Source organism: uncultured Sphingomonas sp. (genome assembly GCF_934560975.1).
Taxonomy (GTDB): Bacteria; Pseudomonadota; Alphaproteobacteria; order Sphingomonadales; family Sphingomonadaceae; genus Sphingomonas_I.
Map to the genome: position 1 here is coordinate 1 of NZ_CAKTFO010000013.1, position 57671 is coordinate 57671.

Genomic DNA, 57671 nt, shown 5'->3' on the forward strand with positions numbered 1-57671 from the left:
GATCGGGCGACTGTCGGCGGTGGACCTGGTCAAGCAGGCCGTTGCGGCGCTGGGCGGGCAGGGCGGCGGCGGCCGGCCCGACATGGCGCAGGGCGGCGGACCCGAAGCGGACAAGGCCGACGGGGCGGTGGCGGCGGTGCGCGACGCGCTTTCGTCCAGTGTGGCGGCGGCATGATCCGTCGGACGAGGGGAACAAATATGCGAACCGGATTGCTGCTGTGGGGCGCTGCCGTGGTCGCGGCTGCCGCACCGGCAGGCGTGCAGGCAAAGGGCTGGGTGCGGACGTGGCAGGCGGTGCCGGCGGAGACGGTGAGCGCGACCAGTGACGGGGTTGCCAGCCGCCTGTCCAACGTCACAATCCGAATGCCGGTGCGGGTCAGCGCCGGCGGGACCGCCATCCGACTGCGTTTGTCCAACGAACTGAGCGACACGCCGCTGCCGCTGGGACCGGTGCATGTCGCGTTTGCGGCCGAAGACGGATCGGTCCTGCCCGGCAGCGACCGGGTGGTGACCTTTGCCGGCCAGCAATCGCCCACGATCGCGCCGTTCGCCCCGCTGGTGAGCGACGCCGTGGCGTTGCAGGTGCCGGCGCGGACCCGGTTGCTGGTGAGCATCCATGTGCCGGGCGGCCTGTCTGGGGTCAGCGACCATCCACTGGGCGTTGCCACCACCCGCTTCGGATCCGGCGATCAGACCGGGGCGACGATCATCAGCGGATCGGCCAGCACCACCAAAAGGTACGTCTTGAGCGGGGTCGACGTCACCGGTGGATCGGCGGTGGGGACCATTGCCGCATTCGGGGATTCGATCACGGACGGGTTCAACGCCACGATCGACGCCGATCGGCGCTGGCCGGATGTGCTGGCGGCGCGGCTGGATCGCGGCGGCAAGCTGCGTTTCGGCGTGATCAACGCCGCCATTTCGGGCAACCGCCTGCTGCTGACCGGGGCGGGACCGGCGGCGTTGGCGCGGTTTGACCGCGACGTGCTGTCGGTGCCGGGCGTCAAATATGTGGTGATTCTGGAAGGGGTGAACGACATCGGATCGGCCACGCGCGACGGGCGGCCGCTGCCGACGCCGGACACGGTGATCGGCGCCTATCGCCAGATGATCGAGCGGGCGCATGACAAGGGCGTCAAGGTGATCGGGGCGACCATCCTGCCCTACAAGGGCGCGGGCTATTACGGCACGCAGGGCGAGGTCGTGCGGCAGGCGGTGAATGCCTGGATCCGCACGCCCGGCCATTTCGACGGCGTGGCCGATTTCGACCGCGTCACCGCCGACCGCACTGATCCCCAGACCATCGCCGCCCCCTATGACAGCGGCGATCACCTCCATCCGGGGGATGCGGGCTATCAGGCGATGGGGCAGTCCATCGACCTGGGGCTGTTCCGCTAGGTGGCGGAGCGGGCTGGCAATATGATGCCGGACTTCCCACGTGGGTCGCTTCAGGGAGTGAAACCGACATGAAGCGTGAGCTTCTGGCCTATCTCGATTCGATCAAGGCGCGCGATCCTGCGCCACGTTCGCGCTGGGAAATCCTGCTCTATCCCGGCGTGTGGGCGCTGGGCTTCCACCGCGCGGCGCACTGGCTGTTCAATGGCGAATTGTTCTTCCTTGCGCGACTGGTGAACCACCTGGCCCGGCTGCTGACCGCGATCGACATCCATCCGGGGGCCAGGATCGGCGCGAACTTCTTCATCGATCATGGCTTCGTGGTGATCGGCGAGACGGCGGATATCGGCGACAACGTCACCATCTACCAGAATGTGACGCTGGGCGGGACCAATCCGGCCGACGGCATGCCCGGCAAGCGCCATCCGACGATCGAGGATGGCGTCATCATCGGGTCGGGCGCGCAGGTGCTGGGGCCGATCACGGTGGGGCAGGGCGCGCGGATCGGGGCGAATGCCGTGGTAACGCGCGAAGTGCCGGCGGGCGCGACGATGATCGGCATCCCGGCGCGGCCCACGCTGACCGATGCGCAGAGCTACCACGCCTTCATTCCCTATGGCACGCCGTGCAGCGAGCGGTATGATCCGGCGACGCAGCAGCTGGAACTGCTGAAGTGCGAAGTGGAGACGCTGCGCATCAAGCTGGCGCGGCTGATCGACGAGCGCGACCCGCGGCCGGGCGGCGACGCGGATCGCCAGTCCGCCTGATGGGTGTCGTCACGCCCTTTCCCGCACCCGCGGGCCCGCGCCAGGTGGCGTTCGATCGGATGGAGCTGCTGCGCATCCTAGACCTGTATGGGCGGATGGTCGCGGCAGGGCATTGGCGGGATTATGCCATCCACTTCGGCAAGGACGTGGCAAGCTTCGCCTGTTTTCGCCGTGCCGCCGAGCGCCCGGAATATCGGATCGAGAAGCGCCCGGCGCTGCGCCATCGTCAGGGCGAATGGGCCCTGATCGGGGAGGGCGGCGCCATCCTGAAGCGCGGGCACGAACTGGGCCCGGTGCTGGCGCCGGTGGAACGCAAGCTCCTCAAGCTGGTCGAGGAGTGACCAGCAGCGGCCGGTCGAGCACGGGCAGCCTGTCGCGCAGGGCCGGCGACAAACGCGTGACCACCAGCCGGCGCGCGCCATGCCAGAAGGCCGAGAGCAGCAGCAACGCCGAGCCGATCACCAAGGCGGTGAGGGCGATGTTGAGGCTGACCGCGCCGACCGATTCGAACAGGCTGGCGAGCGCGAACAGGACGTAGAAGAGCGACGACACCAGCAAGGCGCGACGGTCCACCGCCAGAGCGACGATCCCGAACAGGATGTAGAGCAGGATCACGGCCAGCCCGGTGACGATGCCGACCCGGTCGGCGGTGACGCCAAGCAGGTTGAAGACCGGGTGCGCGATCATCGGCGCCGCGACCAGGTGCAGCCAGAAGGCCACATCCGAGCGGCGGGTCTGGCGCTGGCGGTCGGACACATCCCACCACATGGCGAAGGAGAAGATGGCGAGACCCGCCAGCATCAGCACGAACAGCCATGCCTCCCGCGTGGCCGGGATCGCCGCCATCACCAGGCTGACCAGGGTCGCGGCAAGCGCACAGGTGAGCGCCGCAATGGTGATCGGCACGTGAAAGCGGCGCCAGTGGGCATAGGTGGCACCTGCCGTGACCAAGGCCGCCATCGCGCTGACCAGCGCCTGATGGCGGGCGTCCAAAGTCGACGATGCCGCGCCCAGCAGGCCGGCAATCGCGCCGCCCACGCCGAGCGCAAAGGTGAGCAACAGGAAGATGCTGGGCAGTGCCATGCGCCGCTTGCGGGTGAAATACTCCGCCAGCAGCCAACTGACCGCCGCGACGGCAAGGCCGGCCACCGTCGCCCCGGCCGCGATGTGGCGCTGCATCTGCGCGACTTCGACCGGGTCGGTATAGTCCAGCATGAAGGGTGCGGCGACGATGGCGCCGCCCAGCGCGGAGCCGATCCAGCCGACCGCCACCAGCAGCAGCATGGCGGCAATGGTGACGAAGATGTCGTTGAAGCCGGTGATCAGCCGGAAGCTTTCCTCATCCACCGCCGGCGCGGCGCGGCTGCTGGCGACGCTGTTTCGCAACGCCGCCGCGGCCTGGGGCGTGATCGCGCCGGAAGCCACCGCCGCCTCGATATCGGATTCGCTATACATGCCGGCCGTCTCCTCGAACCGGCGTGGTAGCATGGCTGTGTTGCGTCAGCAAAACACCCGTGGGCTCAGGCCGTGCCTTCGGAGTCCAGGGCGTAGCCGGCCGAGCGGACGGTGCGGATCAGATCGGGCTGATCGTTGAGGTTGATCGCCTTGCGCAGCCGCCGGATGTGGACGTCCACCGTGCGCGGCTCGATGTCGCTGTCGCGGCCCCAGACCGAGTCCAGCAACCGCTCACGCGAGAAGACACGGCCGGGATGCTCCATGAAGTGGCGCAGCAGCCGGAATTCGGTCGGCCCCAATGCGAGCGAGATGCCGTCGCGACGAACCTTGTGGTCGCCCAGGTCCATGTCGATCCCGCCATAGGACAGGCGCTCGCCCGCCAGCGCCGGACGGACCCGGCGCAGCACGGCGTTGACCCGCGCCACCAGCTCGCGCGGGGAGAAGGGCTTGGTGACATAGTCGTCAGCGCCGGTTTCCAGGCCGCGGATGCGATCCTCTTCCTCGCCGCGCGCGGTCAGCATGATGATCGGCACGTTGGCGGTGTCGGGAATGCGCCGCAGCCGGCGGCACACCTCGATCCCTGACAAACCTTCGATCATCCAGTCGAGCAGGACGATGTCCGGCGCTTCTTCGGCCGCCAGCAGCAGCGCGTCTTCGCCATCGGCGGTCTGCTGCACCGCATGCCCTTCGCGGGTGAGGTGCCATTCGAGCAATTCGGCCAAGGCGGCATCGTCCTCGACCAACAGGATGCGGGCGCCCGCCATCGTCAACCTTCCCCTACAGCAAACGGATCGGTGCCGCGCGGCCGTTCGGTGATCTGCTCACCGGTGGCGGCGAAATAGATCATCTCCGCCGCGTTGGTGGCGTGGTCGCCCATCCGCTCCAGATTCTTGGCGACAAACAACAGGTGCGTCGAAGCTCCGATGTTGGACGGATTTTCCATCATGTAGGTGAGCAGCGCGCGAAACAGGCTGTTGTAGAGATCGTCCACGCGACGGTCGCGCCGGCACACTTCGATCGCGGCATGGGCGTCGCGCGCGGCATAGGCGTCGAGCACGTCATGGACCATTTCCGAAACCGCGTCCGCCATGGCCGGCAGGATCGCCATGGGATCGATGTCGCGCACTTCCTGCAACAGCGGCACGCGCTTGGCGATATTCTTGGCATAGTCGCCGATCCGCTCGATCACGCCGGCGATCTTCAGCGCGGCGAGCACCTCGCGCAGATCATCCGCCAGCGGCGCGCGTAGCGCGATCAGACGGACGGCGCGGCGTTCCAGGTCGGCCTCCATCGCGTCGATCCGGCGATCTTCCTCCACCAGCCGCGCGGCGGATTCCAGGTCGCGTCGGAGCAGCGCCTTCACCGCCTCGTCAATCGCGGCCTCGGCGAGCCCTCCCATCTCCGCCACCAGGGCGCGCAGTTCGGCGAGATCCTCGTCGAACGCCTTGATCGTGTGTCCGCTCGTCGCCATGCAGAAGCTCCCGGGCGCCGCCATGATGGGCCAGCGCGACTCTTTTATGACATTTACCGGTCTTTGAGCGGCAGCGTCACCAAAACCGTGGTGCCGGTGCCGACCACGCTGGCAATGTCCAGCGTGCCGCGATGCCGTTCCACAATGTGCTTGACGATGGCGAGGCCGAGGCCGGTACCGCCGATCGCCCGGCTGCGGCCCGGATCGACGCGGTAGAAACGCTCGGTAAGGCGGGGCAGATGCTCCACGGCGATCCCGTCCCCTTCGTCGGCCACGGTCAGCCGCGCCTTGCCGTCGGCGATGCGAAGGCTGGGGCGGATCGGCGTTCCCTCGCGCCCGTATTTGAAGGCGTTGCTGATGATGTTGTGGATCAGCTGATGCAATTGCGGGCGATCGCCCACCACCAGCGCCTTTTCCATGCCGCCCGGCTGGAGGCGTTCGCCATCGCGGCGGATGAGGCGCAGTTCGTCCACCACCTCGCCCAGCACGGCCGACAGGTCGATCGTCTCGCGCGGGGCGGAGTAACGGTCCGCCTCGATCCGGGAGAGCGACATGAGGTCGTCGATCAGGCGCTGCATCCGGCGCGCTTCGTTGCCCATGATCTTCAGAAAGCGCAGGCGGGTGTCGGCATCCTCCGGACCGTTGGCGTCCTCCAGCGTTTCGGTGAAGCCGATCAGCGAGGCCAGCGGGGTGCGAAGTTCGTGGCTGGCATTGGCGACGAAATCGACCCGCATCCGCTCGGCCGCGCGCTGGGCGCTGCGGTCGGTCAGGCGGAGGAGGCGCACGCCGGGGCGGACGGTGCCGGCGGACAGCTCCCACAACCGATCGTGGCCGCCAAGGCCGGTGAGCGCGAGCGGGCCGTCCTCATCCCCGCTTAGGATCGGGGCGGCGGCGGGATGGCGGATGGCGAGGCGGACATAGTCGCCTACGATATGGTCGCCCAGCAGGGCGCGGGCCGAGGCGTTGGCGTGGCGGATATGGTAGCCGTCCAGCACCAGCACCGGCTCGTGCAGCGCCTCGATCAGTGCGGGCGTGGGGTCGGCCGCGCCGGCTTTCCCGGTAGGAATGGGCCCCGCGCCGAGCCGCCCCAGCCGCCCGAACGCCATCAGCCGCCCAACCGTTCGAGCGTGGGGACCAGCGCGTCGAAATGGTCGATCAGCGCCGTCGCGCCGAGCTGTTCCGGCGGGCGATCGGAAAAGCCGAAGGTCAGGGCGACGCAGGGGATGCCGGCGGCGCGGGCGGCGTCGGTGTCGCTGATCGAATCGCCCACGAACGCGGCGCGCCCGCCGCCGGCCCGTTCGATCGCGGCGTGAACCGGCGCGGGGTCGGGCTTGCGCTGCGGCAGGGTGTCGCCGCCGACGATGACGTCGAACCGGCCGGTCCAGCCGAGCGCGTCCACCAACTGGCCGGCAAGCCCTCCCAATTTGTTGGTGCAGATCGCCAGCCGCACGCCGCGCTGTTCCAGCGCCGCCAGCGCCTGCTCCACGCCATCGAACGGGCGGGTGCCGTCGGCAATGTGGGCCTGGTAATAGTCCAGGAAAACCGGGAAGCCTTGCTCCACCAGAGCGTCGTCCACGGTGCCGGTTTCCGCCAGCCCCTTGCGCAGCAGGGCGCGGGCGCCGTGCCCCACCATGTGGCGAACCTCCGCCGCCGGAATGGGGCGCCGGCCGAGCACGCCCAAGGCGTGGTTGAGCGCGGCGGTCAGGTCCGGCGCGGTGTCGGCCAGGGTGCCGTCCAGGTCGAAGACCACGATATCGAAGGGAAATTGAGTCATAGTGTCCCGTGTAGCTTGTGACGATCGAACATGGCAAAGCCATGACATGACCGACGCGCCGATTGCCGCCATCATCCTTGCCGCGGGCAAGGGCACAAGGATGAAATCCGCCCTGCACAAGGTGCTGCATCCCGTGGCGGGACGGCCGATGCTTGGCCACCTGCTGGATGCGGTGAACGGCCTGGGCGTACGCGACACGGTGGTGGTCACGGGCGCGGAGCGGGCGCAGGTGGAGGAATTCGTCGCCCCGCTGGGCGTGAAACTGGCGGTGCAGGATCCACAGCTTGGCACTGCCCATGCCGTGCTCCAGGCGCGCGGGGCCTTGTCGGGCTTCGATGGCGATGTGCTGATCCTGTATGGCGACGTGCCGCTGGTGTCCGGCGCGACGATGGGGCGGATGATCGCGCGGCTGCACGAGCCCGACGCGCCGGCGGTAGTGGTGCTAGGCTTCCGACCGGAGGCGATGCTGAGCTATGGCCGGATCGTCGCGGAGCACGGACGCATCGCCAAGATGGTCGAGCACAAGGATGCGAGCGAGGCCGAACGGGCGGTGACGCTGTGCAATTCCGGCCTGATGGCGGTGCGCGCGGCGGACCTGTGGCCGCTGCTCGACCGGGTCGGCAACGACAATGCGGCAGGGGAACATTACCTGCCCGATATCGTCATGCTGGCGCTGGCGGACGACCGTCATGCGGCGGTGATCGAGACCGACCCGGCGGAAGTGGCGGGCGTGAACAGCCGCGCCGAACTGGCGGCGGTGGAGGCGCAGTGGCAGGCCGAAAGGCGCAGGCGGGCGATGGCCGATGGCGCTACCCTGACTGCGCCGGAAACCGTCTGGTTTGCGTGGGACACGGAAATCGGGCGTGACGTGACGATCGGCGCCAATGTCGTGTTCGGGCCGGGTGTCAGCATCGCGGAGGACGTGACCATCCACGCGTTCAGCCATGTGGAGGGCGCGCGGGTGGAGCGTGGTGCCGTTGTCGGCCCGTTCACGCGCCTGCGCCCCGGAGCCGAGGTGGGCGAGGGCGCGCATGTCGGCAATTTCGTGGAGCTGAAGAAAACGCGCCTGGGCGCAGGCGCGAAGGCCAACCACCTGACCTATCTGGGCGATGCCGAGGTGGGCGCAGGCAGCAATATCGGCGCGGGCACCATCACCTGCAATTATGATGGATATGGCAAACATCCGACCCGAATCGGTGAAGGCGCGTTTATCGGGTCCAACAGCGCGCTGGTGGCGCCGGTGACGATCGGTGATGGCGCGATGATCGCGGCCGGATCGGTGGTCACGCGCGACGTCGCAGCGGATGCGCTGGGCATTGCGCGTGCGGCGCAGCAGGAAAAGCCGGGTTGGGCGGCACGCTTCCGCGCCCGGTTCAAGCGCGACTGACCTCAGCGGTTGATCACCGCCTCCGCCTCCCGCGCGAGCAGGGACAGTTCAAACAGGTCGACATCCTCGTCACGCGGCTCCGCATCGATGATGCACAGGGCGCCCAGGGCGTAGCCGGTCCGGTCCACCAGGGGGACGCCGGCATAGAAGCGGATGTGCGGGGAGGAGGTGACCAGCGGATTACCCTGGAAACGCCAGTCCGCTGTCGCATCCGGCACCACCAACGGCTCACCCGGCCGGTGGACGGCGTGGGCGCAGAACGACATTGCGCGCGGCGTTTCCTCAACCAGGAGGCCGGTACGCGCCACGAACCATTGGCGATCGCGATCGATCACCGAGATCGCGGCAATGGGCGTGTGGAAGCGCGCGGATGCATTCTGCACGATCCGCTGGAGATCCGCGTCGCCGCCGCGTTGCAATAAACCCGATCGCACGACCGCGTCCTGGCGGAGGCTTTCCTGCACTGGTCGGGGCGCGGGAGAGAAGAAGTCGATTCGCATATCACTCACACCGAATTGGGTAATGCGGCAGACGAGCCGTGGGCAAACCCTGTCTTGGCCGATTTGACTGCGAATTGAAGGGGATCAACGTCCTTACCTGCATTTTCATCATGTATGATGTGGCCGATCCGCATCGCATTCTTGCCGGACCGCTTGACCTCATACATCAGTGCGTCTGCGATCTTGAGGGCGGGATCGAGCGAGCCGGACGCGGGCGCCTCGAACACCAGCGCGCCGGTGCTGCAGCCGACGCCCAAGTCCATGTCGCGCAGAATGCGGCTGAGGCGGGTGTGGACCATCTCCGCCAGCGTGTCCGCTTCGTCGCGAGTGCGGACCGCCATCAGGCCGACGAACTCGTCTCCGCCGATGCGCGCAAACAGGTCGCCCGCGCGGATCGCGTCGGAGGCAGCCTCCGCAAAGCTGGCCAGCACCTGGTCGCCGGCCGAATGGCCGTGGCGGTCGTTGACCTGCTTGAACCCGTCCAGGTCGATGTAGAACAGCAGCAGCACGCGCCGGCCGGCGGCGGCCATAGCCACGAACCGCGGCACCTGCCCGCTGAACGCCGCCTTGTTCAGCACGCCGGTCAGGCTGTCCACCGACCCGCGCCAGCGTTCCAGCGACAAGGCGGTACGAAAGCCGCTGACCATGGTCACGATCAGGAATGCGGATAGGGTGCGGATGACGAGGTTCCAGATCTCGGACGCCAGCGTCACCTGTTGCACATCCGCCGGCAATCGCAGGTAGTTGATCAGCGAGGAGCCGATCATCGCCGTCGCCGCCGTCCACAATCCGGCCTTCTCGCCCAGCGTCCAGGCGGAAAAGGCGCAGGTCATGATGTAGAACAGCGCGAGGCTGACATGCCGGTCGAGCAAGGCGTTGGCGAGCAACGATGCGCCCAGCGTCATGGCCGTGATCATCACGGAGCGCATGTTGCCCCAGCCGGCGGCTGCATCCAGCGCGCGCGCGACAAGGCGGGAAGCCGGGCTGAACTGAGGCTGCGTATAAGACAAGACGATGATCCTTCCCCTTCGTTCTAGGGCTGCATGGTTAACGTTGTATGTTCGCCGTTCGTGCCCTTCCGGCGGACGCAGGCTGCTAGGCGTCGGGCCCACGACGCCATATGTGCGCCCCATGTGTGGCATTATCGGAATTGCGGGGCGCTCGCCCGTACCTGACAGGTTGCTCGCCGGACTGCGGCGGCTGGAATATCGCGGGTATGATTCGGCGGGCATGGCGACGGTGGATGGCGGTGCGATCCACCGTCGCCGCGCGGCTGGCAAGCTGGACAATCTGGCAGCCGTTCTGGCGGAGCGTCCGCTGGCGGGGGCAACCGGCATAGCCCATACGCGCTGGGCGACGCACGGCGCACCGACCGAGGATAATGCGCATCCCCACGCGACCGAGCATGTGGCGATCGTGCACAACGGCATCATCGAGAATTTCCGGCCGCTCCGCGATGAACTGCTCGCCCGCGGCCGGATGCTGACGTCGCAGACCGATACGGAGGTGGTCGCGCACCTGATCTCCGAACAGGTGGAGGCGGGCGTGGATCCGGTGCAGGCGGTGCGCGATACGCTGAAGCGGCTGCATGGCGCGTTCGGTCTCGCCATCCTGTTTCGCGATCGACCGGACATGCTGATCGGCGGGCGGCTCGGTTCGCCCCTGGTGATCGGCTATGGCGACGGTGAATTCTATCTCGGCTCGGACGCGCACGCGCTAGCAGCCTTGACCCAGCGCATTGCCTATCTGGAGGAGGGCGACTGGGTGGTGCTGACCCGTGACGGCGCCAGGATCTTCGATCGGGAGGACCGGCCCGTCGAACGGCCGATCGTCCGGTCGGGCGTGACCGAGGAGGCGGTGAGCAAGGGCAATCACCCGCACTTTATGCTGAAGGAGATATACGAGCAGCCGATCGTGGTCGCGCAGACCTTGCGATCGTATCTCCGCCGGCTGGACGGGGAACTGGCGCTGCCGACCGAGGGCTTCGACCTGGGTGCGATCCGCCGCGTCACGGTCGTGGCGTGCGGGACCAGTTTCTATGCGGGCCTGGTCGCGAAATATTGGTTCGAGCAATTTGCCCGCGTGCCGGTGGACATCGATGTGGCGAGCGAATTCCGCTATCGCCAGCCGGTGCTGGAGCCGGGCGGACTGGCGCTGTTCATCAGCCAGTCGGGCGAGACGGCGGACACGCTGGCGGCGCTGCGCCATGCCCGCAGCAAAGGGCAGACGGTGGTGGCGGTGGTCAACGTGCCGACCAGCACCATGGCGCGCGAGGCGGACCTGGTGCTGCCGACCCATGCGGGGCCGGAGATCGGCGTCGCGTCGACCAAGGCGTTCACTTGCCAACTCGCCGTGCTGGCGGCGCTGGCGGCGAACCTGGCGCGGGCGCGTGGCCTGCTGGATCGCGCGCAGGAGCGCGAGATCGTCCAGCATCTGGGCGAGGCGCCCGCCGCCCTCAACGAAGCCCTGGCGCATGATCCGGCGATCCGGGCGATGGCCGCCGGCATCGCCGACGCGCGCGACGTCCTCTACCTCGGCCGGGGACAGGATTTTCCGCTGGCGCTGGAGGGCGCGCTGAAGCTGAAAGAAATCAGCTACATCCACGCGGAAGGCTATGCGGCGGGCGAGATGAAGCACGGACCGATCGCGCTGATCGACGACCTCGTCCCCGTGATCGTGATCGCCCCGTCCGGCCCCCTGTTCGACAAGACGGTCAGCAACATGCAGGAGGTGCGCGCCCGTGGTGGTCGCGTGCTGCTGATCTCCGACGCGGAGGGCGTCGCGGCGGGAGGAGAGGGGTGCGCCGCCACGCTTGCCCTGCCGCGCGTCCACCCGCTGATCGCGCCGATCGTTTATGCCATACCGGTGCAGCTGCTGGCCTATCATGTGGCCGTGCTGAAGGGCACGGACGTGGACCAGCCGCGCAACCTGGCCAAGAGCGTGACGGTGGAATGATCCGGACCGCGACAGCCTGCGTCGCTGTCGTTTTCTGCGCCTTCGTTGCGCCTGCGCAGACGCCGGTGCCGACCGAGCCGGTGGGCACGCAACAGGGCTTTATCCGCCGCGCCACGATCGACGACACGCTGGAGGTGACGGGGGAGCCGGTCGCCGCCAAGCAGGTGGAGACCCGTATGACGGTGGACGTGGCGGTGAACGGGCAGGGACCGTTCCGCTTCGTGGTGGATAGCGGGGCCGACCGCACGGTGATCGGCATGGGGTTGGCGCAGCGGCTCGGCCTGCCGGCGGGGGAGGCGGTGCTGGTCCACAGCATGGGCGCGTCCCGCACGGTGCCAACGGTCAGGATCGATCGCCTCCGCATCGGCGCGAACAGCATGACCGGCATCGTCGCGCCTGTCTTGGCGGAGGAGAATATCGGTGCCCAGGGCCTGATCGGCATCGATGCGCTGTCCGGCCAGCGGCTGACGCTGGATTTCGAGCACAAGACCATTACGGTTCAGGATACGCGCGTAGCGGAAAGGGTGTCGCGCGGCGACGACGAGATCGTGGTCACCGCCCGTCGCCGCAAAGGGCAGCTGATCCTGACCCAGGCCAAGGCGGGCAAGGTCGACCTTGCCGCCGTGATCGATTCCGGTGCGGAGATCACGATCGGCAATGCCGCGCTCCGCAGGCAGGTGGTGCGCGCGCGCGCTGCGGTCAGCACCATCAAGCTGGTGAGTGTCACCGGCGAGGACGTCGTCGCCGACCTGGTGATCCTGCCGGAGGTGCGGATCGGCGGGATCGTGATGCGCAACCTGCCGGTCGCCTTTGCCGATGTGCCGCCGTTCAGGCTGTTCGGCCTGGTTTCCCAACCGGCGGTGCTGCTGGGGACCGACGTGATGCAGGGGTTTCGGCGCGTCAGCCTCGATTTCCGCAACCGCCGCGTCCGCTTCGTGCTCCATCGCCAGCCGTGACCGCGACGCACCACATGGCGCGTTGATCGCGCGCGCGGCATCCCCATATTGTTGAGGAAGCCGCATATATGCGGCACGGAGTTTCCATGACCGAAACCTTGCCCGTCCTTCCCCTGCGCGACATCGTGGTGTTCCCGCAGATGATCGTCCCGCTGTTTGTCGGGCGCGACAAGTCGGTAGCCGCCTTGGAAGCTGCAATGGCGGCCGACAAGACGATCTTTCTCGTGTCGCAGATCGATCCTGCCGAGGACGATCCCGACGCCGCCGCGCTGTACGACATCGGCGTGACTGCCAGCGTGCTGCAATTGCTGAAGCTGCCCGACGGCACGGTTCGCGTGCTGGTGGAAGGGCGTCAGCGCGCCCGGTTGGGCGGCCTGGAGAACAAGGGCACCTACCTGTCGGCGTCCGTGGACCTGATCGGTGACGAGACGGCCGATCCGGAGAGCGGCGAGATCAAGGCGCTGATGCGATCGGTGGTTGAGCAGTTCGAGCGTTATGCCGCGCTCAACAAGAAGCTGCCCGACGACCTGCCGGGCCAGCTCGCCAACATCGAGGAACCGGCGCGGCTGGCCGATGCGGTCGCCGGCAATGTCGCGGTCAAGGTCGCCGACAAGCAGGCTATGCTGGTGGAAGCAAGCCCGCTCAAGCGGCTGGAGATGGCGTTCGCCTTCATGGAAGGCGAGCTGGGCGTGCTGCAGGTGGAGAAGAAGATCCGCAGCCGTGTGAAGCGCCAGATGGAGAAGACCCAGCGCGAATATTACCTCAACGAACAGTTGAAGGCGATCCAGCGCGAACTCGGCACCTCCGATTCGGAGGAGGGCGGCGACGAGATTGCGGAGTTGACGCAGAAGATCGCCGAAAGCAAGCTGAGCAAGGAAGCGCGCACCAAGGCTACGGCCGAGGTGAAGAAGCTGCGCGGCATGGCGCCGATGAGCGCCGAGGCAACGGTGGTGCGCAACTATCTGGACGTGCTGCTCGGCCTGCCATGGGGCAAGAAGTCCAAGGTCAAGCGCGACATTCCGGCTGCCGAGGCGATCCTGAACGCCGACCATCATGGCCTGGAGAAGGTCAAGGATCGGATCGTCGAGTATCTGGCAGTGCAGGCGCGTACCAACAAGCTGAAAGGGCCGATCCTGTGCCTGGTCGGGCCACCCGGCGTGGGCAAGACCAGCCTGGGCAAGTCGATCGCCAGGGCAACGGGGCGCGAGTTCGTGCGCCAGTCGCTGGGCGGGGTGCGCGACGAGGCCGAGATTCGTGGCCATCGCCGCACCTATATCGGCTCGTTGCCCGGCAAGATCGCCACCAACCTGAAGAAGGCGGGCACGTCCAACCCGCTGTTCCTGCTGGATGAGATCGACAAATTGGGTCAGGATTTCCGCGGCGACCCTGCCTCCGCCTTGCTGGAGGTGCTGGATCCGGAACAGAATGCCAAGTTCCAGGACCATTATCTGGAGGTCGATTACGACCTGTCGGACGTGATGTTCGTCTGCACGGCGAACAGCCTGAACCTGCCGCAGCCGTTGCTCGACCGGATGGAGATCATCCGGCTGGAGGGGTATACTGAGGACGAGAAGGTCGAGATCGCGACCAGGCACCTGCTGCCGAAGGTGGTGGCGGAGCATGGCCTGAAGGATGGCGAATTCGCCCTGACCGAAGCCGGCCTGCGCGACCTGGTGCGTTATTATACCCGCGAGGCAGGCGTGCGTACGCTGGAGCGGGAGATCGCCAAGCTCGCCCGCAAGGCGCTGCGCCGCATCCTGGAGGGCAAGGCCGAGCAGGTCGAGGTCACGCCCGAGAATCTTGATGAATTCGCCGGCGTGCGGAAGCATCGCTTCGGCGTGAGCGAGGAAGAGGACCAGATCGGCGCGGTGACCGGCCTGGCCTGGACCGAAGTCGGCGGCGAATTGCTGACGATCGAGGCGGTCAGCATTCCCGGCAAGGGGCAGGCCAAGACCACCGGCAAGCTGGGCGAGGTGATGCAGGAAAGCGTCCAGGCCGCTTGGTCGTTCGTCCGTGCGCGTGCACCGATCTATGGCGTGAAGCCGAGCCTGTTCGGCCGTCGCGACCTGCACATCCACCTGCCCGAGGGCGCGGTGCCGAAGGATGGCCCGTCCGCTGGCATCGGCATGGTCACGGCCATGATCTCCACGCTGACGGGCATTCCGGTGCGTCGCGACGTGGCGATGACGGGCGAGGTGACATTGCGCGGCCGCGTGCTCGCCATCGGCGGCCTCAAGGAAAAGCTGTTGGCGGCGCTGCGCGGCGGCATCGTCACCGTGCTAATCCCGAAGGAGAATGAAAAGGATCTGGCGGACATTCCCGCCAACATCCGCGAAGGCCTTGAGATCGTGCCGGTCTCGCATGTCGACGAGGTGCTGGCGCGGGCGTTGACCCAGCCGGTGGCGTCGATCGAATGGACCGAAGCGGACGAACTCGCGACCGAGCCGCCGCTCGCATCGCACGGTTCGGAAGCCGGCCACAGCGTGGCACGCCACTGATCCCGATCAGTTTTCTTTGACTCCCCCGGCAGGCTGGGCATTAGGTGGTCGCTCGCGCAATCATCAAATACCCGCCAGCCGGGAAGGGAGTGTCATGAACAAGCAGGAGCTGATCGCCGCCGTTTCAGAGCGGACCGGTCTCGCTCGAAACGACACCGCACGGGTCGTCGAGACGATGCTCCAGATCGTTACCGAGCAGTTGCAGAACGGCTCCGAGGTTCGTCTGGTCGGCTTCGGCAACTTCGCGGTCAGCCGCCGCAAGGCGTCTACCGGGCGCAATCCGCGCACCGGCGAGCCGCTCAACATCAAGGCGACCAGCCAGCCCAAGTTCCGGCCGGGCAAGGTCCTGAAGGACGCGGTCAACTAACCGCGCCGTCTCCGGCCGCCCGAAGGCCGCTTGTCGCCGATTTTTCGACACCTCTGGACGCATTCTCGCAGCGCCGTCATGTTGCCCCTCAAAGAGGGAGGATGGACATGAACGGCTCTGGACCGGGTGCGAAGCCACGGCTCGTGGCGCTCGACCTGCTGCGTGGCGCGGCGGTGATGGGCATGATCCTGGCTAACGGTCCGGGATCATGGTCCCATGCCTACCGTCCGCTGGAACATGCGGAATGGAATGGCTGGACCCTGACCGACATGGTCTTTCCGACCTTTCTGTTCAGCGTCGGCGTGGCAATCGGCCTGTCCTTTCCCCGGCCGCTGTCCACCGGCGAGGAAAGGCGCGTCTTCTGGGCGCGGGTGTTGCGCCGGATGGCGGCGCTGATCGGGCTGGGCCTGCTGCTGAACGCCCTGCCGTTCTTCGACCTGGCACATCTCCGGCTGCCGGGCGTGCTCCAGCGGATCGCATTATGTTATGGACTGGCGCTGCTGGTGCTGGTCGGAACCGCGCGGCGCGATGCGGAGGGCCGCCAAGCCGCCAACGTTCCGGCAATCGGCGCGGCGATCGCCGCCATCCTGCTGGCATATTGGGCCCTGATGGTTCTGGTGCCGGTGCCGGGCTTCGGGGCAGGGCGGCTGGACCCCGCCGGTAATCTGGCGGCATGGCTCGACCGAACCATCCTCACCGTTCCGCACCTCTGGTCGCAGGGCTTGGATGAGGCGGGTCGGAGCGTGTACGATCCCGAGGGCCTGCTCGGAACCGTGCCGGCGCTCGCCAACGTGCTGTTCGGGGTGCTGGCGACGCTGGCGTGGCGCCGGGGCACGACGCCGCCGCGCCTGGCGGTCGGCGGGGCGCTGCTGCTGCTGATCGGAACCTGGCTCGACCCCGTATTTCCGATCAACAAGCGCATCTGGACCAGCAGTTTCGCCCTGGTCAGCAGCGGCTTTTCCATCGTGCTGCTTGCCTCGTTGTTGTCGCTGGTGCGCAGCGAGGCAGCGACGCGGCTGTTGAGCCCGCTTAAGGTGTTCGGCGGGAACGCCATCCTGGCCTATGTGATCTCGCAATTGCTTGGCGTGGTCGGTGGGCTGCCGATCCTGCCCGGCGGGGCAACGCCGCAACAATGGGGGTTCGGCGTGGCGCGGCAGGTTGCGGCCGATCCACGGCTCGCCTCGCTGCTGTGCGCGCTGGCCATTACCGGTCTGGTGTTCGCGATCCTGCTGCCGCTGCACCGCCGGATGATCCATTTCCGCCTTTGACGACGCGGAGGCACTAGACAGGGCGCGCCAGTTCCCCTAACCGCCCTTCCACCGGGCGCATAGCTCAGTGGTAGAGCACTGTGTTCACACCGCAGGGGTCGCAGGTTCAAACCCTGCTGCGCCCACCAGATCAAGCCTCGGGAAGCGTCCTGCTTCCCGGGGCTTTTTCATTGGCGCCGTTCAGGCAAGCGCCGCCGACGCGTGGGTGCGGTGATTCGGCGCGCTCCCGGCCTCACAGCCCAAACTTCCGATTCCCGGCGCAAGCTTTCGCCCATCTTGCGCCAACCATCCCCCTCGATCCGTCGAGAATATCGCCCAGTTTACGGCGAAGCGACGCAGGGCGTCGATGGTAAGTTGATGATTACCGCAAGTGCATAAAAACATATGGTTTATATTAACCTTAGTTGGTTAACAGGATCCCACTAACACAGCGCGGGTGGGACTTCAGGTGACTTCAATTGGCATGAACTTGGCGCCGCCGACCTATTGGTCGACCGGCGAACCCTTTATCGACCGGGTGAAGACGGGTGGCGAGTGGCGGCCCGGCAGCGGTCAGTCGACGGTGACGACGGACAAGAATGGCGATCCGCTGGGCATCCCATCGGGAACGCAGTCCATCTACAAGATGGTAGCGATCGATCCGGCGGGAGAGGCGCCGATCGATACCTATGTGGTGACATGGCAGGGCAAAGGCACGTTTTCGTTGCCCGGCACCAAGATCCTGAGCCAGGATGACAACCGGCTGACCTTCCAGGTCACCGATCCGGACGCGGTCAGCGTGCAGCTGAAGTTAACCGGCCTGAACAAGAGCGATCCGGTACACGACGTGCATCTGGTGCGCACGGACCAGGTCGACCTGTTCAACGCAGGCGAGATCTTCAACCCCGCCTTTGTGGAAAAGGCGAGCGGGTGGGATGTGCTGCGGTTCAAGGACTGGGCCAACATTGATGGGAATCCCAGCGTCAGCTGGGCCGACCGCGCGCAACTGACGGACTCGTCCTGGTCCACGATCGTGAACAAGGATGGCGTGCCGTTGGAAGCGATGGTGCAGTTGTCCAACGAGAGCGGCGCCGACATGTGGTGGAACGTCGCCGCCAAGGCGGACGACACCTATGTGAAGAACGCGCTGACCTATATTCGCGACCATCTCGATCCTGGCATTACGCTGCACGTCGAGTATGGCAACGAGGTCTGGAACGGCGATTACGGCGGCACGGCTTATGCCAATGACAGGGCCAAGGCGCTGTGGGGCAAGGATGCGGACGGCGACGGCAAGACCGACGGCATCCATGCCGGCAACCTGATCTTCAACGGCTATCGTTCGGCGCAGGTCGCCAAGATCGTCGATCAGGTGTTCGGTTCATCCAGCGAAACACGGGTCGACATGGTGCTGGGCGGCCAGCTCGGCAATGACGGCGTGCTGAACGTCGAGCAGCAGGGCGTGCAAAAGGCCGGCGGCACCGTGGCAGGGCTGTTCGACAGCTATGCCGTGACCACCTATTTCGGAGGTGAGTTGTCGGTTTCCGGCCGTGATGCGAGCGACCAGGCCAAGGTTCTGCAATGGGCCCGTGGCGGCAAGGCCGGCATGGATGCCGCGTTCAAGGAACTGCAATATGGCGGATCGCTGGACAGCGATTCCAGCCTGACCAAGCAATTGGCCAAGTTCAAGAGCGCGGAGGCTATCGCCGAAAAGGCGGGCGTCCACCTCGTCGCCTATGAAGGCGGCGCGCACCTGACCGCCGCTGCCTTTCCGTCCAGCGTGCGGGGCGAGGTCGTCGACTTCTTCGCGCGGTTGATGAACGATCCGCGCATGGAGCAGCTCTATGCCAAGATGGCGGACGGCTTCGCGGCGGCCGGCGGAACCAGCCTGGTGAACTATAACGACATAGGGCAGGCGGCCACCTACGGTTATTGGGGTGTGCTCGACAATGTCTACGACACCAGCAGTCCGCGCTACGATGCCTTGCGGGATTCACTGGATGCTTCGCACAAGGTGATCAACGGTACGTCCGGCAATAACGTGCTGACCGCCACCAGGGCCAGCGACACGATCCAGGGCGGCGCCGGCAACGACGATATCACGGGGTCGTCGGGATCGAGGGACAGCCACGGCAATCTCGTCGAGCAGGATTATTACTATGGCGGCACGGGATCGGACACGATCAAGGGTGGGTCGGGCGACGACCACATCTTCGGCAACAGCGTGACATCAGCCACAGGTGCTGCGGACGGCAACGACCGGCTGAACGGCAATGGCGGCGACGATTACATCCAGGGCAATGCCGGCAGCGACACGATCCAGGGCGGCGCCGGCAATGATCGCCTGTTCGGCGGAATGGACAGCGACAGCGTCATGGGCGGCACGGGTCGGGACACGATCGTGGGTGGCCAAGGCCGCGATCTGCTGACCGGCAATTCGGAGGCCGACCTGTTCGTTTTTTCGGACGACAGTTCGGTTTATACCAGGAGTGGCAGCGGCGCCTACCTGGGCGATGTGGTCGCGGATTTCGCCAACGGCGTGGACCATGTCGCGCTCGGCTTCGACGTCAGCAAGGTGCTGCACGGCACCGCTTCGTCCGCCGCCGATGCCGCTGCCACGGCGACGCATCTGCTGACGGAAGGGGGAACCGGCGTTGCGGCGATCTCGGTCGGCAGCGATACCTACCTCTTCTACGATGGCGCGGGCGCGGGCGCGGCCGACTCCAGCATTGCGTTCCGCAACGTGAATACGAACGCGTTCGACACGAGCGACTTCGTGTAAGGCCCGAGACGAGCACGTCGCACCTCGCTTTATCGGGGGCGTTTGCCTTATGCGGGTCTGGATTACGGATGTGCAGCGAGGCAGGCGCCCCTTTGGAGACAGTGACGGTCGAGCGGAGCGCCAGGCGAAGGGCGATGCGGGTGATGGGCGGCGTGGCGGCCCTGATCCTGATTGGCCTGTTTGCCGGCTGGATCGAGCGGCGGCGGCTGGCGACCGGCCTTGTCGATCGCTACCTTGCCCAAGCGGGTGTGTCGGCCCGCTATCGCATCACCGGGCTGGGTCCGTGGACGCAGCGGATCGAGGGCGTTCGCCTGGGCGATTCCCGTCGGCCTGACCTGGTCGCCAGGGTGGTGGAGCTGCGCTGGTCCTATGGCTGGCGCAGGCCGAAACTGGCTGCCATTGCGGTGGATGGCGTCCGCATGTCGGCAACATGGAGGGACGGACGGCTGTCGCTCGGCGCGGTCGACCGGCTGCTGCCGCGATCTTCCACCCGCGGGCCGGTCATGCCTGACTTCGACCTGGCGGCGCGCGACGCGTCCATGACCATCGACACGCCTTATGGCAGGATCATCGCCGCGCTGGCGGGGTCGGGCAACCTTGCTCGTAGCTTTCGCGGGCGGGTGTCGGTGGAGGGGCATAAGCTGGAAGCGGCGGGGTGCGGCGTTCCGCATCTGGCCGCGCGATGGGCGGTGCGGACGGCGGCCGGCGCGCCGACCTTGCACGGGCCGATTGCGGTGGCCGGCCTGTCCTGTCCCGCGCGCGACCTGCGGATCGGGCTGGCGCAGCTTCGGGCGGAGGTGACGCTGTCGCCGACCCTTGATGAAGGACAGGGGCGTCTGACTGTGGCGAGCGTATCGGGCGGAACCGGGCGCGTCCATGTGCAGGAACTAGGGGGCGATCTGTCCGTCCAGGGCACGGCGCGCGACCTGCGCGGCGCGGCCATGCTGACGGCGGCGGGAATTGCGACACCGGTGGCCCGCACAGCGAATGCGCGGCTGAACGCCTCCTTCCGCCTGCGCGACGGTGCCCAGGCGCTTGCCGGCGATCTCCGGCTGCGTGCCCTTGCCTTTCGCCACGATGTGGTGGCGGCTGTTGCGGATGCGGGGCAGGGCACCGCGGGCACGCCGCTGGAGCCGATCGCCGCGCGGGTCGGCGGGGGCCTGTCGTCCATCCTGGCGTCGTCCGATGCGGCGGCGCGGTTCAGCCTCAGCAACGACGGCGATACGCAGCGCCTCCATCTCGATCACGCACGGATGCGATCGCGGCGCGGCGACATGGTCGACGTGGACGGGCAAGCGTCGATGCTGTCCGACCGGGGCTGGCGGATCGAGGGCTCCGTGGGCGGTGGGACCGTGCCCGCCATCCGGCTTGTGGCTACCCAGGCTGCGGATCGCGCGCCGATCACCGCGACGATCGGCATGAGCCCTTATGCCGCCGGTGGCGCGCGTCTGGCGCTTGAGCCGGTGCGGGTCGTAGCGCAGGGGGCGGCAATCCGGTTTGCGACCGCTGCCACGATCGACGGACCGCTCGCCTCCGGGCGGATCGAGGGATTGACGTTGCCGATCGTGGGCGCGCTCGACCGATCCGGCGGCTTCCATGTGGGGCAGGGATGCAGTCGCATTGCCTTCCGCCGCGTCGCCTTGTCCGGGGTGGAACTCGATCCCGCGCGATTGTCGCTGTGCGGCGCGCCTTTGGTAACACGGGGCAGGGATGGCACGATCCGTGTCGCCGCCGCGATCGACGGGCTTGCCCTGCATGGGCGGACCGGCACCACGCCGCTGACCGTGCAGGCCGCAAAGTTCCGGCTGACCGGCACGAAGCGGCTGGCGGGCGAGGGGCTGGCGGTGCGGCTGGGCGAGGATGCGGACCCAACCCGGCTGACGATCGGACGGCTCGCCGGCCGCTTCGACGCGGGCGGGATCGGCGGGAACTTTGTGGACTTGGCGGGATCAATCCGCAACGTGCCGCTGCTGCTGTCCGGCGCGAAAGGAACGTGGCAGGTGGCCGACGGTGCGTTGCGGCTAGACGGCCAGGTCGGCCTCTCCGATCGGGCCACCGCACCCCGCTTCCGTCCGCTCACCTCCGGCAATGTCGCGCTCACGCTGCGGAACGGGCGCATTCACGGGACGGCGCGCCTGGACGAGCCGCGCAGCGCGCAGGCGGTCGCCACCGTCACGCTGACCCACGATCTCACGAACGGCACCGGCGGGGCGCGGATCGACGTGCCCGGCATCACCTTCGTGCGCGGCGGGCTCCAGCCGGAGATGCTGACGCCGTTGACCTTGGGCGTCGTGGCGAACGTCAGCGGCACGGTGACGGGACAGGGCAGGATCGACTGGTCGCCGGCCGGCGTGACCAGCAGCGGGGAGTTCGGGACGGAGCGCATCGACCTGGCGGCGGCGTTCGGGCCGGTTACGGGGCTTTCCACCCGCATCCGCTTCACCGACCTGCTCGGCCTTGCCTCCGCCCCGCACCAGGAAGCCCGCATCGCCGAGATCAATCCCGGCGTGCCCGTCACCAACGGCGTCGCGCATTACCAGCTGCTCGGCAACGCCAAGGTCGGGGTGGAGGATGCCGCATGGCCGTTCGCGGCCGGCACCCTGTCGCTGGACCCGACCCGGCTGGAATTCGGACAGGAGGCGGAGCGGCGGCTGACATTCCGGATCGACCAGCTGGATGCCGCCGCCTTCGTCCAGCAGCTGGATTTCCCAAATATCGCCGCCACCGGTACGTTCGGCGGCGTCCTGCCGATGATCTTCGATGCGCAGGGCGGGCGGATCGAGCAGGGCTGGCTGCGGTCGCGCGGCGGCGGCACGCTGGCCTATGTGGGCGAGTTGTCGAACGCCGACATCGGCATGACCGGCAAGCTCGCCTTCGATGCGCTGAAGGCGATCCGTTACTCCACGCTGGATATCGCGCTGGACGGGCGGCTGGACGGCGAGATCGTCAGCCGGGTGCGGTTCGAAGGCGTACGCGAGCCCACCGGCGACCAGTCGCTGATGGCACGCCTGATCCGCAACCTGCCGTTCCGCTTCAACATCCAGGTGCGCGCGCCGTTTCGCGGGCTGATCGGGTCGGCGCGCAGCTACATCAACCCGGCGCTGCTGCTGCAATCCGGGCAACCGCCGGCGGTTCAGGCTGACGACAGCCGGCCAGTGCGATAAGGAGACATTGGTTGACGATGACCCGTTGGGATGCGAGCCGATGGACCATGATCCGACTGACGCTTTCGCCGATGCTGCTACCTTTGTGCCTGGGCGCGTGCGTGACCGTGCGGGCGCCGGACAAGCCGATCGAGATCAACCTCAACATCAACGTCAAGCAGGAGGTCGTCGTCAGCCTGAAGAAGGATGCCGAGGACTTCATCACCAACAATCCGGATCTGTTTCCCAAATGAGCAACCTCCTCCGCATCTTCCTGTCCGCCGCCGCCGGTCTGGCGCTGCTGGCGTCCGCCCCCGCTTATGCGCAGATGGATGGCGAGGTGGAGGGGGCGATGACCGCCGGCGCCGTGGGCGAGCAGGCCGACGGCTATCTCGGCTTCGTCCGCGCGCCATCGTCCACGCTGAAGGCGAAGGTCGACGCGATCAACATCAAGCGGCGCGAAGGCTATACCCGCATCGCCCAGTCCAAGAACGTACCGATCGAGGCGTTCGCCGCGTCCATCGGCTGCAAGACGCTGGGATCGTTGCAATCGGGTCGCGCCTATAGCGTGGCGCGCGGGGCGTGGGCGGTGAAGTCCGGCGCGCCGATCGCCTTGCCCGACCAGTGCGGCTGACGCACTGACCCGCCCGCACCTCTGACCGCCCGATCGACATGGATCATCCCGGAAGCGGTTGACCGGAAGCGCGCGGGCGGGAAGATGGGCCAGTGACTGACAGCTGGCAATTCTGGATCGATCGGGGTGGAACCTTCACGGACGTGGTGGCGCGCCGCCCCGACGGGGCCATCGAAACCGCGAAGTTCCTTTCCGAAAACCCCGAGCAATATGAGGATGCGGCGATTGCCGCCGTTCGCGCGCTGACCGGCTGTCCGGAAGGCGCCTTGCCCCCGGCCGAGTTGCGGATCGGCACGACCATCGCGACCAATGCGCTGCTGGAACGCAAGGGCGAGCCGGTGCTGCTCGCCATCACGCGCGGCTTTGCCGATGCGCTGGTCATCGGCACGCAGGATCGGCCCGACATCTTCGCCCGCCGGATCGAGCGGGCGCCACCGCTCCACTCCGACGTGGTCGAGATCGACGAACGGGTGACGCATGAGGGCGAGGTGCTGTGCCCCCTGGATGAAGCGGCGGCCCGCGACGCGCTGACGGCGGCATATCAACGCGGGCTGCGCGCGATCGCCATCGTCCTGATGCACGGCTATCGCCACCCGGCGCATGAGCGGCAACTCGCGGAAATAGCGGCTGAGGTGGGCTTTGCCCAGATTTCGGTCAGCCATCAGGTGAATGGCCTGATCAAGCTGATCGGTCGCGGCGATACCAGCGTGGTGGACGCCTATCTCTCGCCGGTGCTGCGCGCTTATGTGGATCGGCTGGAGGCGGCGCTGGGCGGGTGCGATGCCCTGTTCATGCAGTCCAACGGCGGATTGACGCTGGGGCGGGCATTCCGGGGCAAGGACGCGATCCTGTCCGGCCCCGCCGGCGGCATCGTCGGCATGGCGGAGACGGCCGCGCAGGCCGGCTTCGATCATGTGATCGGGTTCGACATGGGCGGCACCTCCACCGACGTGTCGCTGTTCGCCGGCCGGTATGAGCGGGACAATGAGGCGGTCGTGGCGGGCGTCCGCATTCGCGCGCCGATGCTGCGCATCCACACGGTCGCGGCCGGCGGGGGATCGATCTGCGGCTTCGACGGCGGGCGGCTGACGGTCGGCCCGGCATCGGCCGGCGCGGTGCCGGGACCGGCCTGCTACCGGCGCGGCGGGCCGCTGACGGTGACCGATTGCAACCTGGTGCTCGGTAAGCTCCAGCCCGAATATTTCCCCGCTTTGTTCGGACCGGATGGCGACGCGCCGCCCGACCGGGACGCGGCGTTCGCGCGGCTGGAGGCGGTGCGGGCGGAGGTTGTGGCGGCCACCGGGCGGCAGGTCACGGCCCAGCAGCTGGCGGAGGGCTTCGTCGCGATTGCCGTCGCCAGCATGGCCAATGCGATCAAGGCGATTTCGGTCGCGCGCGGGCATGACGCAACCCGCTTCACATTGGCCTGCTTCGGTGGTGCGGGCGGGCAACATGCCTGCCTGGTGGCGGATGCGCTGGGGATCGAGCGGGTGATGATCCATCCGCTCGCGGGTGTGCTGTCGGCCTATGGCATGGGCCTCGCCAACCGCAGCGAGGTGCGCGAGCGTACGCTGGCCCTTCCGCTGGATGGTGCCGCCATGGCGGAGGTGGAGGCCGCTGCCGACCGGCTGGATGCTGAGGCCGCCTCGGCGCTGGCGGAGCAAAGCGTGGCGCGAGACACGATCCAGACGCGCGTCCATGTCCACATCCGGCCGCATGGTTCCGAAGGCAGCTTCGAAGTCCCGCTCGGCCCGATCGAGGCGATGCGTACGGCATTCGCGGCCGCGTTCCGCCAGCGGTTCGGCTATGCGGAGGCCGGGCCGCTGGTGCTGGACATGCTGCGCGCCGAAGCGATCGTGCGGACGGAGCCGGCGGTGACGGCGTTTTCCGCCACCATGGAGCAGCCCGGCACGCTGGGATGCAAGCCGATCTATCTGGCCGGCGCGCGGCATGACGTGCCGGTCCATGCGCGAACTGCGCTCGCGCCGGGAACGGTGCTGAACGGGCCGGTCCTGATCACCGATCCCGTGTCGACCATCATCGTGGAGCCGGACTGGTCGGCCGAGATATATCCGGATGGCAGCATCATCCTGTCGCGCAGCGCCGCGCGGGCGGGCGCGTCGATCGGGACGGATTATGATCCCGTCCGGCTGGAGATATTCGCCGGGCTGTTCATGGCGGTTGCGGAGGAGATGGGGGCGGCGTTGCGGCACAGCGCATCGTCGATCAACATCCGCGAGCGGCTGGATTTCTCCTGCGCCTTGTTCGACCGCTCCGGCAACCTGATCGCCAATGCGCCGCACATCCCCGTCCACCTGGGATCGATGGGGGAGAGCATCCGCACCATCCTGGATCGGCGGACGGAGGACGGGCGCGGGATCAGGCGGGGTGACGTCTATGCGTTGAATGCGCCTTACAACGGCGGCACGCATCTGCCTGATATCACGGTGATTCAGCCGGTCTTTGCTTCGCCGGCAAGCGCGGCGGCGGACTTCTTCGTCGCGGCGCGCGGCCACCATGCCGATATCGGCGGGATCAGCCCCGGCTCCATGCCGCCGGGCAGCCGCAGCATCGACGAGGAAGGCATCGTCCTCGACAATATCCTGCTGGTCGAGGACGGTCGCCTGCGCGAGGCGGAGTTGCGCGCGCTGCTGGCAGCGGGCTCTTACCCCGCCCGCAACATCGACCAGAATGTCGCCGACCTGACCGCGCAGATCGCCGCCTGCGCGCGCGGCGCGGACGGGCTGATCGCCGCCGCCGGCGAATATGGGCTGGACGTGGTGGCGGCCTACATGGCGCATGTGCAGGATTATGCCGCCGGCGCGGTGGCGCGCCTGCTGCCCCGTCTGTCGAGCGGCCGATACACGGTGGAGATGGACAGCGGCGCGGTGATCCAGGTAGCGGTGACGGTACATGGCGACGCCGGATCGATCGACTTCGACTTTACGGGCACCAGCGAGCAGCGGGCCGACAATTTCAACGCACCCTTGTCCATCGTGCGCGCGGCCATCCTCTATGTGATGCGCATCCTGGTGGACGAGCCGGTGCCGCTGAACGAGGGCTTCCTCCGCGCGGCGCGGATCACGGTGCCGCTGGGCACGATGCTCAACCCGCGTCCTCCGGCGGCGGTAGTGGCGGGCAATGTGGAGACGAGCCAGGCCGTGACCGATGCGCTGCTCGGCGCGCTGGGCGCCATGGCCGGATCGCAGGGCACCATGAACAACTTTACCTTCGGCAACGAACGCGTCCAATATTATGAGACGATCGCCGGCGGATCCGGGGCGGGGCCGGACTTCAATGGGACGGGTGCGGTGCAGACGCACATGACCAACAGCCGCCTGACCGATCCGGAAGTGCTGGAGGCGCGCTTTCCCGTCTTGCTGGAGGAATTTTCCATCCGCGAAGGCTCGGGCGGATCGGGGCTGCGCCACGGCGGCGCGGGTGCGGTCCGGCGCGTCCGCTTCCGCGAGGCGATGCGCGCCGGCATCCTGTCCAATCGCCGCCGCGTGCCGCCTGCCGGATTGCAGGGCGGCGGGAGCGGTGCCGCCGGAGTGAACCGGATCGAGCGCACGGACGGCACGATCGAGGATCTGCCCGCCACCGCGGCTGTCGAGATGGAGCCGGGCGACCTGTTCGTGATCGAAACGCCAGGCGGCGGCGGGTATGGGGCGGCGCGCTGATGCTGGTCCTGTCCGGCATCGTCGTGATCGTCGCGGGGTTCCTGCTCCGCTTCAATCCTTTGCTGGTGGTGGCGGTGTCGGCGGCGGTGACGGGCGTAGCGGCCGGGCTCCATCCCCTGGCGATCCTGGCCGCGTTCGGCAAGGCGTTCAACGACAGCCGCTACGTTACCGCCATCTACATCGTCCTGCCGGTGATCGGATTGCTGGAACGCCACGGCTTGCAGGAACGCGCGCGCGACCTGATCGGGCGGCTGCGCGGGGCAACCGCCGGGCGGTTGCTGATCGGCTACCTGCTGTTTCGCCAATTGAGCGCCGCATTGGGCCTCCACTCGGTAGCGGGGCATCCCCAAACCGTCCGCCCGCTAGTGGCCCCGATGGCGGAGGCGGCGGCGGACGCGCAGGCACCCGGTCGCGATCCCACCGACCAGCGTGTGTCCGCCATGGCGGCGGCGACCGACAATGTCGGCGTGTTCTTCGGTGAGGACATCTTTATCGCCATCGGATCGATCCTGCTGATGAAGGGCGTGCTGGACGGTTACGGCATTTCGATCGAACCGCTGCATCTGTCGGTGTGGGCGATTCCGACCGCGATCGCCGCATTCCTGATCCACGGCGGGCGGCTGCTGCTGCTCGATCGCCGGCTGCGGGCAGGGCGATGATCGGGGTCGGGGCCATCTATGCCGTTGCGGGGCTGGTGTTCCTGGCCTTTGCGTGGGGGAGCCTGCGCGATCGAGGGCATGGCAAAAGGTGGGGCACGACCGCCTTTTACGGGCTGATCGCGCTGAGCTTCTTCGCGGGCGACCGATTGGGCGACATCGGCAATGGCGTGCTGGTGCTCGCTTTGGTGGCGATTGCGGGGACGGGCGCGATGAGGCGCGGGTCGGCGGAGAGCGCACCGCTGGAGAACCGCCGTCGGGGTGCGGCGCTTCATGGCGACAGGCTGTTCCTGCTGGCGCTGGTCATTCCCGCGACCGCGCTCGGCGGCACCTTGCTGTTCAAGCAAGTGCCCGCTCTGGTCGATCCCAGGCAGGCGACCTTGGTGGCGTTGGCGCTGGGCGTACTGGTGGCGCTGGCGATCGGATGCGTCTGGCTGCGTGCGCACATATCCACCCCTTTCGAGCAAGGCCGCCGGCTGATGGACGGCGTGGGCTGGGCGGCGGCGCTGCCGCAGATGCTGGCCGCGCTGGGCGCCGTGTTCGCGCTGGCGGGCGTGGGAGACGTGGTGGGCGGCCTGATCACCCATGCGATACCGGAGGGAAGCCTGTTCGGTGCGGTGATTGCCTATGCGCTGGGCATGGCCTTCTTCACCATGGTGATGGGCAATGCCTTTGCGGCCTTTCCGGTCATGGCATCCGCGATCGGCATCCCGCTGCTGGTGCGACATTATGGCGGCAATCCCGCCACGATCGCCGCAATCGGGATGCTGGCGGGCTTTTGCGGGACGCTGCTGACGCCGATGGCGGCCAATTTCAACCTCGTGCCCGCCGCTTTGCTGGAGCTGCGCGACCGCAACGCCGTGATCCGGCAGCAGATCGGCACCGCCGTGCCGCTGCTGGGGATCAACATCCTCCTCATCTATTTCCTGGGGTTCCGATGAGCCGATTGACGCCGGACATGGCCGGCAGCTTCGCCCGCCTGACGCTGAGCCATCTGGAGCGGCAATGGCCTTACAAACTGGACCATATCATGGCCGGGCCGGAGGATGTGGCCGCGCCGATCGATCTGCACCCGATCTTTCACGGCAGTTTCGATTGGCATAGCTGCGTTCACGGCTGGTGGCAGGTGATGCGGCTGCGGCGGCTGTTCCCCGATCTGCCGGAAGCGGCGGAGGTGGCGCGCCGGGCCGACCGCATGTTGGTGCCGGACAAGGTGGCCGGGGAGCTGGCCTATCTGCAACGGCCGCTGAGCGGCGGGTTCGAGCGTCCCTATGGCTGGGCATGGCTGCTGGCGCTGCACGACGAGCTTGGCCGACACGGCGAGGGCTGGGGTGAGACGCTGGGGCCGTTGGCGCGCGCCTTCGCCCGCCGCTTCACCGATTATCTGCCGAAGCTGACCTATCCGATACGGGTCGGTACGCACTTCAACACCGCCTTTGCGCTGACGCTGGCGCATGGCTGGGCGAAACGCCATGACCCTGCGCTGGCGGCGTTGATCGAGCAAAGGGCACAGGACTGGTTCGGTCGGGATCGCGACTGCCAGGCGTGGGAGCCGGGTGGGGACGAGTTTCTTTCCTCCACGCTGAGTGAGGCCCTGTTGATGAGCCGCGTCCTCGCCCCGGACCGATTCTTAGAGTGGTTCGACGCGTTCCTGCCGCGATGCGCGGGGCGTGAGCCCGCCACCCTGTTCACGCCCGCGATCGTATCGGATCGCACCGATGGCAAGATCGCGCATCTCGACGGCCTCAACCTGTCGCGGGCGTGGTGCTGGCGGTCCATCGCTGCGGCGCTGCCTGCAAGCCATCCGCTGATCCCGCAGGCACGCGAGGCGGCCGATCGCCACCTCGACGCCAGCCTCGGCCATCTCGACGACAATTACATGGGCAGCCACTGGCTGGCGACATTCGCCTTGCTGGCGCTGGAAAGTGACGGCGATTGATCCGGCGCAAGGCGTGATCGCGCCGACGCCGCGATGATGCGCGCGGAGGTGCCGGTGGATTTCGACGTCATCATCGTGGGTGGAGGGCCGGCAGGCCTTGCCTTTGCCCGTTCGCTGGACGGCTGCGGGCTGCGCCTGGCCGTGGTCGAACGGCAGCCGTTGACCGCACTCGCGGCACCCGCCGACGATGGGCGGGAGATCGCGCTGACACAGCGTTCGATCGGCATCCTCAAGGAATTGGCGGCATGGCGGCACCTGAATGCGGCGGACATGGCGGCATTGCGGGAAGCGCGCGTGCTGAATGGCGGATCCCCATTCGCGCTCTCGTTCGATGCCGGGGGTAGTGACAAGGAGGGCTTGGGCAAGCTGGTGCCCAATCACCGCATCCGGCACAGCCTGTTCAGCGCGGTAGAGGGGCAGAAGGGCCTGACCATTCTGGCCGGCAGCAGCGTGGCATCGCTGCGTACCGATCGGCACTACGCGCGCCTGACCCTGGACGATGGGCGGCCGGTCACCGGCCGGCTGCTGGTGGCGGCGGATACGCGCATGTCGCACGTCCGCGATCAGCTTGGCATCAGGGCGGAGATGAACCGGCTCGGGCGATCGATGATGGTCGTGCGGGTGGCGCATGACGGCGACCATCACGGCATCGCCACCGAGTGGTTCGACCATGGGCAGACGATCGCGCTGCTGCCGCTGCGGGAGCGGTGCTCCTCCTTCGTGCTGACTTTGCCCTCCGCCGAAATGGAGGCGCTCGCCGCGATGGAGGCTGGGGCGCTGGGGCGTGCGATCACCCGTCGCTGCGCCCGTCGATTGGGTGAGATGCGGGTGCTGGATCGGGCGCACGTCTACCCCTTGACCACGACCTATGCGTGCCACTTCGCGGCGACGCGGGCCGCCCTGATCGGCGATGCGGCGGTCGGCATGCATCCGGTGACCGCGCATGGTTTCAACCTGGGGTTGCTGGGGCAGGCGACACTGGCCAGGCTGATCCGCGACGCCGTGGAACGGGGAGGGGATATTGCCTCTGCGTCGCTGCTCCGTCGCTACGAAGCGGCACATCGCCTGGCGACCCGCCCGCTTTACACCGCGACGAACCTGATTGTCGGCCTCTATACGGATGAACGGCCGGCGGCCTGGGTGGCGCGGCACATGACGCTGCGCGCGGGCGCGCGCCTTCCGTTCGTCCGCCGCACCGTCAGCAGGCTGCTGATGCAACATTGACCGAGGCCGTGATGAAAGACGCCACCATGACCGACCCCGCCGTGCCGCAATTGTCCGAGCCGAGCCTGTACGAGCAAGCGGGCGGCAGCGCCGGCGTGCAGGCGATCGTGAACCGCTTCTACGACCTGATGGAGCATCGGCCGGAATATGCCGAATTGCGCGCCATGCACGGCGAAGACCTGCTGCCGATGCGGGTATCGCTGGCGGAGTTTCTGGGTGCATGGCTGGGCGGCCCGCGCACCTGGTTCGAATCCCGTCCGGGGGCGTGCATCATGTCGGCGCATGGGGCCATGAACGTGTCGCGCACGACGGCGGCGCAATGGGTTCATGCGATGAGCCGGGCGATGGCGGAGTGCCGGGTAGAGCCGGCGCTGGGGCAGCAGATGCAGCAGGCCTTCCTCCGCATGGCCAACGGCATGATCATCCGTAGCGAAACCGCCGCTTCCGTGGAGCAAACACAAGAGTGAAGCCGGCGGCGGTTTGACGGATGTCAAACCCACGGGTCACCGCGTCCGCTACCCGCCTGGCAACACGGGCGATGCGAGGCGAAGTCATATGGTACGGACGGACGCGGCGGGCACCTCTTTCTGGCGGCGCTCGCATTATCTTGATCGCATGACGCTGCGCGGATTGTTCGCCGCCTATTTTCAGCATCATGCCATCGCATCCTATCTGGTGCTGATCGTGGCGTCCGTCGCGCTCTTCATCCGGCATCCGGCGGCGCCGCTGCCGACGATCGCCAGCATCGTGCTGGTGGCGTTCGCCTATCCCTTGTTCTGGTATGTGCTGCATCGATGGGTGCTGCACTGCCACTGGATGTTCAAGGTGCGGCCGCTGGCGGGCGTGTGGAAGCGGATCCACTATGACCACCATGTCGATCCCAACCATCTGGAGGTGCTGTTCGGCGCGCTCTACACCACGCTGCCGACCCTGTTGGTGGTGTCGGCGCTGCCCGGCTACCTGATCGGCGGAGCGGGGGGTGCCGCGGCCGGTTTCGCTACCGGCCTGCTCTGCACCTGCTTGTACGAATTCTTCCACTGCATCCAGCATCTTGCCTACAAGCCGCGCGTGAAGTGGCTCGCCACCATGAAGGTCCGGCACATGGAGCATCACTTCCATGACGAGGATGGCAATTACGGCATCACCAACTTCCTGTGGGACCGGCTGTTCGGAACCCTGTACACCCGCATCAGCCGCCCCCGGAAAAGCCCCACCGTGTTCAACCTGGGCTATACGGAGGAGGTGGCCGCCCGCTACCCCTGGGTGGCGCGCCGCTCGGGCGGGGTCGCGGCGGGGCATCCCCGCCGACGTGCGGGCGACACACGGCGGGTCTGACCCTCGCCTGCTACATCGCGGCGTCGCGGATCGTCTCCATCGCGACGAAGGTGGAGGTGCTGGCAACGTGCGGCAGGCTGGAAATCCGCTCGCCCAGCACTTCGCGATAGCGGCGAATGTCCGAAGTGCGCACCTTCAGGAGATAGTCGAAGCTGCTGGCGAGCATGTGGCACTCTTCCACTTCCGGGATCAGCAAAACGGCGCGGCGGAACGACTCCAGCGCCGCCTCGCGCGTGTCGGACAATTTCACCTCGGTGAAGGCGATATGGTCCAGGCCGAGCTTGCCGGGATCGACCATCGCGCGAAAGCCGTGAATGACGCCGTCGTCAATCAGCCGCTTCATCCGCATCTGGCACGGCGTCTTGGACAGGCCGACGCGTCGCGCCAGTTCGGTCACGGACATGCGGCCATCCTGGCGCAACAGGTCGATGATCTTGCGGTCGAACGGGTCGATCGGACCGGAATGTTCCTGCTTTCGCGCCATATTGTTCGATCCTGCGGCAATCACCAGCCGATATGGCCTGATTCCGCCCTATCAAAAGTCGGATCGCCGGCATGTGCCGTGATAAGCATTCCCCAGCAACCGGGAACCCGTATTACCATGGCGCAGCCGTCCGACCTTCCGCCGCTTTTTGCCGATTTCGCCCCGCCGATCCGTAAACAAGGATCGCTGCGACAAGCCATCACCGCCGCCTATCGCCGCCCGGAGCCGGAGGCGCTGGCGCCCCTGATCGAGCAGGCGAGCCTGTCCGACGACGTCCGCGCCACCGCCGCGCGCACCGCCACCACGTTGATCCAGGCGCTGCGGGCCAAGCACAAGGGCAAGGGTGTGGAGGGGCTGGTGCAGGAATATGCCCTGTCCAGCCAGGAAGGCGTGGCGCTGATGTGCCTGGCCGAAGCCCTGTTGCGCATCCCCGACGACGACACGCGCGATGCCCTGATCCGCGACAAGATTGCGGAGGGCGACTGGAAAGCGCATCTGGGCGGCGGGCGATCCTTGTTCGTCAATGCGGCGACCTGGGGCCTGGTGGTCACCGGCAAACTGGTCGGCAGCGTGGATGACACGGGGCTGGGCGCCGCCCTGACCCGCCTGATCGCGCGCGGTGGGGAGCCGGTGATCCGGCATGGCGTAGCAATGGCGATGCGCCTGATGGGTGAGCAGTTCGTCACGGGCGAGACGATCGAGGAGGCGATCCGCCGCGCCCGCAAGCTGGAGGGCAAGGGCTTCGCCTACAGCTACGACATGCTGGGCGAGGCAGCGACCACCGCCGAGGACGCGGCGCGTTATTATGCCGATTACGAGAATGCCATCCACGCGATCGGCAAGGCATCAGCCGGGCGAGGCATCTATGCGGGGCCGGGCATCTCCATCAAATTGTCGGCGCTGCATCCTCGCTACGCCCGCTCGCAGGCGGAGCGGGTCATGGGCGAACTGCTGCCGCGCGTGAAGGCACTGGCGGCGCTCGCGCGCTCCTATCAGATCGGTCTCAACATCGATGCCGAGGAGGCGGATAGGCTGGAATTGTCGCTCGACCTGCTGGAAAGCCTTGCGCACGATCGGGAGCTGGCGGGATGGAACGGGCTGGGCTTCGTGGTCCAGGCCTATGGCAAGAGATGCCCGTTCGTGATCGACTGGATCATCGATCTGGCCCGCCGCTCCGGTCGCCAGATCATGGTTCGCCTGGTCAAGGGCGCCTATTGGGACGCGGAGATCAAGCGGGCGCAAGTCGACGGGTTGCCCGACTTTCCGGTCTATACGCGCAAGATTCACACCGACGTGGCCTATATCGCGTGTGCGCGAAAGCTGCTGGCGGCGACCGACGCGGTGTTTCCGCAATTCGCGACCCACAATGCGCAGACGCTGGCCACCATCTACGCCATGGCGGGGCCGGACTTCGCGGTGGGCACGTACGAGTTTCAGTGCCTGCACGGCATGGGCGAGCCGCTGTACGAGGAGGTCGTCGGCCCGTCCAAGCTGGACCGGCCCTGCCGCATCTACGCGCCGGTTGGCACACATGAGACGCTGCTCGCTTATCTCGTCCGCCGGCTGCTGGAGAACGGGGCCAATTCGTCCTTCGTCAATCGGATCGCTGACCCGTCCGTGCAGATCGAGGACCTGATCGCCGATCCGGTCGATGCGGTGCGGGCGGGCGCGGTGCCGGGCGACAAGCATCCGCAGATCGACCTGCCGGCGGACTTGTACGGGAAGCGTCGCAACTCCGAGGGGCTGGACCTCAGCAACGAAGACGTGCTGGCGCGGGTCAGTGAGACGATGCGTGCCGGTGCGCATGGCGACTGGACGGCGCCGGTCGGCGGTAGCGAGGGAACGGCCCGGTCGGTGCTGAACCCCGCCGATCATCGCGATCGCGTCGGGACGGTGATGGAGGTATCGCCCGACCAGGCGCGGGCTGCCGCGGCCCGAGCCGCCGCCGCCGCTTCGGCCTGGGCGGTGGTGCCGGTGGCGGAGCGTGCCGCCATGCTGAACCGCGCGGCGGACCTGATGCAGGGGCGTATGGCGGACCTGCTGGGCCTGGTGATGCGCGAAGCCGGCAAGTCGCTGCCCAACGCCATTGCCGAGGTCCGCGAGGCGATCGACTTCCTGCGTTATTATGCGGACCAGGCCTGCTCCACGTTGGGCCGGGGGGAGACGGCGCTGGGTGTGGTGACCTGCATCAGCCCGTGGAACTTCCCGCTCGCCATCTTCGCGGGCCAGGTCGCGGCGGCCTTGGTCGCGGGCAATACGGTGCTGGCCAAGCCGGCGGAGGAAACACCCCTGATCGCCGCACAGGGCGTCGCCCTGCTGCACGAGGCAGGCGTGCCGACGGACGTGCTGCAGCTGTTGCCGGGCGACGGGGCGATCGGTGCGGCGCTGGTAGGGGCGCCGGAAACCGCCGCCGTGATGTTCACCGGATCGACGGAGGTGGCCCGGCTGATCCAGGCCGAACTGGCCAAGCGCGTCTCACCCGCCGGCAAGCCGATCCCGTTCATTGCGGAAACCGGCGGGCAGAATGCGATGATCGTCGATTCCTCGGCGCTGGCGGAACAGGTGGTGGCGGACGTGATCGCCTCCGCGTTCGACAGTGCCGGGCAGCGTTGCTCCGCGCTCCGCATCCTCTGCCTGCAGGAGGATGTGGCGGATCATATCCTCGCCATGCTGAAGGGTGCCCTCAAGGAGCTGCGGATCGGCCGGACGGATCGCCTCAGCACCGACGTCGGCCCCGTGATCACGGCCGAGGCACAGGCGAATATCGACAAGCATGTGGCATGGATGCGGTCGAAGGGGCGCGGTGTCGCACAGATCGAACTCGGTTCCGACGCCGCGCACGGCACCTTCGTTCCGCCCACGATTATCGAACTGGAGAGTATCGCCGACCTTCAGCGCGAAGTGTTCGGGCCGGTGCTGCATGTCGTCCGTTTCAGACGCGCGGGGCTGGACCGGCTGATCGACCAGATCAACGCCACCGGTTATGGCCTTACATTCGGCCTCCACACACGCCTTGACGAGACGATCGCGCATGTCACGCGGCGCGTGGAAGTCGGCAACATCTACGTGAACCGCAACGTCATCGGCGCGGTCGTGGGCGTGCAGCCGTTCGGCGGGCGGGGTCTGTCCGGCACCGGACCCAAGGCAGGCGGGCCGCTTTACCTCGGCCGGCTGGTCGAGGGTGGAACCCCGCTGCCGGACTTGGGAGCTGGCCGGACCGTGGAGCAGGGTCCGGGTCTGAACGGAACCCTGGGCGATGCGGTCAGGGAGGCAGCCGGCCGATCCTTGCTGGGCACCGTGATCGAATTGCCGGGACCGGTGGGGGAGCGCAACGTCTACGCGCTGCACCCGCGCGGCCGCATCCTACTGCTGCCGGACACGCGGGACGGATTGGTCAAGCAGCTTGCGGCCGGTCTGGCCACAGGCAACCAGCTGGTGGTCCATGGCGATGCGGCGTTGCGGGGCGACCTGCCGCCGGACGTGGCGGACCGCGTGCAATGGGCGGAGGATTGGACGCAGGCCGGGCCATTTTCCGGTGCGCTGATCGAAGGCGACGGCGCTCGCGTCCGCCGTCTGCAGCAGGCCATTGCCGAACTGCCCGGCCCGATCGTGCTGACGCAGGTCGGCAGCCCCGATTACCGGCTCGATTGGTTGGTCGAGGAGGTGTCGACCTCCATCAACACCACCGCCGCCGGGGGCAATGCGAGCTTGATGACGCTGGCCTGACAAAGCTGGCCTGACAAAGCCGGCGGGCAGTCGCGGCTTCCTGTCGCCGCGTCTGCCCTGCTTGCTGGACGACCTTAGCCGAACGGGCGATCGATCGACGGCGAGGGCTCCGTGAACCATCGGGGCCCGTCTTCGGTCATGTAGAAATGATCCTCCAGCCGGATGCCGAAGCGGTCGGGAATGACGATCATCGGCTCGTTGGAGAAACACATTCCGGGCGCGAGCGGCGTCCGGTCCCCGCGCACCAGATAGGCCGGTTCGTGGATGGACAGGCCGATGCCGTGGCCGGTTCGATGGGGCAGGCCGGGCAGGCGGTAATCGGGGCCGAGACCCGCTTTCCCCAACACGGCGCGGGCGGCGTGATCGACAGCCTCGCACGGAGCGCCCGGTTGGGCAGCGGCGAAGGCGGCGGCCTGCGCCTCCTTCTCCAAGTCCCAGATGCGGCATTGCTCCACGTCCGCGTTACCGAAGACGTAGGTGCGGGTGATGTCGGAATGATAGCCGTGGATCAGGCAGCCGGTGTCGATCAGCACCATGTCGCCCTCCCGCAAGGCGGCGTCGCCGGGCAGGCCGTGGGGGAAAGCGGTGGCGCGGCCGAACTGGACGATCACGAAGCTGTTGCCGCCCGGCGCACCGATCGCGCGATGCGCCTGGTCGAGAAAGCGCGCCACCTCGCTCGTGCGGATACCGGGACGCAGGATGCGGGCGGCGCGGCGCTGCACCTCCAGCGTCATCGACTTGGCCTGCTGCAGCAAGGCGAGTTCGGCCGCCGACTTGTACATGCGGCAGCCGTCGACCACTAGGCTCGCCTCCACCAGATCCAGCGCCGGTGCCGCCCGACGCAGCCGTTCCACGAACAGGAACGCCATGGCGGGATCGATCGCCAGCCGGCCGATTCCCCGCTCGCGCAGGGCGGCCGCGACCAGCTCGGACGGGCTTTCATCTTCTTCCCACAGGCGCAGGTCGGCCGTTACCGCCAGATCGGCCTCCAGCGTGCCGAGCTCGAAGCGCGGGGCGACGACGATCGGGTCGCCGCTGGCGGTGAGCAGCATCGCCACCAGCCGCTCGCTGGCGCCCCACGGCACGCCGGCAAAGTAGCGGAGCGATGCGCCGGCGCCGATCAGCAGCGCCCCCATGCCATGCTCGGCCATCAACATGCGGGCGCGTGCGATCCGATCGGCACGTTCCCCGGCGGTGATGGCGGGGGCCGGAGTAGCCCAAGGGCGGATGTCCGCCAGTTCAGTCGCGGCGTCCGATCCGCCGATGCCGTGGGTCATGTTGTGCCTCCGAAACGGGAAAGGTCGAATGGTGCCAGGTCGAACGGCGGTTCCCGGCTCTCGACCAAGGCCGCCACTGCGTCGGCGGTGATCGCGGCAAGAGTAAGGCCGAGATGCTGGTGCCCGAAAGCGTAGAGCAGCCGGGGATGGCGCGCGGCGCGGCCGATCGCCGGCAGGTAATCGGGCAGGGTCGGGCGCGCGCCCATCCACTCGCTGCCGGGCAGGGTGAAGGGCAGGCCCAATGCCGCGACATGGCTCCGCAACCGCGCCCATTTGCGCCTGTCCGGCGGGCTTTGGTGACGTCCGAACTCCACGAAGCTTGCCGCGCGCAGGCCGGAGTGGAAGCCGGTGACGATCATTGATCGGTCCTCATAGACGACCGGCGGCATGTCGGCGGGCCAGCTCGTCTCCGCCGACTGGATGTGGTAGCCGCGCTCCGCGATCAGCGGCACGGAATAGCCGAGCGGGCGGAGCAAAGCGTGGCTGGTGGCTCCGCCGGCGACGACCACGATGTCGGCGCTCAGCGCACGGCCGTCCGTCAGCTGGGCGGTGACCTGCGCGGCGCCATGATCCAGCCGATCCACCGTCGCGGTCTCGACCATGCCGCCCGCGCCCACAAAGGCGGTGCGGAGGCGGAGCGCCAATTGACCGAGGTCGGCGATCTGCCCGCTGCCGTCGAAGCGCACCCCACCGGCCAGCGGTGCCGTGCCGAGCGCCTGGAGACCTGCAAGTTCAGCGGCGGTCGCGTCGCGCACGGTAGCGGTGCCGGTCGGCGCGGATTTCCACCGGGCCGCCCCTTCGCGCGCCGTGGCCTCGCTTTCCCACACCACGAAGTGGCCCTCCTCGCGCAGCAGCTCGCGCGCACGGGCATCGTCCAGCACATCGCGCCATGCCGGCATGGCGCGGGCGAGCATGGCGGACAGCGCCTTTTGCCCGGCGGCGAAGCGGCGAGGGTGCGCGGCCGCGATCAGCAATCGGCCGAAAGGCAGCCAGGCGGCAATGTCGCGCCATGGCAGCCCCAGCGCCCCGCCGCGGACGAACAATCGTTTCGGCATGGAGCGGATGGTGGTCCAGGAGGCGAGCGGATCGACCTGCTCCACCGCGATATGTCCGGCATTGCCCCACGAGGCGGGTTTGTCGCCGGCCCGGTCGATCACCGTGGTGGCGATGCCGGCGCGCTGGAGCCGCAGTGCGACGGTCTGGCCCACCACGCCGCAGCCGACTACCAGCGCCGATCCGGGCTTTTGGGGAATGGAGACGTTTTCCGTTGGCATATGAGTTTCTTATACCGTATACGATCCGACGTTCAAAGGAGGTTTCTGAATGTCTGCGTCGTCCCTCTGGCAGGGCGTCTACCCCGCCGCCACTACCCAGTTCGCTTCCGATCTTTCCATCGATCACGATGCCACGCAGAAGGTGCAGACCGCGCTTGTGGACGACGGCGTGGATGGCCTGATCATCCTTGGCACCTGCGGCGAGAACAACTCGCTTGAGCCGGACGAGAAGCGCAAGGTGCTGGCCGGCGCGGTGGAGGCGGTCGGTGGCCGCGTGCCGTTGGTGGCCGGCGTTTCCGAGTTCACCACCGCCCGCGCGATCGACTATGCCCGCGATGTGGAAAGGGCCGGCGCCGACGCGCTGATGCTGCTGCCCGCCATGGTCTATGTGCCGACGACCCAGGAACTGGTCGCGCATTTTCGTGCCGTGGCGGAAGCGACGTCGCTGCCGATCATGCTGTACAACAATCCGCCGGCCTACCGCGTCAACGTCAGCTTCGACGTTCTGGAGCAGTTGAGCGACGTCGCAAACATCGTCGCGGTCAAGGAAAGCGCGCCCGATCCGCGCCGCTTCACCGACGTCTTCAACCGCTTCGGCGATCGCTACACCGTGATGGCCGGGCTGGACGATATCGCGCTGGAAGGCCTGATGCTGGGCGCCAGCGGCTGGGTATCCGGCCTGACCAGTGCCTTCCCCGGCGAATCCGTGCGTTTGGTCGCCGCGCTGAAGGAAGGGAAGTTTGAGGAGGCTTTGGCTATCTATCGCTGGTTCATGCCGCTCCTTCATCTCGATGCCGAGCATGATCTGGTGCAGTCGATCAAGCTGGCCGAGCAGATCATGGGTCGCGGGTCCGAACGGGTGCGGATGCCGCGTCTGCCTTTGTCTGGACAGCGCCGCGCCGATGTGATCGCATGGGTGGAAAAGTGCGCCGCCACCATGCCCAGCAAGCAGGTGGCGGCCGCCGCCTGAACCCACAAGCGAGACGCCCGTGCGCCATACCTTCTTCTGCATCGACGGTCACACTGCCGGAAACCCTGTCCGCCTGGTCGTAGGCGGCGCGCCGCTGCTGCGGGGCGGATCGATGGGCGAACGGCGGATGGACTTTCTGGAGCGGTTCGACTGGATCCGCACGGGCCTCTGCTTCGAACCGCGGGGGCACGACATGATGTCGGGCGGGTTCCTCTACCCACCGACGCAGGAGGATGCCGACATCGGCATCCTCTTCATCGAGACGAGCGGCTGCCTGCCGATGTGCGGACATGGCACGATCGGCATGATCACGTTCGGCCTGGAACATGGGCTGATCTCGCCGCGCGAACCCGGCCACCTCAGGGTGGAGGTTCCCGCCGGCGTGATCGACATCGACTATGCGACGGAGGGTGAGAAGGTCACCTCCGTCCGCATCCGCAACGTGCCGTCATTCCTGGCCAAGCGCGGCATCGCGGTCGATGTGCCCGGCTTCGGACCGCTCACGCTGGACGTCAGCTATGGCGGCAATTTCTACGCCATCGTCGAACCGCAGGGCGCCTATACGGGACTGGATGACCTTGGCGCGTCGCGCATCGTCGAACTCAGCCGTACCATCCGGGCCATGGTGCGCGACGTGTATGAACCGGTTCACCCGCTGGACGATCGCATCCGCGGCGTGTCCCACATCATGTGGACGGATCGCCCGCGCGAGGGTGCGGACGGCCGCAACGCCGTTTTCTACGGCGAGCGGGCGATCGACCGCAGTCCGTGCGGAACCGGCACTTCGGCACGGCTGGCGCACTTGGCGGCGACCGGGCGGCTGAAGGTAGGCGACCGCTTCGTCCACGAAAGCTATATCGGCAGCCACTTCATCGGCCGGGTGGAGGCGGAGACGATGCTGGGCGACACGTCCGCCATCATCCCGTCGATCGAAGGATCGGCGATCGCCACCGGCTTCAACACGATCTGGATCGATCGCGCCGATCCGTTCTGGCAAGGCTTTTCGGTCGTATGATCCGGGCATGAGCCATCACGCCGGATCCTGTCGGACCATCATGCGGGGCGGCCCGTCCGCCGCCGCCCACCAGCGCCGCACCGCCATTATGGATGCGGGCGCCGGTACGCAGGCGCGTGCCCACATGACGCCACGATCATGAATCATCCGCAGCCGCCAGGTGCTGCACCAGCAGGAGGGGACAGATAACGTGCCACGCACTGCCTTCGGGCCGATCAAGCGTATCGATACGGCCCGGAGCGAGGCCCACAATTCGCTGCGGCCGACGCTCAGCTGGCCGCATCTGGTGGCGCTGGGCGTGGGGGCGATCGTCGGCACCGGCATCTACACGCTGACCGGGGTTGGGGCGGAGCGGGCGGGTCCGGCGGTGATCCTGGCCTTTGCGGTGGCCGGCATCGTCTGCGCCTGCGCGGCCCTGGCCTATTCCGAACTGGCGACGTTGATCCCCACGTCCGGCAGCGCCTACACCTATACCTATTCGGTGCTGGGCGAGACGCTCGCCTGGATCGTGGGGTGGAGCCTGATCCTCGAATATTCGCTCGCCTGTTCGACCGTGGCGGTCGGCTGGGCCGGGCATCTGGTCGGCTGGTTTCAGTCAGCGGGTGTGGTGCTGCCGCACGCCATCATCGCCGGTCCGCACGATGGCGGACTGGTCAACCTGCCGGCGGTGTTGGTGTCGCTGGCCGTGGCTGGGCTGCTGATGACCGGCACGCGTGAAAGTGCGACGATCAACATCATCCTGGTCGTCATCAAGCTCGCCGCTCTGTCGCTGTTCGTCGCGTTCGCGCTGCCGGCGTTCAACGCCGACAATCTCCATCCCTTCATGCCCTACGGCTTTGTCAGCCATGTCGAGGGCGGCGGGACCAAGGGGGTGATGGCGGCCGCCGCGATCGTGTTCTTCGCCTTCTACGGCTTCGATGCCGTGGCGACATCGGCCGAGGAGGTGAAGCGGCCGGCACGCGACCTGACGATCGGCATCGTGGGTTCGATGGCGCTGTGCACGGTCATCTACATGGCGGTGTGCCTGACCGCTGTCGGCGCGATCCACTTCACCACGCTCGCCAATTCGGCGGAACCGCTGGCGCTGGTGCTGCGCACTTTGGGCCATCCCGCCGCCTCGCACCTGATCGCGCTGGCTGCCCTGGTTGCGCTGCCTTCGGTCATCCTGGTGATGATGTATGGCCAGAGCCGCGTCTTCTTTGTGATGAGCCGCGACGGCCTGCTGCCCGCGATCATGAGCCGGGTGAACCCGCGCACGGGCACGCCCCTGTTCGTGACCGGGCTCACCGGCATCTTCGTCGCTATCGTCGCGGGCTTCTTCCGGCTGGACGAAATTGCGGAGCTGGCCAATGCCGGCACGTTGCTGGCGTTCATCGCGGTGGGTGCGTGCCTGATGGTGCTGCGTCGGACCCGGCCGGACCTGCCGCGCGTGTTCCGCTGCCCGGCGCCTTACCTGGTCGGCACGTTGACGGTGCTGGGCTGCCTATATCTGATGTTCAGCCTGCCGAGCATGACGTTGATCCGCTTCGTCGGTTGGAACCTGCTGGGGCTGGTCTTCTACTTCGCCTATAGCCGCGGCCGGAGCGTGGCGGCGGCGACTGCCGGCTGAGCTTGCGGCAACGTGGCGGCAGAACGATCCGCCGCCGCCTCAGCGGTCAATGCTTCTCATATTCCGGCAGCGCGGGGTTGAAGCCGGGCGGGTTCCTGCCGCCATCAGCGATGAACTTGTCCAGTCGTTCCTCTAGCGTGGTGAGCGGGACCGGTCCCAGCGCCAGTATGGCATCGTGGAAGCTGCGCTGGTCGAAGCGGCTGCCGAGCTTCTCCTCCGCCTCCGCGCGCTTGCGGCGGATCAGCATCTCGCCCAATTTGTAGGCGAGCGCCTGTCCCGGCCAGGCGATGTAGCGGTCGATCTCCGTCTCGATCTCATGCTCGCTGAGCGCCGTGTGATCGCGCAGATATTGCTGCGCCTGTTCGCGCGTCCAGCCATAATGGTGGATGCCGGTATCGATCACCAGCCGGCTGGCGCGCCAGATTTCGTAGGAGAGGCGTCCGAAATTCTCGTAGGGCGTGTCGTAAATCCCCATCTTGGTGCCCAGCCACTCCATGTAGAGCGCCCAGCCTTCGCCATAGCCGGAGAAGAAGGTTGCGCGACGGAAGGCGGGGCGGCGCACCGCCTCCTCGGCGATCGCCGCCTGCAGGGCATGGCCCGGATTGCATTCGTGGAGGGTCAGCGCGGTCAGCGTGTAGAGCGGTCGCGACGGCAGGTCATAGGTGTTCATCAGGCAGCTTTCGAGCCCGCCGCGCCCGCCCGTATAGATCGGGGCGAGGCTTTCCGGCACCGGCAGGACCGCAAAGCGGCGGCGCGGCAGGAAACCGATCAAATCCGCCAATGCCCCGTCCGCGCGCTTGGCCACATAAGCGGAAAAGGACAGCAGCTCGCGCGGGGTCTTGGGATAGAATTGCGGGTCGGTCCGCAGGAAGCGGAGGAAGGCGGGCATGTCGCCCCTGAACCCCGTTTGCGCCTTCACCTGCTCCATCTCGGCCGAAATCCGCGCCACCTCCTTCAGCCCGATCGCGTGGATCTGTTCGGCGGTCAGCCTGAGGGTGGTGAAGCCCTCGATCTGCGCCTGGTAGAAGGCCTTGCCGTCCGGCTTGCTCTCGGCAGCGAGCGTGGTGCGGGCTTGCTTCATATACTCGCTGCGGATGAAGCCGAGCAGCTTGGTGTAGGCTGGGATCGCCGCCCGGGTGAGCGCCTGTTCGCCGTCCGCGCGCAGCCTGGCCTGCTCGGCCGCCGGGATGGAGGCGGGCATCGCCTTGAAGGGGCCACGCAGCGGATTGCTGTCGTCGGCGGCAATGTAGGGCTCGATCGTCTTGTCGCGCCCGGCAACGACCACCCGTGGCACGCTGTAGCCGCGCTTCAGGCCGGCGCGCATGTTGGCGATCTGCTCGTCGAAATAGCGCGGCACGTCGCGCAGGCGGGCGATATAGCTCCGATACGCCTCCGCCGTAGCGAACCCGCCGGTCTGCGGGGCGAGGCCGTCCCAGAAGAAGGTGTCGGCGTTGAACGGCGCCTCGTAGGTCTTGAAGCGGAGGTCATCGACCGAGCTCTGGATGCTGCTGCGGAACACCTGCGCGTTGACCTTTTCCTCGGGCGACAGCTGCGACTCGGGAATGGTGTCCAGTTCCTTCAGGATCTGCGTCCAATAGGCCAGGCGGCGCTCCTGGACCGCCGGCACCACGCTGGGAAGGTGATCGTCATCCCCGCCCCGCCGCCGCCGGCGCACCCCGTCCTGCTGGCGCCAAACCCATTCGCGCTCATACAGCGCCTTCAGCCGTGCATCGGCGCTGTTCGGCGCGGTCGACGGCGCCGGCGCCGGCGCCGGGGGAGCGGCCTGCGCCAGCAAGGCGGGGGCGTGGCCCAGGGCCAGCGCGATCGCCAACGTGCGTGCGACGGAAATGCTCATGGATCAGTCCCTTTTCGATGCGGAGACCGGGACAGCGATGGTCCATGCATCCGGTACGTGCCACCACCCCGGATCGGCGTGCCACACCCATCCACTTTCCCGTATATAGAATACGATATACCACAGCGGGCCTGTGTCAATCGCGCCGGGTTGCAGCCGGTTGTTCAAGCCTTATGGTTCCGAGGATCCGGCAGGAGGGATGCCCATGAAGATCTGGACCGTGCCGTCGCTTGCCATCGCCGCATGGGGGATGGCCGTGCCGGTGGCCGCCACCACGCCTGCCGAGGACAAGGCCGCAATCCTTCAGGTCATCGGCGACATGCAGGCGGCCTGGAATCGCGGCGACTTCCCCGGCTACATGGCGGGGTTCGCCAACCCGCAAATCGTGTTCGTGTCGGGCGGCAGGATCCAGGATGGCTGGCAGGGCACGCTGGACCATTATGTCCGCGATTATGGCGGCGCGCCGGAGCGGCGTGGCACCGTGCGCTTCTACGACATGACGGTGGATCTGCTCGGGCCCGACGCCGCCTTGCTGATCAGCCACTATCATCTGGAGCGGCCGGAGCATCCGCAGGAGGGGATCAACACCCGCCTGTTCCGCAGGATCGACGGTCGGTGGCGCATCACCATGAACCACGTCTCGTCCTATGAACGGCATGATGCGCCGCCGCGCTGACCCGCGACGACGCGCCGCCGCCTAGCTCCCGCTGCGGGCAAGCAGGTCTACCAGATCCTGTTTCCAGTTCACCGCCCAGGTATGGGTGCCGTGGCCGTGGGTATCGTCCGTTTCCGCGATCATGCGGAAGCGGGCGTTCGGCATCCGCTTCAGCGCCGCTTCCGCGAATGCGAAATTACGCGGGTTGATGAAGTCGTCGGCCGAGTTGATCCACGTCACGGGAACGGTGATGCGCTCCAGGTTCGGCCAAGGGTTGTAGGTGCGCGAGCTTTCGAACTGGTAGATCATGTCGTTGGCATCGCGGGTCGCCATGTCGCGCTCAACCCGCTCCCGCGCCGTCTCGGTCGCGAGGTCGCGGGTCGGCCATAGTTTCTGGAAGTTGAGCGGCGCCGATCCTGCGATGACCGAAATGGAGGAGGCGGTGCGCAGGCCTTGCAGCGGTTGTGTCTTGTACTCGCCCCCGTTCCAGGTCGGGTCCGCCTCGATCCCGTCGACCAGCAATTGCCGCCACATGCGGTTGAGGCCGCCAATCTCCACCGGCTGGCAGGCGAGCGGCATCAGCGCGCGGGCGAAGCCGGGATAGGCCTCGCCCCAGATGAAGCCATGCATGCAGCCCATGCTGGTCCCGATCAGCACCCGCAACCGATCAAGGCCGAGCCCGTCCGTCAGCAGGCGATGCTGCAACATGACCATGTCGTCATAGTCATATTCGGGAAAGCGCATGTGCAGCCCGTCCGACGGCTTGGACGACCGGCCATGGCCGATATTGTCGGGCAGAATGATCCAATATCTGCGGATGTCGAGCGGCTGTCCCGGACCGTAGAGCTGGTCGGCGAATTGCGGCTGGAGGAATTGCCGGCCGCTGCCGCCGGTGCCGTGGAGCACCATCACGGCATTGTCGATCCTGCCGGACGCATCCCGATGCGGCGTGCCCAGCGTGCCATAATGTAGCCGAACCGCCGCCATCGTCTCGCCGTTGCGGAAGCGGACGTCCTTGGCGGTATAATCCGCCTCCTTCAATACCCATCGCGACGATTGCGCAACGGGCGGCTGCGCGACCGGTGTCGCAGGCGCGGGTGCGGCAGCGGCCTGGAGGGCGAGGGCGGCTAGGGTCGTCCAGGGCAAGGCAATCTCCCAGAAAGGCAGTAGAGGGTGCGGCGGTTCGCGTCAGGCGAGCAGTGCCTGGAGATCGTCGTACAAGGCGCGCGGCAGGACAACCCCGTCCCGCATGCTCCTCGCCCGCGCGTCGTAGCGGCGCTGCGAGGGCAGGCGGGCGCCCTGGTCGGTGATGCCGGTGAACAGGGCTTCGGCGCGGGCGATATGCGCTGCCGCTTCGGCGCCCAGGAACCCGGCGGGATCGATCGCCAGCACGAACTCGCCGCCGATCGGGGAGGAGCCCGCGCCCGCATCCAGCGCGATTGACTCCGCGCTGGTGAGGTCGCCGATCAGCGGTCCGGCCAGCAACTCCACCATGGCGGCAAGGGCCGATCCCTTGTGCCCGCCGAAGGTCAGCATCGCACCCTGGAGAACGGCCTGCGGATCGGTGCTGGGATGGCCGTCCGCATCCACGCCCCACCCTTCGGGGATCGCCTTGCCGGCACGACGATGCAGCTCGATCTCACCGCGCGCCACCGCGCTGGTGGCAAAGTCGAAGATGAACGGCGGGCTGTCGGCACGCGGCCAGCCGAATGCGATCGGGTTGGTGCCGAAGATCGGGCGTGTGCCGCCGGCCGGCGCGACCCACGCATGGCTGGGCGTGCAGGCGAACGCCACCAGACCCTGCTCCGTCAACGCTTCGATCTCGGGCCAGAGGGCGGCGAAGTGGACGCAGTGATTGATCGCCAGCGCGGCAATGCCGTTCGCCCGCGCCTTTTGCACCAGCAGCGGCAGGCCGCGCTCGAATGCAAGCTGCGCGAACCCGCCGCCCGCATCCACGCGCGCCAGCGCCGGGGCGGGTTCCGCCACGCGCGGCTCGGCATCGCGAACCACCTTGCCGGTCTTCAGCGTGTTGATGCAGACCAGCAGGCGATAGGCGCCGTGGCTGGCGCATCCGTCGCGCTCCCCCGCCACGATGGTGCGGGTCACGGCCTCGATATGCGCGGGTGCAAGGCCGTGGCGCGTCAGGATGGTCCGCGACATATCCGCCAACGCATCCAGGCTCATCTTCACGCCATCGGTGTCCGTCATCATCCCTCCCGCGTCACGCCCCTGCTCGGGCCGCCATACACGCTCTGCCCGGATCGTATACGATCCGGCGCGATCGGAAAGAGGCACCGTCGGCACACCTGCGCATTTGCGCCGGGCGGTGCGGTGTTGTGCGATCAGCAGGTCGCGAAAGCGGAGCCGATCGGGTGGCGCATCGTTCGGTATCGGTCGGAAGGAGCATAGCCATGACGACCAGCAAGCATCAGAAAATGGGCGGCGAGGGCCCGTTCAAAAGCGATCTGGAGGATGATCCCGGCATCGGCCAGTCCAAGGGCTTGTCCGCGACCGGCGAGGACCCGGACCTGCTGGAAGGGATCAACACGCAGGAGGGCGATGTCGAGAATGAGGCGACGCCATCCGGCGCGGTGGACGAGAACAGGCTGGGCCGCACCAACAAGTAAGATCCGGACAGGGGAGGGCGGCGGCATTGTCCGCCGCCACTTCCCTCGGCAGGCAGCCCGGCCGTCAGGTCAGCGTCAGCACGATCTTGCCGCGCACATGGCCTTGTTCCAGCCGCTCATAGCCCTCGCGTACCTGGTCCAGCGGATAGGTGGCGGACACCACCACGCGGACCTTGCCGGCGTCGATCAGGTCGGCGACCTCGCCCAACTGGACGGCATTGGGTTGCGCCATGTAGCGCGGGGCGGAACGGGCCTTGTGCTCCGCCGCCTTTCCCGCGTCGGGTTCCTGCAGGGTCGACACCATGATGCCGCCCTCGCGCAACGTCGCCCAGGAGCGGTCCTGTGTTTCGCCGCCGATCAGGTCGAACACCACGTCCATGTCGGTCGCCACGTCCTCGAACCGTTCGGCCTTGTAGTCGATCGCCCTATCCGCCCCGAGTTCGCGCACGAAGTCGAGGTCGTCGGTCGAGCAGGTGGCGAAGACGGTCGCGCCCATGGCCTTGGCCAGCTGGACCGCCATGTGGCCGACGCCGCCGGCGCCGCCATGGATCAGCACCCGCTGACCGGCGGTGAGCCCGCCATGATCGAACAGGCCCTGCCATGCCGTGATCGCGGCGAGCGGCACGGCAGCCGCCTGGATCAGGTCGATCGACCTGGGCGCGGCCACCAGCTCCACCGCCTTCACGATCACATAATCGGATTGCGCCCCGCGATCTGCGCCGATCAGGGCGAAGACGGGCTCGCCCTTGCTCAGCATGTAATGGGCGCGCGTGCCCACCGCCTCGATCGTGCCGGCCAGGTCGCGGCCCAGGATGATCGGCAGGTCATCCTCCTGCACGGCCGGGAACTTGCCCTCGCGGGTCTTATAGTCGACCGGATTGATGCTTGCCGCCGCGACCCTGACCAGCACCTCGTCATCCTGCGGCTGCGGGATGGCGCTGGGATCGATCATCAGTGCGTCGGAACCGCCGAACCACGACAGGCGCACGGCCCTGCTTGTTTCCACCATCTCACTCGCCCTTGTTTTCGAAGATGCCGACAATCTCGGCCTCGGCCACGACATGGCCGTCCATCGCCCGCAACAGCGCGCGCGGATCGTCGCCGGTCACCACGTCCAGCGTGGGAACGTCCAGGGCGAAGACCTTGAAATGATAATGGTGCGGCCCGTGCCCAGCCGGCGGTCGGGGACCGCCATAAGCCTGCTCGCCGAAGACGTTGGCGCACAGGGTATAGCGCGACAGATCCTGCCCCTCGGCCAGGCCGGGATGCTCCGCCCCGATGTCGCACACGGCCAGGTGCGTGACCGTGCCGGCGGGCGCATCGGGATCCTGCACGATCACCGCATAGCCTTCGGTGCCCACCGGCGCGCCGCCCCAGTCCAGTGCCGGCAGGACATTGCCATGCTCCCTGGCGTGGATCGCCGGCATGTCGCCCTGGTCGCTGAACGATGGGCTGCTGACTTGGAAGGCCATGTGGTCAATCCTTGGCCGGGATGGGGGCGTCAAGCGCGCGCGCAACCGCCTCCACCTCCGCATCGCTCGGCGGCTGCGGCAATTCGTTCTCGCCGGGCGCCAGCGCATCGTCGGGGATGCCGGGGCCGGTGCCGGCAATGGTGTCGTTCAGCGGGCGTGCATTGGTGCGGGGATCGGCGTCGTCGGCCATGTCGCTACTCTCCATGTCTGAAGGCTTTCAAGGCGTTCAACGCGGCACCGGAGCATTGGCTTCGCCCTTTCGTGCGCGGATCGGACAGGCCGAGGCGGAAAGATGCAGCGTGGCGGTTGCGACCCGGCGGCGCGCAAACTACGTCAAGCGTCTGTTGATCCCGGCTCAGGATGGTCGTCGAACATAGCGGAGTAAGTGGTTGGAGATTGTTTCCATTGTTCTGGTCCTGCTGCTGGCGGTTGTGGTCAGCGGGGCGATCTCCCGAATATTACCCGTCGGCATTCCCGTACCTTTGGTGCAGATCGCGCTCGGCGCGCTGATCGGACTGGCGGCGGACCTGCGTGTGGCGCTCAATCCCGAGCTGTTCCTGCTGGTCTTCCTGCCACCTTTGCTGTTCCTGGACGGATGGCGCATTCCCAAGGACGAACTGCTGAAGGACGTGCCCACGGTGGTGGAGCTGGCGCTCGGGCTGGTCCTCACCACCGTGATCGGGGTCGGCCTGTTTATCGACTGGATGATCCCGGCCATGCCGCTGGCGGTCTGTTTCGCGCTGGCGGCGGTGGTGTCGCCGACCGACCCGATCGCCGTGTCGGCCATCGCCGCGCGCGTGCCGATCCCCAAGCGGATGATGCACATTTTGGAGGGCGAGTCCCTGCTGAATGACGCGTCCGGCCTCGTCTGCCTGCGCTTCGCCATTGCCGCCGCGCTGACCGGCACCTTCTCGCTCGGCCAGGCGAGCCTCGCCTTCGCCTGGCTGGCGCTGGGCGGCATAGCCGTGGGCGTGGGCGTGACGCTGGCGATCACGCGCGGCAAGGCGTGGGTGTCCGATCGCTGGGGCGAGGACACGGGGTCGCAGGTGCTGATCAGCCTGCTGATCCCGTTTGCGGCCTATCTGCTGGCGGAGCATGTCCATTGTTCCGGCATCCTGGCGGTGGTCGCGGCGGGCGTTACCATGACCTTTGCCGAAATTTCGCGGCAGGCCCTTCCCCTCACGCGGATGCGCCGCAATTCGGTGTGGGACACGATCCAGTTCTCGCTCAACGGCATCATCTTCGTGCTGCTGGGCGAGCAGTTGCCCGGTATCCTCGCAGTTGCGGGCGAGACGGTGAAGGTGACGGGGCATGTGCGGCCGATCTGGCTGGGCATCTATGTCATGGCGATCGCGGCGATGCTGGGCGCGCTACGCTTCGGCTGGGTGTGGGTCTCGTTCCGCCTGACGTTGCTGCGACAGGGCGGCGACGTGCCGTTCCGTGGGCCGGACTGGCGCCTGTTCGCGGCCATGTCGTTCGCAGGCGTGCGCGGCGCGGTGACGCTGGCCGGCGTGCTGACGATCCCGCTGACCCTGAACGACGGAACGCCGTTTCCCGCCCGCGACCTCGCCATCTTCCTGGCGGCGGGGGTAATCATCGTGTCGCTGGCGGCGGCAAGCATCGCCTTGCCCTTGCTGTTGCGCGGCCTGAAGATGCCGCCCGAACCCTCGCTCCAGGCGGAGGAGGACCAGGTGCGGGTCGCCGCGGCGGAGGCCGCCATCCGCGCGATCGAGCGGACCCATCACGTGCTCGCATCCGGGCGCAGCGATGCCGACGTCTATGCAGCGGCCGCCTCCCGCATCATGGACGTCTATCGCGACCGGATCGAGCAGCGCAGCCAGGGGGATCGCGACCCGCGCGAGGTGCGCAGCCGCTATCGCATCGAGCGCGACCTGCGGCTGGCGGGTGTCCGTGCCGAACGCGACGAGATCTTCCGCATGGCGCGCAAGCGGCGGATCGGCAGTGCCCTGGCGCAGAAGCTGGTGCGCGAATTGGACCTGCTGGAGGTCCGCTACAAGGTTTGACCCCGACGCGCCGGGCATTGTTCCGCCATGGGGCTGTCAGGTCGATCGGCAATCTTGGTCGAACCGCTCCGGTCGTGCCCCGCCGCATGGCGGCAAAGCCGGCGCGGTGGGCCGGCGAGGGGGAACCCGCGACCATGCCGATGGTTCGCTTATTAACCTTCTGGAGTTCAACATCATGGCAGGCGAAACCAGGCCGTTCGCAGTGGTGACCGGCGGATCGAACGGCATCGGCTACGAACTTGCGCGGCAATTCCTCGACAACGGCTACGACGTGCTGATCGCGGCCGAGGATGAAAGCCACCTTGAGGAAGCATCTCGCACGCTGCCGGGCGATGGCGGCGCGATCACCACCCATGCCGGCGATCTGTCGACCGAGCAGGGGGTGGACAGCCTCTACCGGGCGATCGCCGGCCGGCAGGTCGATGCCCTGTGCGTCAATGCGGGCGTGGGGCTCGGCGGTGCGTTCGTCGATACCGACCTGCAACGCGAACTGAAGATGATCGACCTCAACGTCCGTGGCGCGGTGCAGCTGACCAAGCTGGTGCTGAAGGACATGGTGGCGCGCGACAGCGGCAAATTGCTGTTCACCTCCTCCATCGCGGCGACCATGCCCGACCCGTTCGAGGCGGTCTATGGCGCGACCAAGGTGTTCCTGCGCTGGTTCGGTGAGGCGCTGCGCAACGAGCTGAAGGACAGCAATGTCGGCGTCACCGTGTTGATGCCGGGGGTCACCGAAACCAACTTCTTCAACCGCGCCGATATGCTAAACACCCGTGCCGGCGCATCGGAGAGCAAGGACGATCCGGCCGATGTCGCCAAGCAGGCCTTTGCCGCGCTGGCAGCCGACAAGCACAAGGTCGTTCCCAATCTGAAGAACAAGGCGATGGCCGGCATTGCCGACGTGACCCCGGCGCCCATCGCCGCGCAGATCCATCGCGGCCTTTCGGAACCGGGCTCCGCCGACAAGGATTGACGATCCGATCGCGGCGGCCGGCCTGCATGTGCTTTCGCCTTCCGGCGTGGACAAGCGAGGCCGGTCCGCCGCGATCGCACATTCCGGTGGCCGCGTCCGTGGCCATCGACGTAGCAACATCCAGAGGATCGTCGCCCAGTTGAGCATCGCCCAGTCCACCATCCTGGCCGGTTCACTCGGCAGCCTGCTCGCCGGTCTGGCAACCGCGGTCGGGGCACTCCCAATCCTCTTCATCGGACGGCCCACCGACAAGCAGCAGAATTTAATGCTGGGGTTCGCGGCCGGCGTGATGCTGGCTGCGTCCTTCTTTTCGCTCATCATCCCCGGCTTGGCACAGGCGCAGGCGCAGGGCTGGAGCAAGCCGGGCGCGTCCGCCCTCGTGGTGGGTGCGATCCTGATCGGCGCGGCGGTGTTGAGCCAACTCAACCACATCGTGCCGCCGCTGGATGAACTGGGCCTCGGACCCAGCGGCATCGCCCAGGCGCGCTTCCGCCGCATCTGGCTGTTCGTGGTCGCGATCACGCTCCACAATTTTCCGGAAGGGCTGGCCGTGGGCGTCAGCTTCGGCGGCGGCAATATCGGGGCCGGCATCAGCACGGCGGTCGGCATCGGTCTGCAGAACATGCCGGAGGGCCTTGCCGTCGCGGGGTCACTGGCAAGCCTCGGTTATTCCCGCCGCTCCGCCATCGGCTGGGCGCTCGCATCCGGACTGGTGGAGCCCGTCGCGGGCGTGTTCGGGGCGGTGATCGTCACGCTCGCCCAGACCCTGCTGCCGTGGGGCCTCGGCTTCGCGGCTGGCGCGATGATCTATGTCGTCGCGTCGGAGATCATTCCCGACACGCACAGCCGCCTCCAAGGCAGCCGTGCGAGCCTGGGGTTGATGGTCGGCCTCGGCCTCATGTTGATGCTGGACACCACCTTGGCCTGAGGCCGAACCGATCAGGTGATGATCCGAACAGGCACTGCCTTGGCAGCCGGCGTCTTCGACTCCTCGTCGTGATACCAGAGCGGGATCAGCGGGTTCATTTCCGGATAATATGCGCCGATGCAGCCGCGCGGCAGCAGGAACGACGTCACCGTCAGCCCGCCGACCTCGCGATGCACGCCGTCGCCGGCATCGCTGGCAAGGCCCACCACCTGACCTTCCTTCAACCCGGCGCGCGCAATCTCGTCCGGGTGCATCAGCAACACGTCGCGCGTCCCCTCGATCCCGCGCAGCCGGTCCGAATAGCCGTAGATGGTGGTGTTGAACTGGTCATTTGACCGCAGCGTTATCAGCCGCCAGCGGCCGTCCGCCTCGTCCACGCCCCAGGCCGTCATCTTCTGCGGCACGGTAAACTGGGCCTTGCCGCTTTCCGTCTTCCACACCCGCTCCCGCGCCGAATTGCCGCGGTAGAAGCCACCGGGGGTGAAGACGCGCTGGTTGAAGTCGTGGAACTGTTCCGGATAGGTTTCTTCGATAGCGTCGCGCACCTTGGCGTAATCGCCGGTCCAGGCATCCCAATCGACTTTGGGATTGGGCGGCAGCGTCGCCTTGGCGATGCCGGCGATGATCGCCAGTTCGGACAGCAGATGCTTGCTTGCCGGTGTCGCCTTGCCGAGCGATCCGTGGATGCAGGACAGGCTATCTTCCATCGTCACCGCCTGGGGGCCGCTATCCTGCACGTCCTCTTCCGACCGGCCGAGGCAGGGGAGCAGGTAGGCAACCTTGCCGTTGATCAGGTGGCTGCGATTGAGCTTGGTCGCGATCTGCACGGTCAGGCGCATGTCGGTCCAAGCTGCCTCCATCTGCTCGCGCTCGGGAATGGCGCGGACGAAATTGCCGCCCAGCCCGATGAACGCCTTCACCTCGCCGGAGACGATCTTCTCGCACGCCTCCACCGTGTTGAGGCCCTTGTCGCGCGGCGGCTCGAACCCGAACTGCTCGGCCAGTTTGTCGAGCGGGATCAGCTCCGGCTTTTCCGAAATGCCTACCGTGCGCTGCCCTTGCACGTTGGAATGGCCGCGCACCGGCGACACGCCCGTGCCGTCGCGGCCGATATTGCCCTTCAGCAGCAGCAGGTTCACGACCATGGCGACATTGTCGAAGCCGTGGACATGCTGGGTCAGGCCCATGCCGTAGATGCCGATGGTGCGCGGCGCATTGATGTAGATGTCGGCCGCCTGCTCAAGGTCGGCGCGGGACAAAGCGGATTCCTCCTCGATCTCGTCCCAGCCGGTCGCCTCGACCTTGGCCTTGAACGCTTCAAAGCCGGTCGTATGCTGTTCGATGAAGTCGACATCCAGGATGTGGCGCTTCTGCTCGGTCCAGCTCTTCTCCTCCATCGCCAGGATGTGCTTGATCATGCCGGTGATCGCGGCGATGTCGCCGCCGGCCTTCACCTGGAGATAGAGGTCGGAGATCTTGGTCGCCTTGGGCGTCAGCATCTCGACCGGGCTTTGCGGGTTCTTGAACACCTCCAGCCCCTTTTCCTTGATGGGGTTGAAGGTCACGATCTTGCAGCCGCGCTCCACCGCCTCCTGCAACGGATGCAGGAAGCGCGGGCTGTTGGTGCCGGGATTCTGCCCGAAGAAGAAGATGGCGTCGCACAGGTGGAAGTCGCTGAGCACGCTGGTGCCGACCGGCGCGCCGATCGTCTTCTTCAGCGCGACCGACGTGGTCTCGTGGCACATGTTGGAACTGTCGGGCAGGTTGTTGTGCCCATAAAGCCGCGCGAACAAAGCGTAGAGATAGGAGGTTTCCAGGCTCGCCCGCCCCGACGCGTAGAAGACGGCGGATCCCGGATCGATCGCCTTCAACTCGGCCCCGATCGCCGCAAACGCCTCGTCCCAGGTGCACGGCACATAGGTGTCGCTGTCCCGGTCGTAGCGCATCGGCTGGGTCAGCCGGCCCTGCTGTTCCAGGTCATGGTCCTTCCAGCCGCGCAGTTCCGTGACTTTGTGCTCGGCAAAGAATTCGGGCGTGCAGCGGCGCGTGGTGAGTTCCCACAGGGTCGCCTTGGCGCCGTTTTCGCAGAACTCGAACGCATGGGGCTGGGCCGGCTTGGTCCAGGCGCAGGATACGCACATGAAGCCGCCGGGCTTGTTCTGGCGCTGAAGCGTGCGCAGCACAGCGGGCGAGTTCCGTTCCCGCAACGCCGTTTCGACAATCCCCCGGACAGACCCCCAGCCGCCCTCCGCACCGCTATAATGGACCATATCCTTTTCGTCGGCCATGTGATGCTCCTGTCCGGGCGTAGGATCGCACGGGGGAATGAAGTGTTGAACCCTCTCAACGAACGAAACGCGGAATGGCTACGGCCGTAATGTCCCGACGGGAAGTAGAGGGGGCGAAAGTGACGAATGGCGGGCAGGCGGCGCGCGAAAGGTCGTTCGTCCGGGTCGATGCGACCGGTGGGCGGGAGGCGATGCGCCGGCATGTGGCGCGCGAAACGCCGATTGCGATCGAGATCAACGGCCTGGGCTATGCGGTGCTGATGGCGACGCCCATGCACCTGCGCGATCTCGCGACCGGGTTCCTGCTGGCGGAACGCCTGATCGACGCGGTCGGCGACCTGATCGACGTGGACGAGGTGGAGGTAGCGCGCGGCGTGCTGCTGCGGGTGACGCTGGCCGCCGACCGGATCGATCGGGTGGCGGAAAGGGTGCGTCACCGTATCTCCGAATCCTCCTGCGGCCTGTGTGGGATCGAGAATCTGGAGCAGGCGCTTCGCCCGTTGCCGCGTGTCGTGGCCGCCTCCGCCGCGACGGAGGCGGCGATCTTCGCCGCCTTGCACGCGATCGAGGCGGAGCAGCGGCTCAACCGTCAGACCGGCGCGGTGCATGCGGCGGCGGTGTGCGCGGCGGACGGCTCGATCCGACTCGTGCGGGAGGATGTCGGCCGCCACAATGCGTTCGACAAATTGATCGGGGCGGCTTTGCAAGACGGGCTGGCGTGGGACGGCGGCTTTGCGCTGCTGACCTCGCGCTGCTCCTACGAACTGGTCGAGAAAGCGGTGCTGGCGGGCTGCCCGATGCTGGCGACCATTTCCGCCCCCACGGACCTGGCGCTGGAACGGGCGGCGGAGGCGGGGCTGGCGTTGCGGACGCTGGCACGGCGTGACGCCTATCTTGAGGCGGTCGGCTGATGCGCGTGCTTGGCGCGATCCTGTGCGGTGGGGCGTCCAGCCGGTTCGGTTCGGACAAGGCCTTTGCGCGGATCGGCGGGATCGCGCTGGTAGAGCGGGTGCGCGACGCCATCCTGCCGCAGGTCGACGGGCTGGTCAGCTGCGGGCGGTCGGTGCTCGGGCTGGAAGGGCTGAGCGATCGTCCCTCGCCCGGGCTGGGGCCGCTCGGCGGGTTGAACGCTGCACTCCATTTCGCCGCCACCAGCGGTTTCGACGCGGTGTTGAGCGTACCGTGCGACGCACCCTTCCTGCCGGACGATCTGCTCCACCGGCTGCGTGGCGGGGTGCCGCATCATGTCGAGCAACTGCCGGTGATCGGGCTGTGGCCGTCCGCGCTCGCGCCGCTGCTGGATCAGCATCTCGCGGAGGATGCGCGCCGATCGATGCGGGGTTGGGCAGAGCGGGCCGGGGCTACGCCCGTCCGGCTCGGTCCCATCGCCAACGTCAATGCGCGCGAGGATCTGACCGCGCTGGAGCGGGATAGTGGCTGATCGTCCACCGCGCCCCTCCGTAAGCCAGGCGCTGGCCGTCATCCGGTCCAATCTCGCGCCGCTCGGCGTGGAGACGATCGGGGTTGCGGATGCGCTGGGGCGCATCCTTGCCCAGCCGGCACATGCGGCCATGCATGTCCCGCGCTTCGATGCGTCGGCCATGGACGGCTATGCCCTTCGCAGCGTCGACGTGGAAGGGGCGTCCCCCGACACGCCCGTGTCGCTGATGCTCGATCCCCTGATCGCGGCAGGTCGGCTGGCTGGGACGCTGCAACCGGGGCATGCCGCCGCGATCGCGACCGGCGCGCCCATTCCGGATGGGGCGGACTGCGTGCTGTTGCGCGAGGCCGCGATGTTGACGGGGGATCGGGTGGCGGTGGCGCAGCCGATCGCCATGGCCGCGAACGTGCGCCGTCGCGGCGAGGATGCGCGGTCGGGGCAGCAAGTCCTGCCGGTAGGCGCGCGCATCGGGGCCGAGGCGGTCGGCGCGCTGATCGCGTTCGGCGTGGACAATGTTGTGGTCCGCCGCCGCCCGCGACTGGCGATCCTGTCCACCGGCAGCGAGTTGCGCGCCGACGCCGGGCATCTGCACCCAGCGGCGATCATCGACAGCAACGGGTCCATGATCCGCGCGGCGGCGGCAGAGCTTGGCCTGACCTGCGACCGGATCGGCGCGGTGGCGGACGAACCCACACTGATCGAGGCCGCCATCGCGCAGGGCATGTCCAGCGGAGCCGACCTGATCCTCTCCACCGGCGGGGTCTCGGCCGGGCAATTCGACCTGGTGCGCCAGGCGCTGGAGCAGCGCGGCGGGCGCGTGCTGTTCCACGGCGTCCGGATGCGGCCGGGCAAGCCTTTGCTGTTCGCGCTGCTGCCCGACGGCCGGCC

General features: G+C 67.4%; 50 protein-coding genes and 1 tRNA gene (1 of these 51 running past the window's edge). 34 read left to right on the plus strand and 17 right to left on the minus strand.

Features of this window, described 5'->3' with window-relative positions; genetic code table 11:
• Positions 1-19: 19 nt before the first annotated feature.
• From Q0D93_RS09485 to Q0D93_RS09500, 4 genes are all read left to right on the plus strand, one after another.
• A complete protein-coding gene (locus tag Q0D93_RS09485; protein ID WP_294393378.1) occupies positions 20-175 on the plus strand; it encodes a DHHA1 domain-containing protein in 156 nt (51 codons plus the stop codon).
• Between the two features lie 23 nt (positions 176-198).
• Positions 199-1398 carry an SGNH/GDSL hydrolase family protein gene (locus Q0D93_RS09490; protein WP_294393273.1) on the plus strand — a complete coding sequence of 400 codons (1200 nt, stop codon included), beginning with the start codon at positions 199-201 and terminating at the stop codon, positions 1396-1398.
• 68 nt (positions 1399-1466) lie between these two features.
• Positions 1467-2162 (plus strand): serine O-acetyltransferase EpsC, encoded by a 696-nt coding sequence (gene epsC / locus Q0D93_RS09495; protein ID WP_294393274.1) that lies wholly within the window; start codon positions 1467-1469, stop codon positions 2160-2162.
• A complete protein-coding gene (locus Q0D93_RS09500; RefSeq protein ID WP_294393276.1) occupies positions 2162-2503 on the plus strand; it encodes a DUF2794 domain-containing protein in 342 nt (113 codons plus the stop codon). Before epsC ends, Q0D93_RS09500 begins: the two co-directional genes overlap by 1 nt.
• Here Q0D93_RS09500 and Q0D93_RS09505 read toward each other — a convergent pair.
• The 5 genes from Q0D93_RS09505 to gph all read right to left on the minus strand — a co-directional run bounded on the left by Q0D93_RS09505 (position 2484) and on the right by gph (position 6862).
• Positions 2484-3617, minus strand: a complete 1134-nt coding sequence (locus Q0D93_RS09505; RefSeq protein WP_294393278.1) for a hypothetical protein — start codon at positions 3615-3617, stop codon at positions 2484-2486. The two genes, Q0D93_RS09500 and Q0D93_RS09505, sit on opposite strands and share 20 nt — an antisense overlap.
• Positions 3618-3682: 65 nt before the next feature.
• Positions 3683-4381, minus strand: a complete 699-nt coding sequence (gene phoB / locus Q0D93_RS09510) for a phosphate regulon transcriptional regulator PhoB (protein WP_294393279.1) — start codon at positions 4379-4381, stop codon at positions 3683-3685.
• Between the two features lie 2 nt (positions 4382-4383).
• On the minus strand, positions 4384-5088 hold the full coding sequence (phoU, locus tag Q0D93_RS09515; RefSeq protein ID WP_294393281.1) for a phosphate signaling complex protein PhoU: 705 nt from the start codon (positions 5086-5088) through the stop codon (positions 4384-4386).
• Positions 5089-5141: 53 nt separating this feature from the next.
• Positions 5142-6194, minus strand: a complete 1053-nt coding sequence (locus Q0D93_RS09520; protein WP_294393283.1) for an ATP-binding protein — start codon at positions 6192-6194, stop codon at positions 5142-5144.
• On the minus strand, positions 6194-6862 hold the full coding sequence (gene gph / locus Q0D93_RS09525) for a phosphoglycolate phosphatase (RefSeq protein WP_294393285.1): 669 nt from the start codon (positions 6860-6862) through the stop codon (positions 6194-6196). Before gph ends, Q0D93_RS09520 begins: the two co-directional genes overlap by 1 nt.
• A 46-nt stretch (positions 6863-6908) precedes the next feature.
• On the opposite strand from gph, the gene glmU reads away from it, so the two are divergent.
• Positions 6909-8249 carry a bifunctional UDP-N-acetylglucosamine diphosphorylase/glucosamine-1-phosphate N-acetyltransferase GlmU gene (gene glmU / locus Q0D93_RS09530; RefSeq protein ID WP_294393287.1) on the plus strand — a complete coding sequence of 447 codons (1341 nt, stop codon included), beginning with the start codon at positions 6909-6911 and terminating at the stop codon, positions 8247-8249.
• Positions 8250-8251: 2 nt separating this feature from the next.
• Here the strand turns inward: glmU and Q0D93_RS09535 are convergent, their stop codons facing one another.
• Entirely contained in the window at positions 8252-8749 is a 498-nt protein-coding gene (locus Q0D93_RS09535) for a GAF domain-containing protein (protein ID WP_294393289.1), read from the minus strand.
• Between the two features lie 5 nt (positions 8750-8754).
• Positions 8755-9759: a GGDEF domain-containing protein gene (locus Q0D93_RS09540; RefSeq protein ID WP_294393291.1), complete on the minus strand. Its 1005-nt coding sequence runs from the start codon at positions 9757-9759 to the stop codon at positions 8755-8757.
• A gap of 121 nt (positions 9760-9880) precedes the next feature.
• On the opposite strand from Q0D93_RS09540, the gene glmS reads away from it, so the two are divergent.
• The 17 genes from glmS to Q0D93_RS09625 all read left to right on the plus strand — a co-directional run bounded on the left by glmS (position 9881) and on the right by Q0D93_RS09625 (position 32165).
• Positions 9881-11704 carry a glutamine--fructose-6-phosphate transaminase (isomerizing) gene (glmS, locus tag Q0D93_RS09545; protein ID WP_294393292.1) on the plus strand — a complete coding sequence of 608 codons (1824 nt, stop codon included), beginning with the start codon at positions 9881-9883 and terminating at the stop codon, positions 11702-11704.
• Positions 11701-12660, plus strand: coding sequence for an aspartyl protease family protein (locus Q0D93_RS09550; protein ID WP_294393294.1), 960 nt, complete (start codon positions 11701-11703; stop codon positions 12658-12660). Before glmS ends, Q0D93_RS09550 begins: the two co-directional genes overlap by 4 nt.
• A gap of 86 nt (positions 12661-12746) precedes the next feature.
• Positions 12747-15158 carry an endopeptidase La gene (lon, locus tag Q0D93_RS09555; protein WP_294393296.1) on the plus strand — a complete coding sequence of 804 codons (2412 nt, stop codon included), beginning with the start codon at positions 12747-12749 and terminating at the stop codon, positions 15156-15158.
• A gap of 67 nt (positions 15159-15225) precedes the next feature.
• Positions 15226-15525 (plus strand): HU family DNA-binding protein, encoded by a 300-nt coding sequence (locus Q0D93_RS09560; RefSeq protein ID WP_294393381.1) that lies wholly within the window; start codon positions 15226-15228, stop codon positions 15523-15525.
• Positions 15526-15632: 107 nt separating this feature from the next.
• On the plus strand, positions 15633-16793 hold the full coding sequence (locus tag Q0D93_RS09565) for a DUF5009 domain-containing protein (RefSeq protein ID WP_294393298.1): 1161 nt from the start codon (positions 15633-15635) through the stop codon (positions 16791-16793).
• A 53-nt stretch (positions 16794-16846) separates the two neighbouring features.
• Positions 16847-16921, plus strand: a tRNA-Val gene (locus Q0D93_RS09570).
• Positions 16922-17256: 335 nt separating this feature from the next.
• Complete coding sequence (locus tag Q0D93_RS09575; protein WP_294393299.1) at positions 17257-19554, plus strand: calcium-binding protein; 2298 nt, start codon at positions 17257-17259, stop codon at positions 19552-19554.
• Between the two features lie 101 nt (positions 19555-19655).
• Positions 19656-22718, plus strand: a complete 3063-nt coding sequence (locus Q0D93_RS09580; RefSeq protein WP_294393383.1) for a YdbH domain-containing protein — start codon at positions 19656-19658, stop codon at positions 22716-22718.
• 47 nt (positions 22719-22765) lie between these two features.
• Positions 22766-22951: a YnbE family lipoprotein gene (locus tag Q0D93_RS09585; RefSeq protein ID WP_294393384.1), complete on the plus strand. Its 186-nt coding sequence runs from the start codon at positions 22766-22768 to the stop codon at positions 22949-22951.
• The gene (locus tag Q0D93_RS09590) at positions 22948-23331 is read left to right on the plus strand and encodes a YdbL family protein (protein ID WP_294393301.1); all 384 of its coding nucleotides are present in this window, start codon (positions 22948-22950) and stop codon (positions 23329-23331) included. The genes Q0D93_RS09585 and Q0D93_RS09590 overlap by 4 nt, the downstream gene beginning before the upstream one ends.
• Positions 23332-23423: 92 nt before the next feature.
• Positions 23424-27011: a hydantoinase B/oxoprolinase family protein gene (locus tag Q0D93_RS09595; RefSeq protein ID WP_294393303.1), complete on the plus strand. Its 3588-nt coding sequence runs from the start codon at positions 23424-23426 to the stop codon at positions 27009-27011.
• On the plus strand, positions 27011-27670 hold the full coding sequence (locus Q0D93_RS09600; RefSeq protein ID WP_294393304.1) for a DUF969 domain-containing protein: 660 nt from the start codon (positions 27011-27013) through the stop codon (positions 27668-27670). The genes Q0D93_RS09595 and Q0D93_RS09600 overlap by 1 nt, the downstream gene beginning before the upstream one ends.
• Entirely contained in the window at positions 27667-28608 is a 942-nt protein-coding gene (locus Q0D93_RS09605) for a DUF979 domain-containing protein (RefSeq protein ID WP_294393305.1), read from the plus strand. Before Q0D93_RS09600 ends, Q0D93_RS09605 begins: the two co-directional genes overlap by 4 nt.
• Positions 28605-29606 carry a DUF2891 domain-containing protein gene (locus Q0D93_RS09610; RefSeq protein WP_294393307.1) on the plus strand — a complete coding sequence of 334 codons (1002 nt, stop codon included), beginning with the start codon at positions 28605-28607 and terminating at the stop codon, positions 29604-29606. The genes Q0D93_RS09605 and Q0D93_RS09610 overlap by 4 nt, the downstream gene beginning before the upstream one ends.
• 33 nt (positions 29607-29639) lie before the next feature.
• Positions 29640-30830, plus strand: a complete 1191-nt coding sequence (gene ubiM / locus Q0D93_RS09615; RefSeq protein WP_294393308.1) for a 5-demethoxyubiquinol-8 5-hydroxylase UbiM — start codon at positions 29640-29642, stop codon at positions 30828-30830.
• 26 nt (positions 30831-30856) lie between these two features.
• Positions 30857-31297: a group II truncated hemoglobin gene (locus Q0D93_RS09620; RefSeq protein ID WP_294393310.1), complete on the plus strand. Its 441-nt coding sequence runs from the start codon at positions 30857-30859 to the stop codon at positions 31295-31297.
• 88 nt (positions 31298-31385) lie between these two features.
• Positions 31386-32165: a sterol desaturase family protein gene (locus Q0D93_RS09625; protein WP_294393312.1), complete on the plus strand. Its 780-nt coding sequence runs from the start codon at positions 31386-31388 to the stop codon at positions 32163-32165.
• 10 nt (positions 32166-32175) lie between these two features.
• Here Q0D93_RS09625 and Q0D93_RS09630 read toward each other — a convergent pair whose 3' ends face one another.
• Positions 32176-32649, minus strand: coding sequence for an Lrp/AsnC family transcriptional regulator (locus Q0D93_RS09630; RefSeq protein WP_294393315.1), 474 nt, complete (start codon positions 32647-32649; stop codon positions 32176-32178).
• A 117-nt stretch (positions 32650-32766) separates the two neighbouring features.
• Between Q0D93_RS09630 and putA the strand changes: the two genes are divergently transcribed.
• A complete protein-coding gene (gene putA / locus Q0D93_RS09635) occupies positions 32767-36375 on the plus strand; it encodes a bifunctional proline dehydrogenase/L-glutamate gamma-semialdehyde dehydrogenase PutA (RefSeq protein WP_294393316.1) in 3609 nt (1202 codons plus the stop codon).
• A 74-nt stretch (positions 36376-36449) separates the two neighbouring features.
• Here the strand turns inward: putA and Q0D93_RS09640 are convergent, their stop codons facing one another.
• Together Q0D93_RS09640 and Q0D93_RS09645 are read right to left on the minus strand one after the other, a co-directional pair.
• Positions 36450-37652: a Xaa-Pro peptidase family protein gene (locus tag Q0D93_RS09640; protein ID WP_294393318.1), complete on the minus strand. Its 1203-nt coding sequence runs from the start codon at positions 37650-37652 to the stop codon at positions 36450-36452.
• The gene (locus Q0D93_RS09645; protein WP_294393319.1) at positions 37649-38926 is read right to left on the minus strand and encodes an FAD-binding oxidoreductase; all 1278 of its coding nucleotides are present in this window, start codon (positions 38924-38926) and stop codon (positions 37649-37651) included. The genes Q0D93_RS09640 and Q0D93_RS09645 overlap by 4 nt, the downstream gene beginning before the upstream one ends.
• Before the next feature lie 49 nt (positions 38927-38975).
• Between Q0D93_RS09645 and Q0D93_RS09650 the strand changes: the two genes are divergently transcribed.
• The 3 genes from Q0D93_RS09650 (at position 38976) to Q0D93_RS09660 (ending at position 42520) form a co-directional block, all read left to right on the plus strand.
• Positions 38976-39896 (plus strand): dihydrodipicolinate synthase family protein, encoded by a 921-nt coding sequence (locus Q0D93_RS09650; RefSeq protein WP_294393322.1) that lies wholly within the window; start codon positions 38976-38978, stop codon positions 39894-39896.
• Positions 39897-39915: 19 nt separating this feature from the next.
• The gene (locus Q0D93_RS09655) at positions 39916-40911 is read left to right on the plus strand and encodes a 4-hydroxyproline epimerase (RefSeq protein ID WP_294393324.1); all 996 of its coding nucleotides are present in this window, start codon (positions 39916-39918) and stop codon (positions 40909-40911) included.
• A 214-nt stretch (positions 40912-41125) separates the two neighbouring features.
• The gene (locus tag Q0D93_RS09660; RefSeq protein WP_294393386.1) at positions 41126-42520 is read left to right on the plus strand and encodes an amino acid permease; all 1395 of its coding nucleotides are present in this window, start codon (positions 41126-41128) and stop codon (positions 42518-42520) included.
• 46 nt (positions 42521-42566) lie between these two features.
• Here Q0D93_RS09660 and Q0D93_RS09665 read toward each other — a convergent pair whose 3' ends face one another.
• Positions 42567-44375 (minus strand): DUF885 family protein, encoded by a 1809-nt coding sequence (locus Q0D93_RS09665; protein WP_294393326.1) that lies wholly within the window; start codon positions 44373-44375, stop codon positions 42567-42569.
• 250 nt (positions 44376-44625) lie between these two features.
• On the opposite strand from Q0D93_RS09665, the gene Q0D93_RS09670 reads away from it, so the two are divergent.
• Positions 44626-45051, plus strand: coding sequence for a nuclear transport factor 2 family protein (locus Q0D93_RS09670; RefSeq protein ID WP_294393388.1), 426 nt, complete (start codon positions 44626-44628; stop codon positions 45049-45051).
• Positions 45052-45072: 21 nt separating this feature from the next.
• Here Q0D93_RS09670 and Q0D93_RS09675 read toward each other — a convergent pair whose 3' ends face one another.
• Complete coding sequence (locus Q0D93_RS09675; RefSeq protein WP_294393327.1) at positions 45073-46176, minus strand: alpha/beta fold hydrolase; 1104 nt, start codon at positions 46174-46176, stop codon at positions 45073-45075.
• A gap of 42 nt (positions 46177-46218) precedes the next feature.
• Positions 46219-47238 (minus strand): Ldh family oxidoreductase, encoded by a 1020-nt coding sequence (locus tag Q0D93_RS09680; RefSeq protein ID WP_294393329.1) that lies wholly within the window; start codon positions 47236-47238, stop codon positions 46219-46221.
• A gap of 203 nt (positions 47239-47441) precedes the next feature.
• On the opposite strand from Q0D93_RS09680, the gene Q0D93_RS09685 reads away from it, so the two are divergent.
• Positions 47442-47657 (plus strand): hypothetical protein, encoded by a 216-nt coding sequence (locus tag Q0D93_RS09685; protein ID WP_294393332.1) that lies wholly within the window; start codon positions 47442-47444, stop codon positions 47655-47657.
• A 64-nt stretch (positions 47658-47721) separates the two neighbouring features.
• Here the strand turns inward: Q0D93_RS09685 and Q0D93_RS09690 are convergent, their stop codons facing one another.
• From Q0D93_RS09690 to Q0D93_RS09700, 3 genes are read right to left on the minus strand one after another with little or no spacing between them, the layout of a single operon-like run.
• Positions 47722-48645, minus strand: coding sequence for an NADP-dependent oxidoreductase (locus tag Q0D93_RS09690; protein ID WP_294393334.1), 924 nt, complete (start codon positions 48643-48645; stop codon positions 47722-47724).
• 22 nt (positions 48646-48667) lie between these two features.
• The gene (locus tag Q0D93_RS09695) at positions 48668-49129 is read right to left on the minus strand and encodes a YbhB/YbcL family Raf kinase inhibitor-like protein (protein WP_294393336.1); all 462 of its coding nucleotides are present in this window, start codon (positions 49127-49129) and stop codon (positions 48668-48670) included.
• Between the two features lie 4 nt (positions 49130-49133).
• Complete coding sequence (locus Q0D93_RS09700; RefSeq protein ID WP_294393337.1) at positions 49134-49319, minus strand: hypothetical protein; 186 nt, start codon at positions 49317-49319, stop codon at positions 49134-49136.
• Positions 49320-49518: 199 nt separating this feature from the next.
• Between Q0D93_RS09700 and Q0D93_RS09705 the strand changes: the two genes are divergently transcribed.
• The 3 genes from Q0D93_RS09705 to Q0D93_RS09715 all read left to right on the plus strand — a co-directional run bounded on the left by Q0D93_RS09705 (position 49519) and on the right by Q0D93_RS09715 (position 53054).
• Positions 49519-51153, plus strand: a complete 1635-nt coding sequence (locus Q0D93_RS09705; protein WP_294393339.1) for a Na+/H+ antiporter — start codon at positions 49519-49521, stop codon at positions 51151-51153.
• A gap of 175 nt (positions 51154-51328) precedes the next feature.
• A complete protein-coding gene (locus tag Q0D93_RS09710; protein WP_294393340.1) occupies positions 51329-52126 on the plus strand; it encodes an SDR family NAD(P)-dependent oxidoreductase in 798 nt (265 codons plus the stop codon).
• Positions 52127-52265: 139 nt separating this feature from the next.
• Entirely contained in the window at positions 52266-53054 is a 789-nt protein-coding gene (locus tag Q0D93_RS09715) for a ZIP family metal transporter (RefSeq protein ID WP_294393342.1), read from the plus strand.
• A gap of 11 nt (positions 53055-53065) precedes the next feature.
• Here the strand turns inward: Q0D93_RS09715 and Q0D93_RS09720 are convergent, their stop codons facing one another.
• Positions 53066-55342 carry an FdhF/YdeP family oxidoreductase gene (locus Q0D93_RS09720; protein ID WP_294393344.1) on the minus strand — a complete coding sequence of 759 codons (2277 nt, stop codon included), beginning with the start codon at positions 55340-55342 and terminating at the stop codon, positions 53066-53068.
• 191 nt (positions 55343-55533) lie between these two features.
• Between Q0D93_RS09720 and fdhD the strand changes: the two genes are divergently transcribed.
• The 3 genes in view from fdhD to glp are tightly spaced (each overlapping or abutting the next) and all read left to right on the plus strand, a layout consistent with a single transcriptional unit that may run on beyond the window.
• On the plus strand, positions 55534-56253 hold the full coding sequence (fdhD, locus tag Q0D93_RS09725; RefSeq protein WP_294393391.1) for a formate dehydrogenase accessory sulfurtransferase FdhD: 720 nt from the start codon (positions 55534-55536) through the stop codon (positions 56251-56253).
• Positions 56253-56783: a molybdenum cofactor guanylyltransferase gene (locus Q0D93_RS09730; RefSeq protein WP_294393346.1), complete on the plus strand. Its 531-nt coding sequence runs from the start codon at positions 56253-56255 to the stop codon at positions 56781-56783. Before fdhD ends, Q0D93_RS09730 begins: the two co-directional genes overlap by 1 nt.
• Positions 56776-57671 carry the 5' portion of a gephyrin-like molybdotransferase Glp gene (gene glp, locus Q0D93_RS09735; RefSeq protein ID WP_294393349.1) on the plus strand. It continues 322 nt past the right edge of the window, so the window shows 896 of its 1218 coding nt (coding positions 1-896); its start codon is at positions 56776-56778; its stop codon lies off the right edge, out of view. The genes Q0D93_RS09730 and glp overlap by 8 nt, the downstream gene beginning before the upstream one ends.

What these genes read in the sequence shown, in the direction of transcription:
- Q0D93_RS09630 (WP_294393315.1), bottom strand. Translation starts at nt 32,649, where the DNA reads ATGGCGCGAAAGCAGGAACATTCCGGTCCGATCGACCCGTTCGACCGC.
- Q0D93_RS09730 (WP_294393346.1), top strand. Translation starts at nt 56,253, where the DNA reads ATGCGCGTGCTTGGCGCGATCCTGTGCGGTGGGGCGTCCAGCCGGTTC.
- Q0D93_RS09620 (WP_294393310.1), top strand. Translation starts at nt 30,857, where the DNA reads ATGACCGACCCCGCCGTGCCGCAATTGTCCGAGCCGAGCCTGTACGAG.
- epsC (WP_294393274.1), top strand. Translation starts at nt 1,467, where the DNA reads ATGAAGCGTGAGCTTCTGGCCTATCTCGATTCGATCAAGGCGCGCGAT.
- Q0D93_RS09685 (WP_294393332.1), top strand. Translation starts at nt 47,442, where the DNA reads ATGACGACCAGCAAGCATCAGAAAATGGGCGGCGAGGGCCCGTTCAAA.
- Q0D93_RS09695 (WP_294393336.1), bottom strand. Translation starts at nt 49,129, where the DNA reads ATGGCCTTCCAAGTCAGCAGCCCATCGTTCAGCGACCAGGGCGACATG.
- putA (WP_294393316.1), top strand. Translation starts at nt 32,767, where the DNA reads ATGGCGCAGCCGTCCGACCTTCCGCCGCTTTTTGCCGATTTCGCCCCG.
- Q0D93_RS09565 (WP_294393298.1), top strand. Translation starts at nt 15,633, where the DNA reads ATGAACGGCTCTGGACCGGGTGCGAAGCCACGGCTCGTGGCGCTCGAC.
- Q0D93_RS09490 (WP_294393273.1), top strand. Translation starts at nt 199, where the DNA reads ATGCGAACCGGATTGCTGCTGTGGGGCGCTGCCGTGGTCGCGGCTGCC.
- fdhD (WP_294393391.1), top strand. Translation starts at nt 55,534, where the DNA reads ATGCGCCGGCATGTGGCGCGCGAAACGCCGATTGCGATCGAGATCAAC.
- glmU (WP_294393287.1), top strand. Translation starts at nt 6,909, where the DNA reads ATGACCGACGCGCCGATTGCCGCCATCATCCTTGCCGCGGGCAAGGGC.
- Q0D93_RS09500 (WP_294393276.1), top strand. Translation starts at nt 2,162, where the DNA reads ATGGGTGTCGTCACGCCCTTTCCCGCACCCGCGGGCCCGCGCCAGGTG.
- Q0D93_RS09680 (WP_294393329.1), bottom strand. Translation starts at nt 47,238, where the DNA reads ATGACGGACACCGATGGCGTGAAGATGAGCCTGGATGCGTTGGCGGAT.
- Q0D93_RS09535 (WP_294393289.1), bottom strand. Translation starts at nt 8,749, where the DNA reads ATGCGAATCGACTTCTTCTCTCCCGCGCCCCGACCAGTGCAGGAAAGC.
- phoB (WP_294393279.1), bottom strand. Translation starts at nt 4,381, where the DNA reads ATGGCGGGCGCCCGCATCCTGTTGGTCGAGGACGATGCCGCCTTGGCC.
- Q0D93_RS09610 (WP_294393307.1), top strand. Translation starts at nt 28,605, where the DNA reads ATGAGCCGATTGACGCCGGACATGGCCGGCAGCTTCGCCCGCCTGACG.
- Q0D93_RS09625 (WP_294393312.1), top strand. Translation starts at nt 31,386, where the DNA reads ATGGTACGGACGGACGCGGCGGGCACCTCTTTCTGGCGGCGCTCGCAT.
- phoU (WP_294393281.1), bottom strand. Translation starts at nt 5,088, where the DNA reads ATGGCGACGAGCGGACACACGATCAAGGCGTTCGACGAGGATCTCGCC.
- Q0D93_RS09520 (WP_294393283.1), bottom strand. Translation starts at nt 6,194, where the DNA reads ATGGCGTTCGGGCGGCTGGGGCGGCTCGGCGCGGGGCCCATTCCTACC.
- Q0D93_RS09720 (WP_294393344.1), bottom strand. Translation starts at nt 55,342, where the DNA reads ATGGCCGACGAAAAGGATATGGTCCATTATAGCGGTGCGGAGGGCGGC.
- glmS (WP_294393292.1), top strand. Translation starts at nt 9,881, where the DNA reads ATGTGTGGCATTATCGGAATTGCGGGGCGCTCGCCCGTACCTGACAGG.
- Q0D93_RS09505 (WP_294393278.1), bottom strand. Translation starts at nt 3,617, where the DNA reads ATGTATAGCGAATCCGATATCGAGGCGGCGGTGGCTTCCGGCGCGATC.
- Q0D93_RS09600 (WP_294393304.1), top strand. Translation starts at nt 27,011, where the DNA reads ATGCTGGTCCTGTCCGGCATCGTCGTGATCGTCGCGGGGTTCCTGCTC.
- Q0D93_RS09700 (WP_294393337.1), bottom strand. Translation starts at nt 49,319, where the DNA reads ATGGCCGACGACGCCGATCCCCGCACCAATGCACGCCCGCTGAACGAC.
- Q0D93_RS09590 (WP_294393301.1), top strand. Translation starts at nt 22,948, where the DNA reads ATGAGCAACCTCCTCCGCATCTTCCTGTCCGCCGCCGCCGGTCTGGCG.
- Q0D93_RS09640 (WP_294393318.1), bottom strand. Translation starts at nt 37,652, where the DNA reads ATGACCCACGGCATCGGCGGATCGGACGCCGCGACTGAACTGGCGGAC.
- Q0D93_RS09550 (WP_294393294.1), top strand. Translation starts at nt 11,701, where the DNA reads ATGATCCGGACCGCGACAGCCTGCGTCGCTGTCGTTTTCTGCGCCTTC.
- Q0D93_RS09645 (WP_294393319.1), bottom strand. Translation starts at nt 38,926, where the DNA reads ATGCCAACGGAAAACGTCTCCATTCCCCAAAAGCCCGGATCGGCGCTG.
- ubiM (WP_294393308.1), top strand. Translation starts at nt 29,640, where the DNA reads ATGATGCGCGCGGAGGTGCCGGTGGATTTCGACGTCATCATCGTGGGT.
- Q0D93_RS09665 (WP_294393326.1), bottom strand. Translation starts at nt 44,375, where the DNA reads ATGAGCATTTCCGTCGCACGCACGTTGGCGATCGCGCTGGCCCTGGGC.
- Q0D93_RS09575 (WP_294393299.1), top strand. Translation starts at nt 17,257, where the DNA reads ATGAACTTGGCGCCGCCGACCTATTGGTCGACCGGCGAACCCTTTATC.
- Q0D93_RS09670 (WP_294393388.1), top strand. Translation starts at nt 44,626, where the DNA reads ATGGCCGTGCCGGTGGCCGCCACCACGCCTGCCGAGGACAAGGCCGCA.
- Q0D93_RS09650 (WP_294393322.1), top strand. Translation starts at nt 38,976, where the DNA reads ATGTCTGCGTCGTCCCTCTGGCAGGGCGTCTACCCCGCCGCCACTACC.
- Q0D93_RS09605 (WP_294393305.1), top strand. Translation starts at nt 27,667, where the DNA reads ATGATCGGGGTCGGGGCCATCTATGCCGTTGCGGGGCTGGTGTTCCTG.
- Q0D93_RS09710 (WP_294393340.1), top strand. Translation starts at nt 51,329, where the DNA reads ATGGCAGGCGAAACCAGGCCGTTCGCAGTGGTGACCGGCGGATCGAAC.
- gph (WP_294393285.1), bottom strand. Translation starts at nt 6,862, where the DNA reads ATGACTCAATTTCCCTTCGATATCGTGGTCTTCGACCTGGACGGCACC.
- lon (WP_294393296.1), top strand. Translation starts at nt 12,747, where the DNA reads ATGACCGAAACCTTGCCCGTCCTTCCCCTGCGCGACATCGTGGTGTTC.
- Q0D93_RS09585 (WP_294393384.1), top strand. Translation starts at nt 22,766, where the DNA reads ATGATCCGACTGACGCTTTCGCCGATGCTGCTACCTTTGTGCCTGGGC.